Genomic DNA, 57,005 nt, shown 5'->3' on the forward strand with positions numbered 1-57,005 from the left:
GCCATTCAGAAAGAGAACGGCGACCTGCCGCTGATGGTGCACATTGGCAACAACCCGCCGAACCTCGACGAAATTGCCGAGCTCCTGAGCTCCGGCGACATCATCACCCACTGCTACAACGGCAAACCCAACCGCATTCTGACGCCCTCCGGCGAGCTGCGCGCCTCCATCACCTCTGCCCTGAAGCGCGGCGTGCGTCTGGACGTCGGCCACGGTACGGCGAGCTTCAGCTTTGAGGTAGCGAAACGCGCCATCGCGATGGGCATTCTGCCGCACACCATCAGCTCGGATATCTACTGCCGCAACCGCATCAACGGTCCGGTGGGCTCGCTGGCGAGCGTGATGTCGAAATTCCTCGCCATCGGCATGTCGCTGCCGCAGGTGATTGACTGCGTGACCGCGAACGCCGCCGACGGCCTGCGCCTGGCACGCAAAGGCCGCATTCAGCCGGGCCTCGACGCCGATCTGACGCTGTTCACCGTTAAGCGCCAGCCGACGGTGCTGACGGATGCCGAAAACGACAGCCTGCAGGCTGAACACATTCTGGTGCCGCTTGCCGCGATCCGCGCGGGCAAGGGCTACATGACCGAACAAGGGAGCACGGAACATGCCTTCGATTTATGAGAAGTACAACTTAAAGCAGGTGATCAACACCTCCGGCCGCATGACGGCGCTGGGCGTCTCCACGCCGCGCCCGGAAGTGGTGCAGGCGGCGATGGACGGTATGAATCACTATTTCGAGATGAAGGATCTGGTCAACAAAACCGGGGAATACATCGCGAAGCTGCTGGATGTGGAAGGGGCGACGGTGGTCTCCTGCGCGTCGGCGGGCATTGCCCAGTCCGTGGCGGCGGTGCTGGTAAAAGACAGCGACTGGCTGCTGGAAAACCTGCACGTGACCCCGATTGAGAACAACGAAATCGTCCTGCCGAAAGGCCATAACGTGAACTTTGGCGCGCCGGTGGGCACCATGGTGGCGCTGGGCGGCGGCAAGCTGGTGGAGGCGGGCTACGCCAACGAATGCTCCGCCGATCAGCTGGCGGCGGCGATCACTCCGCGCACCGCGGCGATCCTCTACATCAAATCTCACCACTGCGTGCAGAAAAGTATGCTCAGCGTCGAGCAGGCGGCGGTGGTGGCGCGCAAGCACGATCTCCCGCTGATCGTCGATGCGGCGGCAGAAGAAGATCTGCACGCCTACTACCGCTCCGGCGCGGATCTGGTGATCTACAGCGGCGCGAAGGCGATTGAAGGGCCAACCAGCGGGCTGGTGATCGGCAAAACCCAGTACGTTGAGTGGGTGAAACGCCAGACGGCGGGTATTGGTCGCGCCATGAAAGTGGGCAAGGAGGGCATTCTGGGCCTGACCTGCGCCATCGAACACTACCTTACCGCGACCAAAGAGAGCGGGGCCGAGATGGTGGCGAAGATGACGCCGTTTATCGAGGCGCTCAACACCCTGAACGGCGTCACCGCACGCGTGGTCTGGGACAGCGCCGGTCGCGATATCGCCCGCACCGAGATTAAGTTCGACGAAGCCGCAACGGGCGTCGGCACGGGCGATCTGGTGGCGAAGCTGAAACAGGGCGAATACGCCATTTACTTCCGCGGCTACAAGGCCAACGAAGGGATTATCGAGGCGGACGTGCGCAGCGTGAATGCTGACCAGCTTAACATCGTGTACCGCCGCATTAGCGAAGTATTAGGACAGGAGAAAAAAGCATGAAACTGACCCCCAACTTTTACCGTGACCGCGTCTGCCTGAACGTGCTGGCGGGATCGAAAGCCAACGCCAGCGCCATTTACGAGGCGGCGGAAGGTCACGTGCTGGTGGGCGTGCTCTCCAAAAATTACCCGGACGTGGCGAGCGCCGTTGCCGATATGCGTGAATACGCGGCGCTGATTGATAACGCGCTCTCCGTTGGGCTGGGCGCGGGGGATCCGAACCAGTCGGCAATGGTGAGTGAAATCTCCCGTCAGGTGCAGCCGCAGCACGTCAACCAGGTGTTCACTGGCGTGGCCACCAGCCGCGCGCTGCTGGGGCAGAATGAATCGGTGGTCAACGGACTGGTTTCGCCGACTGGCACCGTCGGGATGGTCAAAATCTCCACCGGACCGCTGAGCAGCACCGCCCCAGACGGCATCGTACCGGTTGAAACCGCGATTGCCCTGCTGAAAGATTTCGGCGGCAGCTCCATCAAATACTTCCCGATGGGCGGCCTGAAGTGCCGTGATGAGTACAAAGCGGTGGCGGAAGCCTGCGCCCGTCACGACTTCTGGCTCGAGCCGACCGGAGGTATCGATCTGGAAAACTATGAGGAGATCCTGCAGATCGCCCTCGACGCGGGCGTGAGCAAAATCATCCCGCATATCTACAGCTCGATTATCGACAAAGCCAGCGGCGATACGCGCCCGGAAGATGTGCGTACGCTGCTTGCGATGACGAAGAAGCTGGTGAAGTAGAACAAAACATTACCGCACACACCCAAAGGAGCCACCATGCAAACCCGTACCCTGCTCGTCGCTTCACTCTCAATGTTCGCCACCACCGCCATCGCCCAGACGCAGTACGCCTGGGTGGGCACCTACAACCCCAACGGCGAAGGGCTGTACCGCTTTACCGTTGACCCGCAAAGCGGCGCGCTGGCGAATAAAACGCTGGTGAGCAAGCTGCCGAACGCTGCGCAGCTGGCCGTCTCGCACGACGGCAAAACGCTCTATCTGGCAAGCGAAGTGGAGCAGGGCGTGGTGCAGGCGCTGCGGGTGGGGGATAACGGCGCGCTGAGCGAGCTGAATCAGGTGGCCTCCGGCGGCGCGGGGCCGGTTTACCTGTCGCTGACGCCGAACGGTCGCCATCTGCTGGTGGCGAACTACGTCAGCGGATCGATTGCCGTTTTGCCGGTCAACGCAGACGGCAGCCTGGGTGACGCTACGGACACACATCAGGATCGGGGCGAACCGGGCGCGGCGAAGCCGGAAGCGGCAGCGGAGGGCAGCTTTGCCATCAGCGATCATAACGGCCCCCACGCGCACATGATCGCCGCCGATCCGAGCGGGAAATACGTCTTTTCCACCGATCTTGGGCTGGATCGTATCTACCAGTACCGTTTTGACGATCGAACAGGAAAGCTGACGCCGAACGATCCGCCGTTTATCAGCGCCTCCTCAAAAGGCGCCGGGCCGCGCCACTTTGTCTTTACGCCCAAAGGCGATGCCCTGTGGCTGATTAACGAAGAGGCGTCTACGCTCACCCATTATACCCTGAGCGCCAACGGCACCCTGAAAGAGGGCAAAACGCTTTCAGCCCTGCCGGAAGGTTACAAAGGTACCAGCTTTGCTGCGGGGCTGGCATTAAGCGCTGACGGCAAACAGCTGTATGTGGCTAACCGTTTGCATAACAGCATCGGGCACTTTACCGTAACAGCGGAGGGGACGCTGACGCATCAGGACGACGTGTGGACGCGGGGTGATTATCCGCGCACCCTGACGCTTGATAAACAGGGACGCTGGCTGTACGTCATGAACCAGCGCAGCGACAACATTACCCGTTTCCGCGTGGCGCAGGACGGCAAATTGAGCTTCGAGCCGGACTACACCCCGGTCGGCAGCCCATCCCAGATGGTCATTTCACCTTAAGCCGTAAGAGGACAAACCCGTGCGATTTCCGAACCAACGTTTAGCGCAACTGTTCGATCTGTTGCAAAACGAGACGCTGCCGCAGGACGAGCTGGCGCAGCGGCTGTCGGTCTCCACGCGAACCGTCCGTGCCGATATCACCGCCCTGAACGCGCTGCTGGCAGGCCACGGCGCGCAGTTTATATTGAGCCGGGGCAACGGCTACCAGCTCAAAATTGATGATGCCCAGCGCTACCAGCAGCTGCAGGCATCCCACCCGCGCGCGCTGCGTATTCCCCGGACCGGGCCGGAGCGCGTGCACTATCTGGTGGTGCGTTTTCTCACCTCGGCATTTTCTCTTAAGCTCGAGGACCTGGCGGACGAGTGGTTCGTCAGCCGCGCCACGCTGCAAAGCGACATGGCTGAAGTCCGCGAGTGGTTCCACCGCTATAACCTGACGCTGGAAACGCGTCCGCGCCACGGCATGAAGCTGTTTGGCAGCGAGATGTCGACCCGCGCCTGCCTGACCGATCTGCTCTGGGAGCTGGCGCAGCAGGACAGCCTGAACCCGCTGGTGACCGACGTGGCGCTGAATGCAGGCGTGGCGGAGCAGATGGTGCCCGTGCTGCACGAGGCGCTGACGCGTCATCACATCCGTCTGACCGATGAAGGCGAACTGTTCCTGCGCCTGTACTGCGCGGTGTCGGTGCGGCGCATCAGCGAGGGCTATCCGCTGCCGGAATTCCACGCCGAAGACGTGGAAGAGAACGTGCGCGAGGCGGCGAAGGATATCGCCGTCACTATCCAGCAGCTGGCGGGCAAAGCGCTTTCACCTTCGGAGGAGAGCTGGCTCTGCGTGCACATTGCGGCGCGGCAGATCCAGGAGATTGCCCCGAGCGCCATCAATGCCGACGACGACGAAGCGCTGGTCAACTACATCCTGCGCTACATCAACACCCACTATAACTACAACCTGCTCAGCGACGCGCAGCTGCACGCGGACCTGCTCACGCACATCAAGACGATGATCACCCGCGTGCGGTATCAAATCATGATCCCCAATCCGCTGCTGGATAACATCAAGCAGCACTACCCGATGGCGTGGGATATGACCCTCGCGGCGGTGTCGAGCTGGGGCAAATACACGCCGTATGTGATCAGCGAAAACGAGATTGGCTTCCTGGTGCTGCATATTGGCGTCGGGCTGGAGCGCCACTACAACATCGGCTACCAGCGCCAGCCGCGCGTGCTGCTGGTGTGCGACGCCGGTAACGCCATGGTCCGCATGATTGAAGCGGTGTTGCAGCGCAAATACCCGCAGATTGAGGTCACGCGCACGCTCACCCTGCGCGAATACGAGCTGACGGAATCCATTAGCGAAGACTTTGTGATCGCCACCGCCCGCGTCAGCGAAAAATCCAAACCGGTGGTGATGATTGCCCCGTTCCCGACCGACTATCAGTTAGAGCAGATCGGCAAGCTGGTGCTGGTGGACCGCACCCGCCCGTGGATGCTGGATAAATACTTCGACGCGGCCCATTTTCGTATTATCGACAAGCCTGTTGACCAGCAAACGCTGTTCCGGGAACTGTGCGCGCAGCTTGAAGGCGAGGGGTTTGTCGGCGCGGAGTTCCTGGATTCCGTCGTCGAGCGTGAAGCCATCGTCAGCACCATGCTCGGCGACGGCATTGCGCTCCCGCACTCCCTCGGCCTGCTGGCGCAGAAAACGGTAGTCTATACCGTGCTCGCCCCGCACGGCGTTCCGTGGGGCGACGAAACCGCGCACGTCATCTTCCTGCTCGCCATCAGCAAAAGCGAATACGAAGAGGCGATGGCGATCTACGATATCTTCGTCACCTTCCTGCGTGAACGGGCGATGTCGCGGCTCTGTAGCTGCGGAGATTTTGCCGAGTTTAAGGCGGTGGCAATGGAGAGTTTGAGCCGGTTTTGAGAGGCGTTATCCAGAATTCGATGTAATGCGAATGTAATGCTAAACTGCATTACGCATTCGATTTTACTGGAGGCATAATGGCCACGCTAAACGTCCGTCTGGATGACAAACTCAAAAACGAGGCTTATGCCGTGCTGGAAAAACTCAATATCACCCCAACGGAAGCCGTCCGATTACTGTTTCAATACGTCGCGGAGACGGGACGCATGCCCGTGAAAACGGTCACAATTAGCGACAGTGAAGATGAACTGATACAGGCAGTCCGGGATCGGCTGGCTAATCCGCAAAAGGGAATTAAGGTTAGTCTGGATGACTTATGAACTGGCATTTGATCCGAGGGCGTTAAAGGAGTGGAGCAAGCTGGGGGAGACTGTAAAAGACCAGTTTAAGAAGAAACTTGCGGACGTGTTGGTGAACCCCAGGGTCGAATCGGCCCGCCTGCATGGTCTACCGGATTGCTACAAAATAAAACTCCGATCGCAGGGTTATCGTTTGGTCTATCAGGTTCAGGACAACGTTGTAACGGTATTTGTTATCGCTATTGGTAAGAGAGAGAAAGCAGCCGTTTATCATGATGCAAACAAACGGCTCTAACGCTCAACGCAGATGATGCACAACCTGGTTGCTGCTGCCGCGCCAGATTAGAGCCGGGTCTTTTAAATCCTGCACGAACTTGCCGTCGACCAGGACGTTAATCAGATCCACGACTTCCCTTTGCTGCGCGTTCAGCTCATCCAGCTTATAGCCCGTCCAGACCCAGATATCTTTTCCCGTACACTCTGCCCGAATGCGCTTCACCAGCTTCAGGATATCCGGCACGTTTTGCGGGTGCAGGGGGTCGCCACCGGAAAGTGAGATCCCCTGACGGTGAATGCGCGTGTCGTTCAGGTCATTGACGATCTTGTCTTCCATCTCAGCGGTAAACGGCATGCCGGAGTTCAGACGCCAGGTGCTTTTGTTGTAGCAGCCGGGGCATTCGTGGACGCAGCCTGAAACAAACAGGGTGCAGCGGGTGCCGGGGCCGTTGACGATGTCGACGGGGTAGTATTGATGAAAGTTCATAGCGGATAACCAAGCCGGGTGGCGCTGCGCTTACCCGGCCTACAGTGTGAATGCGGATTGTAGGCCCGGTAAGCGTAGCGCCACCGGGCATAAATGTGGCAGAGGGTTACCCGATCTGCCCATTCCCCAAATGCTTCACGCGGCGCTTCACCTCTTCCTGCTTGCCAGCGTTAAACGGACGCGCGTCCGGGCTGCCGAGATAGCCGCACACGCGACGGGTCACGGAGACGCGGGCCGCGTCGTGGTTGCCGCATTTCGGGCAGGTGAAGCCTTTGCTCGTACACTCAAACTCACCGGTAAAGCCGCACTCGTAGCACTCGTCGATTGGCGTGTTGGTCCCGTAATACGGCACGTGCTGATAGCTGTAATCCCACACGTCTTCCAGCGCCTTCAGGTTGTGCTGGATGTTCGGGTACTCGCCGTAGCAGATGAACCCGCCGCTGGCGATCGGCGGATACGCCGCTTCGAAGTCGATCTTGTCGTACGGGTTCACCTTTTTCTCCACGTCGAGGTGGAAGCTGTTGGTGTAATACCCTTTGTCGGTCACGCCTTCCACAATCCCGAACTCGGCGGTGTCCAGACGGCAGAAGCGGTCGCAAAGGTTCTCGCTCGGCGTGCTGTAGAGGCTAAACCCGTAGCCGGTTTCCTCTTTCCACTGGTCAACCGCGTCGCGCAAGCGCTGAACGATGGCGATACCTTTTTCGCGCAGGGCCTCGCTGTCGTACATATGCGTATCGCCCGCCAATGCGTTGATGGTCTCGTGAATACCGATATAGCCCAGCGAAATGGACGCGCGACCGTTTTTGAAGATCTCAGACACGTCATCGTCCGCCTTCAGGCGCACGCCGCAGGCCCCTTCCATATAAAGGATTGGTGCAACGCGGGCTTTGACCCCTTCAAGGCGCGCAATACGGGTCATCAGCGCCTTACGCGCCAGCTGCAGGCGCTCGTCCAGCAGCGTCCAGAAGGCGTCTTCGTTACCTTTCGCCTCCAGCGCGATGCGCGGCAGGTTCAGGCTGATGACGCCCAGGTTGTTACGCCCGTCGTGGATCTGCTCGCCGTTTTCATCTTCGTACACGCCGAGGAAGCTGCGGCAGCCCATAGGCGTTTTAAACGAACCGGTCACTTTGACGACCTGATCGTAGTTCAGGATGTCCGGGTACATGCGCTTGCTCGCGCACTCCAGCGCCAGCTGTTTGATGTCGTAGTTCGGATCGCCAAACTTGTGGTTCAGGCCGTCGCGGATGGCGAACACCAGTTTCGGGAACACCGCGGTTTTGCGGTTTTTGCCGAGGCCGGAAATACGGTTGCGCAGTATGGACTGCTGGATCAGGCGTGATTCCCAACTGGTGCCCAGACCAAAACCGAAGGTCACAAACGGCGTCTGGCCGTTGGCGGTGTGCAGCGTGTTCACTTCATATTCCAGCGACTGGAAGGCGTCGTAGCACTCTTTCTCGGTGCGGGAATGCGCGTAGCCGTCAGCGTCCGGGATCTGCCACTCTTCGGCCGTTTTACGATGCTTGTTGAAGCTTGCCGTCACGAACGGGGCCAGCACTTCATCAATGCGGTTAATCGTGGTGCCGCCATAAATGTGGCTGGCGACCTGGGCGATAATCTGCGCGGTGACGGCGGTGGCCGTGGAGATTGACTTAGGCGGTTCAATCTCGGCGTTACCCATTTTAAAGCCCTGGGTCAGCATGCCCTTCAGGTCGATCAGCATGCAGTTGAACATCGGGAAGAACGGCGAATAGTCGAGGTCGTGGTAGTGGATCTCGCCGCGCTCGTGCGCCGATACCACGTCGCGCGGCAGCAGATGCTGACGGGCATAGTGTTTGGCGACGATACCGGCCAGCAGGTCGCGCTGGGTCGGGATCACCTTACTGTCTTTGTTGGCGTTTTCATTGAGCAGGGCGGAGTTGGTCTGCTCCACCAGGCCACGGATCTCCTGGTTCAGGCGACCGCGCTTCTCACGCTGCACGTCACGATCGTGGCGGTACTCAATGTAGGCGCGTGCCAGCTGCTTGTAAGGCCCCGCCATCAGCTGGTTTTCAACCGCAGTCTGGATCTCGTTGATATCGACCTGGCTGCGTTCGTTCATCTGGCTGCTAACGACTTCTGCGACGGTGGCGCAGTAATCTGCGTCATCGACTCCCGCTGCTTTAGCTGCACGCAGAATGGCTTCCTGGATGCGCTCTGATTTAAACGGCACTTTACAGCCATCACGTTTCATCACATGCGGTGTCATGATCACTCCATTTTTGAAAACAGGTTATCCACAGAGGTGGAGAAGTATTCACCGGGCGTATTTCCCGCCGGGCCAAAGACTTCCCGCGTGCCCAGCTCGTGTTATCCACAATTCCGGCCAGCGTAAGCGCCGTCTTGTTGTTGGAATAGTAGACGATAAATACAAGATGTTGGGTCGGTGTGCATTTTAAGTGCTACATATAGTGATTTGCATCAAACATGTTTGCGTTTTATTTGATGCAGAACAAAGTAAAAAGACGAGAGTACAAACGGCGGGCGCTTCAGCGATTGTAAAGGCGCGAGAGAAAAATCTGATTAATTATTCAACAAAAACAGTAAAATAAGCCGGGTGCTGGGTGGCACCCGGCAGGGAACGTTATTGCTGCAACCACCAGACCGCTTCAAACGGACGCAGCGACGTCGTTTGCGGTGCCGGGTAGTTACTCATCAGCACCTGCGGCTGACCGCTGAGAGCGTCTGTCTGCCATTCCTGAGGCGTATGGCTCAGGTTTGCCACGACTATCAGCGTCTGCCCCTGCCACTGGCGGCGGTAGCACCACAGGGAAGGATGCTCCGGCAGGAGATCCTCATAATCCCCCCACGTCAGCACCGGCAGAGTTTTACGCAGGCTAATCAGCGACTGGTAGGTGTAGAACACCGAATCCGGGTCGTTCAGCGCCGCGCAGGCGTTCACCGTTTCGTAGTTATCGCAGACGCCAATCCACGGCTCGCCCTCGGTAAAGCCCGCATTGTGCGAGGCGTCCCACTGCATGGGGGTTCGTCCGTTATCACGGGACTTAATTGCCAGAATCGCCAGCAATTCCTCAGGCTCGCGGCCGCTGGCCCGCAATTCCGCGAACATGTTCAGGCTTTCCACGTCGCGGTAATCGGTGATGCGGCTGAAGTGCGGGTTGGTCATCCCCAGCTCTTCGCCCTGGTAGATATACGGCGTACCCTGCATGCCGTGCAGCACCATGCCGAGCATCTTCGCGGCCTGAACGCGGTGTTCCCCTTCGTCGCCAAAGCGCGACACGATGCGCGGCTGATCGTGGTTACACCAGAACAGCGCGTTCCAGGCTTTGTTGTGCATCCCCTGCTGCCAGTGGCGGAAGAGGGTTTTCAGCGCCACAAAGTCCGCCTTCGCCTTCGTCCATTTTTCGCCGCCGGGGTAGTCCACCTTCAGATGATGGAAGTTAAAGGTCATCGACAGTTCGCGCCCGTCAAGCGACGCGTACTGCTGGCAGTTCTCCAGCGAGGTCGATGACATTTCGCCCACCGTCATCAGGTTGCGCGGGGTGAAGACGTCGCGGCTCATCTCCTGGAGATATTCGTGAACGCGCGGCCCGTCGGTGTAGAAGCGGCGACCGTCGCCAATGGTGTCGTCCGGGAAATCCTGGTCTTTTGAGATCAGGTTAATCACGTCGAGACGCAAGCCGTCCACGCCGCGATCGGCCCAGAACTCGCACACCTTTTTCAGCTCGGCGCGCACCGCCGGGTTTTCCCAGTTGAGATCCGCCTGCTCCGGGGCAAAAAGGTGCAGATAATACTGCTCGCTCTCGGCGTGCCAGCGCCAGGCGTTGCCGCCAAACTTGGAGCGCCAGTTGTTGGGAAGCTGCTCCGGCGTGCCGTCGCGCCAGATGTAGAACTGGCGGTACGGACTCGCTTTGTTCAGCGACTCGCGGAACCAGGCGTGCTGCGTGGAGGTGTGGTTAAACACCATGTCCAGCACGATGCGGATGCCGCGCTCGTGCGCCCTGGCAACCAGCTCGTCGAAATCATCCAGCGTGCCGTAGGCCGGGTCGATGGCGATGTAATTCGCCACGTCGTAGCCGTTATCCACCTGCGGGGAGATATAAAACGGCGTCAGCCAGATGGCGTCGATGCCGAGGGTTTTCAGGTAGTCCAGACGCTGCGTCACGCCGCGCAAATCGCCGGTGCCGCTGCCGGTAGTGTCCTGGAAACTTTTTGGGTAAATCTGATAGATGACGCCGTTCTGCCACCAGTGAGGAAGAGTATTCATAGTGCGTTCCTGCAAATGCGAAGGGGCGCAACTGCGCCCCGAAAGAAGACGTTAAACAATCTGCAGCGTGCCCTGACGGAACTTACGCTGGTAAACCACGGTGGTGAGGGCCATTGGGACGATAATCGCGATGGCCATCGCCAGGGCAAACACCTGCCAGTAAGCGGGCTGGATGGAGAGAATGCCCGGCAGGCCGCCGACGCCAATCCCGTTCGCCATCACGCCGTTCAGACCGCACACCAGGCCAGCCAGACCGGAACCGATCATCGCGCAGAGCATCGGGAAGCGATATTTCAGGTTGATACCGTACATCGCCGGTTCGGTTACGCCGAGGTAGGCGGAGATGGCTGCCGGAACAGAGATCTCACGCTCGTTGTGCTTACGGCTGACGATGATGATGCCGGTCACCGCCGATGCCTGCGCAATGTTAGACAGGGCGATAATCGGCCAGACCGGCGTGCCGCCGAGGCTCTGGATCATCTGCATATCAATCGCCAGCGTGGTCTGGTGCACGCCGGTGATCACCAGCGGGGCGTACAGGAAGCCAAACAGCGCGGCACCGATTGGCGCGAAGCTGCCGGTCATCAGGTGACGCACCGCGAAGGCCACGCCGTCGCCGATCATGCGGCCAAACGGACCGATAAAGGCGTGCGCCAGGAACACGGCAATAATCAGCGAGCAGACCGGCACCACAACCAGATAGAGGTAATCCGGCACGATGCGCTTCAGGCGCGTTTCAATAAAGCCCAGCGCCAGACCGGCCAGCAGCGCCGGAATGACCTGCGCCTGATAGCCCACTTTGGCGATGGTAAACAGGCCGAAGTTCCACACCTCAGGCACCTGCTGACCAAGTAAGTAAGCGTTCATTAACTGTGGAGAGACCAGCGTGACGCCCAGCACGATACCCAGAATCGGCGTGCCGCCCATTTTGCGCACCGCGGACCAGCAAATCCCGACCGGCAGATAGAAGAAGATCGCCTCGCCAATCAGCCACAGGAAGTCGTAGATGCTTTGCAGCGCCGGGTACATCTGCGCCAGGGTTTTGCCGTCGCTCATCGGCACATCACCGATGACGTTACGGAAGCCTAAGATTAAGCCCCCGCTGATCAGTGCGGGCAGCAGCGGGAAGAAGATCTCCGCGAAGTGGGAAATCAGCTGCTCGTGCCACTTCATATTCTGGCGTGCAGCCTTCTTCGCCTGCTCTTTATCGGCGGAGGAGTGCCCGGTGGTCGCCAGCAAAGCCTGATAGTAATCGCCCACTTCGGTACCAATAACGACCTGGAACTGACCGGCGTTGGTGAAGCAGCCTTTGACCATCGAAAGCTCTTCAATGGCCTTCGGGTTGGCTTTGGCCGGATCGTTCAGCACGAAGCGCAGGCGGGTAATGCAATGGCTGACGGTGGCGATGTTCTCGCGGCCGCCGACCAGGACAATCAACTGATCGATATCTGCTTGTTTGACTTTACTCATCATGAAACCTCATGACAGATGGTGAGGGGGGTAATGACCTGAGCGCAAGCCTACTCCTTCAGCGTGACGGCGAAAATGGGAACGTTCCCGAAATTAGGTGAAGATCACAATAAACTGATTTGCGGGGGTTATGAAAGGCGAGCAGGAATAACGATCTGACGGGGCTCTGAACGTCCGTTGATCTGCTCTATCAGCTGCGCGGCGGCCTGTCTGCCGGACTCGGCGTAGCCCGGATCGACGGTGATGATCTCAGGGTGCAGGAACTTCATCAGCGGCGTGCTGCCGACGCTCGCCACCTGCAGGTTATCGATGCGCTGCTCCTGCAGATATTTGCTGGCACCCAGCGCAAGGGTATCCGTGGCGCACACCAGCGCGGTGGTCTGCGGCGTCAGGACGCTGGCGACCTGCTCGTAGCCCTGCTTCATGCCCAGCCCCGGCAGGGAGGCCACGGCGGAGAGATTGTGCTCTTTGCAAAAGGTCAGGTAGGCCTCGTGACGGCGCTTGCCGGTGGTGACGTCCGCGTGCGGCACGCCCAGATAGCTGATGTGGCGATGGCCTTTCTCGTACAGACGCTGCATCAGGGTCACGATTGCCCCTTCATCGTCGTAGCAGACAGACGCAAACCCGCTGGCATCGCGCGCCAGCAGCACCAGCGAGGGCTGCCAGGGTTTGAGCATCTCCTCGTTAATGCCGGTAAAACCAAACAGCACCACGCCATCTATATTGCGCCGCTGGAGCATACCCAGATGCTCTTCAACCAGCTGCACAGAGAACTGGCTCTCCATCATGATCGGATCATACCCCTGCTCGTAGAAGGCGGGCAGCATGGTCTGCACGGCGAGGTTTTCAGACAGGGAATCCAGACGCGAAACAATAATGGCGACGACTTTGTCACTCTGCCCACGCATGGCGCGCGCGGAGCGGGAAGGGGAAAAACCGTGTTGATTCATGACCGCCTCAACGCGCTCGCGGGTGCGTTCGCTGACGCCGCTTTCGTTGTTCAGCACGCGTGAGACGGTTGATTTCCCCACGCCGCTTAAACGCGCGATGTCTTTAATCGTAAGGCGGTTCTGCATGCTGTATTCCCTGTAACAACGACAAAATGGTCAATTGAGCCTAATGCTATAGCGCGATTTCGCTATGGGCAAAGTCTGGTTTACGTTCGGTTTATTTGCGTGGGGTTATAATACCGCCCGATTAGCCACAAACGGTATGGTTAAATCCTTATACTGCGCGGCGACACCCTACTTTTACTTACCGGAGGCCACATGGATCCCGATCCCACACCTCTCCTGAACGGGAGAAAACGTTCTTTCCGGTAAGCCAGCCCTGTTGCTGTCTCACCGGTGTGAGGCAGTAGCGTCTTAACGTTCCTGCTTGAAAAATTAAGTGCCTCTCAGGTACGGCCTTGCCACGCCTGAAGGAAATGCTGCGTCCGCCCCTGCGGATGCGGAGGAATGCCTATGTTTAAAAATATCACCCGGCAGCTGCAGGCCCTGCTGAGCCGCCACCTGCCACACCGTCTTGTTCAGCGCGACCCGCTGCCAAACGCCAAAAACATGGCGGGGGCGGCGATCCCCGCGTCTCTGACAGAACGCTGCCTGAACGCGGCGGCAATGGATGAAAACGAAGTCTGGCGCGCGTTTGGCGGACACCCGGAAGGGCTAAACGCGTCCGAAGTAGAAAAAATCCGCGCCGTGCACGGCGATAACCAGATCCCGGCGCAGAAGCCCTCTCCATGGTGGGTGCATCTGTGGCTCTGCTACCGCAACCCGTTCAACCTGCTGCTGACCGTGCTGGGCATCATCTCTTACGCGACGGAAGATCTGTTTGCCGCAGGGGTGATCGCCCTGATGGTGGGTATCTCCACGCTGCTGAACTTCATTCAGGAGGCGCGCTCCACCAAAGCGGCGGACGCCCTGAAGGCGATGGTCAGCAACACCGCGACCGTCTCGCGCGTGATTAACGATCTCGGCGAAAACGCCTGGGTGGAGTTGCCTATCGACCAGCTGGTGCCGGGCGATCTGGTGAAGCTGGCGGCGGGGGACATGATCCCGGCGGATTTACGCATCATCCAGGCGCGCGATTTGTTCGTGGCGCAGGCCTCCCTGACCGGGGAATCCCTGCCCGTTGAAAAGGTGGCGCGCAGCCGCGACCCGCAGCAGATGAACCCGCTCGAGTGCGACACCCTGTGCTTTATGGGGACCACGGTCGTCAGCGGCACCGCGCAGGCGATTGTCATCGCCACCGGGGGCAACACCTGGTTTGGTCAGCTTGCCGGGCGCGTCAGCGAGCAGGAGAGCGAGCCGAACGCCTTCCAGAAAGGGATTGGCCGTGTCAGCATGCTGCTGATCCGCTTTATGATGGTGATGACGCCGATCGTGCTGCTGATCAACGGCTACACCAAAGGCGACTGGTGGGAAGCGGCACTGTTTGCGCTCTCCGTGGCCGTCGGCCTGACGCCGGAAATGCTGCCGATGATCGTCACCTCCACGCTGGCGCGCGGGGCGGTGAAGCTCTCTAAGCAGAAAGTGATCGTTAAACACCTCGATGCCATTCAGAACTTTGGCGCGATGGACATCCTCTGCACCGATAAAACCGGCACCCTGACGCAGGACAAAATCGTGCTGGAGAACCACACCGATATCGCCGGTAAAACCAGCGAGCGCGTGCTGCACACCGCGTGGCTGAACAGCCACTACCAGACCGGGCTGAAAAACCTGCTCGACGTCGCGGTGCTGGAAGGGGTAGACGAAGAGTCTGCCCGCACGCTCTCCGGCCGCTGGCAGAAGGTGGATGAGATCCCGTTCGACTTCGAGCGCCGCCGCATGTCGGTGGTGGTGAGCGAGCAGACCGACGTGCATCAGCTGATCTGCAAAGGCGCGCTGCAGGAGATCCTCAACGTTTCCACACAGGTGCGCCATAACGGCGAGATCGTGCCGCTGGACGACACCATGCTGCGCCGCATCAAGCGCGTCACCGACAACCTGAACCGTCAGGGGCTGCGCGTGGTGGCCGTCGCGAGCAAGTTTCTGCCCGCGCGTGAAGGGGACTATCAGCGTATCGACGAATCCGATCTGATCCTCGAGGGTTACATCGCCTTCCTCGATCCGCCGAAAGAGACCACCGCACCGGCGCTGAAGGCGCTGAAGGCGAGCGGTATTACCGTCAAAATTCTCACCGGCGACAGCGAGCTGGTGGCGGCTAAAGTGTGCCATGAAGTGGGGCTGGACGCGGGCGACGTGGTGGTGGGCAGCGACATTGAGCACCTCTCCGACGACGAGTTGGCGCAGCTTGCCCAGCGTACCACGCTGTTTGCCCGTCTGACGCCGATGCACAAAGAGCGTATTGTCACGCTGCTGCGTCGCGAAGGGCACGTAGTAGGCTTTATGGGCGACGGCATCAACGACGCGCCAGCCCTGCGTGCGGCGGATATTGGTATCTCCGTGGACGGCGCGGTGGACATCGCCCGCGAGGCAGCGGATATCATTCTGCTGGAAAAGAGCCTGATGGTGCTGGAGGAGGGCGTGATCGAAGGTCGTCGTACCTTTGCCAACATGCTCAAGTACATCAAAATGACCGCCAGCTCCAACTTCGGTAACGTCTTCAGCGTGCTGGTGGCGAGCGCCTTCCTGCCGTTCCTGCCGATGCTGCCGCTGCATCTGCTGATCCAGAACCTGATGTACGACGTGTCTCAGGTGGCGATCCCGTTTGATAACGTGGACGACGAGCAGATCCAGAAGCCGCAGCGCTGGAACCCCGCCGATCTGGGCCGCTTTATGCTGTTCTTTGGGCCGATCAGCTCCATCTTTGACATCCTGACCTTCTGCCTGATGTGGTTTGTGTTCCACGCCAACACCCCGGAACATCAGACGCTGTTCCAGTCCGGCTGGTTCGTGGTGGGGCTGCTGTCGCAGACGCTGATCGTGCACATGATCCGCACCCGCCGCATTCCGTTCATCCAGAGCCGCGCGGCGTGGCCGCTGATTGTGATGACGGGGATTGTGATGGCGCTCGGCATCGCGCTGCCGTTCTCACCGCTGGCAGGCTACCTGCAGCTTCAGGCGCTGCCGCTGAGCTACTTCCCGTGGCTGGTGGCGATCCTCGCGGGCTACATGGTGCTGACGCAGATGGTGAAAGGGATTTATGCGCGTCGGTACGGGTGGCAGTAACGGCAAGCCCGGTGGCGCTGCGCTTACCGGGCCTACGATCCCAACGTAGGCCGGGTAAGGCGAAGCCGCCACCGGGCAATAGCTTTCCTCCCAAATTCAACAACCTGTGATCTCCGTCGGCGCATTCGCTTGACGACAAATTGAGCGCATGTTAACAGAATGTTTTGCCTTTATTTGGCCCGTCAGATAAGGAACATTCATGTTACGGTACAGTCTCTTAACCGCCGGGCTGATGCTCGGCGCCTCTGCCTTCGCCGCTCCGGCAGGCGATCTCCCCTTAATGCCCTGGCCTGCGAAGGTCGAACGCCCGACGACCCAGGGCGCGCTGGTGCTTAACGATAAAATTTCTATCAGCGTCAGCGGCGACGATCTCGGCGACGCCGTCAATCGGCTGCGCCAGCGCATTGCCCTGCAAACCGGCTGGACGCTGCAGCCGCAGGCGGAAAAGCCAGACAAACCGACCATCCGCATCGCGGTTGCCAAAAAGGTTAAGCCGCAGCCGCTGCCGGACAGCGATGAAAGCTATAAGCTCACGGTGGACGCCAACGGCGTGAACATTTCCGCCAACACCCGCTTCGGCGCGCTGCGCGCCATGGAAACGCTGCTCCAGCTGATGCAGAACGGGGCGGAAAACACCTCGCTGCCGTGGGTCACCATTGAAGATTCGCCGCGCTTCCCGTGGCGCGGGCTGCTGCTGGACTCGGCGCGCCACTTTATTCCGCTGTCGGATATCAAGCGCCAGATCGACGGCATGGCCGCGGCGAAGCTCAACGTTCTGCACTGGCACCTGACCGACGATCAGGGCTGGCGCTTCAGTTCGAAGCGTTACCCTAAGCTGACGCAGCTTGCCAGCGACGGGCTGTTCTACACGCCTGAACAGATGCGTGAGGTGGTGCGTTACGCTACCGAACGCGGCATTCGCGTGGTGCCGGAGATCGACATGCCGGGCCACGCCTCGGCGATCGCCGTGGCCTATCCGGAGCTGATGAGCGCCCCGGGGCCGTACGCTATGGAGCGCCACTGGGGCGTGCTGAAGCCAGTGCTGGATCCGACAAAAGACGCAACCTATGCTTTTGCCGACGCGATGGTCAGCGAACTGGCGGCGATCTTCCCCGATCCGTATCTGCACATCGGCGGCGATGAGGTGGACGACAGCCAGTGGAAAGCGAACGCCGCGATCCAGAATTTCATGCGCGATAACAGGCTGGCGGACAGCCACGCGCTGCAGGCCTATTTCAACCGCAAGCTGGAGACGATCCTCGAGAAGCACCACCGGCAGATGGTCGGCTGGGACGAGATTTATCATCCGGACCTGCCGAAAAGTATTCTGATCCAGTCCTGGCAGGGGCAGGACGCGCTGGGGCAGGTCGCGCAGAACGGCTACAAAGGGATTCTCTCGACGGGATTCTATCTCGACCAGCCTCAGTCCACCGCCTATCACTATCGCAACGAAATTGTCCCGCAGGGGCTGAACGGCGTGGATGTGATTGCAGACACCGACAGCGCCCAGAGCTGGGCCTTCACCATGCCGCGCCTGAAGGGCAAGCCGGTTGAGGGGAGCTTCACGCTGGTGAAAGGGGATGCCGGCTGGCGCGGATTTATAGATTTTGCCGGGAAATCCCGCCGCGCGGTGGAAAACATTCAGTGGCGTGACGACAATCAGGTCACGTTTACGGTCGACACCTGGATGGGCGAGACGCGCCCGGTGGTCAACGTTGATAACGACAAACTTTCCGGCTATTTCCTGGTGGGGAATACGCGCTACCCAATCAGCGGCACGCGTCTGGACGAGGTGCCGAAAGGCATTCCGCCGGTGGTGCCGGACGTGGCGAATCAGGCCAACCTGCTCGGCGGTGAAGCCGCGCTGTGGGCGGAAAACGTGGTGGCACCGGTGCTGGATATCCGCCTGTGGCCGCGCGCCTTTGCGGTGGCGGAGCGGCTGTGGTCCGCGCAGGACGTCAACGACGTCGACAACATGTACACCCGCCTGCAGGCGATGGACAGTTGGTCGACGGTGTCGGTGGGGCTGCAGCAGCATACCCAGCAGCAGGTGCAGTTCACGCGCCTGGCGAACAATGCCGATACTCTGCCGCTGCAGATCCTTGCTCAGGCGGTAGAGCCCGCGCAGTATTACACCCGCCAGCACCTGAAGTTCCAGGCGGGAAATTATCATCAGTTTGAACCGCTCAACCGCTTCGCGGATGCGCTGAACGCCGAAAGCGCCACGGTGCGGCAGATGAACAAATGGGCCGACAGGCTGGTGAGCGATGCGGAAGACACGGAAAGCGCCGATGCGCTGCGCCACGTCTTTAACCGCTGGCAAAGCAACACCAGCGACGCGCTGGCGCTAAGCGAAAACAGCTATCAACTGAAGAGCATGAAACCGCTGATCCAGGAAGTGGATAAGCTGGCCTCAATTGGCCTGAGGCTGACGGATCTGGTGGCGCGCCAGGGCACGCTGGACGATAAAGAGATCGCGTCGATTCAGAGCGAACTGGATAGCGCGGCGAAGGTTCAGGACGAGGTGGTGATTGCGGCGGTGTATCCGCTGGAGACGCTGCTTAGGGCGACGCGGAATCAGTAGCCCCTCACCCCAACCCCTCTCCCCAAAGGGGGGAGGGGCTCGATCGGTTCCCTCTCCCCTATGGGGAGAGGGTTAGGGTGAGGGGAAAAGACTACTTAGTTCTTCAACACCCACGCCTCTTTCCAGTGTGCACCAACGCCTGGCTCATACTGGTTGGCGGTTGGGCTGTACTGCACGCAGAAGCCGCTGTACGGGAAAGGCTTACATTCGTACGTCTTACCGTCTTTAGGCTGCAGCACCACAGTACCCGCCTTGTAGGAGGCGATATTGTCCGGGAAGGTGAAGTCGTGATGACCGGTGCTGTCCGCGGCGGCATCGCCTTCCAGCATCAGGTTAAGCACGTCCTGGGCGAACATCGTGCCGTCTTTGTTGGTCGCATAGTATTTCAGCATGTGGTGGCCCGGCATCACGTCATTCAGGGTCATGGTCACGTCCTGGTTGGCGTTGTTCATGTCCTGCTTCAGGTAGCCTTTTTCCGCACCGTGGTGGTTCATCACGTGTGCTTCCACATTCACGTCGCCTTTGGTGTTGACGTGGAAGGTCACGGTCGCGTTGCCATGTTCGATTTTGCTGTACTGCAGATCGGTGACGGCGATGGTCTCATTCACCTGCGCTTTTTGCTCTTCATAAGAGACGGCCACGGACTGCAGCGTGCTGCCGTCTTTCACGAAGACGCTGTTTGCGCCGTGAACCGGGCTGATTTCACCCGCTTCATCCTTCACGCCGACGCGCACGTCGCTCTGGGCGGTGTTGATTTTCTGCGCCAGATCGTAAGACCACTGGTTAGCGTCGCCCTGCTCGGCTGAGCCGATGGTCATTTCGGTACGCATGGAGGTCACTTCGCCGTTCGCGTCGAAGAAGCGTGCAATGACCTTGTCGCCCGCATTCAGATTGTTACCCGCGATCTGGCCGCTCAGGGTTTTGCTCCACTGGGAAACAACGGCTGGCGTTTCGTCCGGCGTAACGTTACCGCCATTACCGAAATCAACGTCAATAGCCTGATAGAAACTGTTCGAGGTATCCGCAATTTCCCACACGCCGTAAATAACCTGATAGCCCGTACGCTCAGGCACATTACAGTTCATAGACTGCGTGACGGCCGGCGCCTGGTTATTACCGTTGATGGTACAGAATGGCGTTAATTCAAACTGATCGCGGGTCAGCGGTTTATTTGGATCCCAGTTTTGTTTGGTAATGTAATAACGCCAGTTGGTCGTTTTATGCGGTGCGGTATGATGCCAGACGAACTGATGAGGACCCGCCGTCATCGGGTTTTTGGTCCACGCGTTCAGGCTCTGTTTGTCCAGCTGAGAATACTGAGAGATACCCGCGCTGGCGAGGTGGCCGTCCGCAGGCTCAGCGCCTGACGGGAAGCCAGAGGTTTTCTCTACGCTCTGCGGTTCATACTGTACAGAGCCACAGTCAACGTTTTGGCCGAGCTTACACATATAGGCGCGGCTGGCAGGCGATTCAATATATCCGTGAGCAAATGCCGAAGACGCAACGGTCACTGTTGCGAGGGCAAGTGCAATTTTCGAAAGTTTCATTACTCATCCATTATTAGAGAATATTACCAGGAGAGGGGAGTCTAATAATGGACTGGGCTATGTGTCATTTTATCCAGAGAGTAAAAATAGCCGAAATAATAAAGGCAGCTTACGCTGCCTTTATTTATTGAAATAAATTAGCGACGTACGGCAATCGCTTCAATTTCAATTTTCACGTCTTTTGGCAGACGGGCCACTTCAACGCAGGAGCGCGCCGGGAAAGTCGCGTTGTGCTCGGTGAAGAAGGTTTCGTAGGTGGCGTTAACGGTCGCGAAGTCGTTCAGATCTTTCACGAAAACGGTGGTTTTGACGATGTCGCCCACTTTCAGGCCCGCAGATTCAACGATAGCCTGCACGTTTTCCAGCGACTGACGCGCCTGTGCTGCTACGTCGGTCGGTACTTCACCGGTTTTTGGGTTCACCGGGATCTGGCCCGAAGTGATGATCATGCTGCCCAGATCAACGCCCTGAACGTATGGGCCGATAGCCGCTGGTGCATTTTCCGTCGCGAGTACTTTGGTCATGATTTCTCCAGAATAACAGCTGATTTAAGAGTCCCGGCCATTATAGGGAGGCCGGGATCCTTTACCAACCTCAATTAGTTGGCCAGCACCACATAATGAGAAAACTCTTTTTCGCAGTATTTGCATTTGAGCGCGATGTCATCGGCGCGTTTTTTCACTGCAAAGCTGGAGGAAACCGGCTCAGCGTGGCTGATGCAGTTGCTGTTCGGGCAGACCAGCACGCTTTCAATGCGATCCGGCAGGCTCGGGCGGGATTTGCCCACCACGTCGTAATCGTCGATGCGGTTAACGGTGGCGTCCGGCGCGTACAGCGACAGCTGGTTAACCTGCTCGTCGGTCAGGAAGGTGTTCTCGATTTTGATCAGGTCTTTGCGGCCCATCTCGCCCGACGGCAGGTTCAGGCCGATGGTGATGCGCTGGTCGGTTTCGGTCAGTTTGAACAGCGTCAGCAGCTTAAAGCCGACCTGCGCAGGGATGTGGTCAATCACGGTGCCACGCTTGATGGCTTCAACCTGGAGTTTGTTATCGTGTGTCATTGTCGTTTCCCCTTACAGTGCCAATTCGCGATTCAGAACCAGTGCCAGTAACGCCTGGCGGGCGAAGATGCCGTTTCCGGCCTGCTGGAAGTACCAGGCGTGCGGCGTTTTATCCACGTCTGTGGTGATCTCATCGATGCGCGGCAGCGGGTGCAGCACCTTCATGTTGTCGCGCGCGCCCTCGAGGTCGCTGGCACGCAGCACGAACTGCGCCTTCACGTTGGCGTATTCGGACGGGTCCAGACGCTCTTTCTGCACGCGGGTCATGTAGAGAATATCCACGTTGCCCATCACCTCTTCGATGCTGGCGTGCAGGCTCCACTGAATGCCTTTCTCATCCAGCATGTCGAGAATGTACTGCGGCATCGCCAGCGCGTCAGGCGCAATGAAGAAGAAGCGGTTGCCGTTAAATTTCGCCAGCGCCTGGGTAAGGGAGTGGACGGTGCGGCCATATTTCAGGTCGCCAACCATGGCGATATTCAGGTTCTCGAGCGTGCCCTGCGTCTCCTGAATGGTGAACAGATCCAGCAGGGTCTGCGTCGGGTGCTGGTTGGCACCGTCACCGGCGTTCAGTACCGGAATGCCGCCGGAAAACTCGGTCGCCAGACGCGCTGCGCCCTCCTGTGGGTGACGCATCACAATTGCGTCGACGTAGGTGCTAATCACTGAAATGGTATCCGCCAGGGTCTCGCCTTTTTTACCCAGCGACGTGTTGCTGCTGTCCGAGAAGCCCACCACGCTCGCGCCCAGGCGGTGCATGGAGGTTTCAAAGGAGAGGCGCGTGCGGGTCGAGGCTTCGAAGAAGCAGCTCGCAATCACCTTGTGCTTCAGCAGCTCCGGTTGCGGATTGGCCTTCAGTTTTGCCGCGGTTTCCAGAACCAGTTCCAGCTCTTCGCGGCTGAGGTCGTTTATGGAAATGATGTGTTTTTGATAAAGCGGATTCATGTTTATCTCCTGACGCCGGGCAAAAAAAAGCCCCTCAAATGAGGGGCTCTGGGAATAGGTTTAGCAACGGGAAGAAAAACGGCAGGCCAGCGTCTGATTTCAGACGCGGTAAGACGTTATGTCGTACACGCTTGACCATGCTTCCTCCCGGCAAATTGTCGGGCATTATACGCAGCTCGCTTTGCGGATCAAGCGATTTAATGCACGCTTTACTCAATGCAAACGGTTCTTTATGAATATTAATGCGTTCTGAGTAAATAATTAATTTGCTTATGCACCAGCGCGGTGCGCTTCACGACGCGAGGGGCGACCCAGACGATACTGCTTCCGGCCACCACGCCTAAAATTTCCGGTAACTGGTGATAATCCAGAATACGCGCCACCGCGCGGCCATATCCGGCGACGGTATGGATAAGGATAAATTCGCTATTGTGCTCCACGCTGACCACCATTTCGGAGACGGTGCGCGCGGCATCGGGGGCAGGGCGCAGCTGGGGATTCAGCGAATAAATTTTTAGCCCTTTGGCATTTCGAATTTTTATGACACCAAGCAACTTGAGCAGACGTGAAACGGTGGACTGGCTGATGGTCTCAAAACCCCGCTCCTGCAAATCGCGGCGGATCTCCTCCTGAGAAAGATAGCTCTTTTCCGCGATCAGACGCTGGCATACCGTTAGCTGTAGTTGCTCTTTGGGAGAGTACTCTTCGTAATCCATCATAGTTCCCATATCAGTTCCCGAAATAACCGGTGGCACTGCACCGATCCGTAGGCCGGATAAGCGCAGCGCCATCCGGCAAATCACAACATGGCACCCAGGCTTAACGCCACCATAATCACCACCGTTAAAATCCCCAGCAGCGGCGCGACCCATTTCAGATAACGCACGTAAGGCACGCGGGCGATAGCCAGCCCGCCCATCACGACGGCAGAGGTGGGAGTGACCAGGTTAACGATGCCGGACGCCGACTGGTAAGCCGTGACCACCAGGTCGCGGTTGACGTTAGCGAAATCGGCAAGGGGTGCCATGATCGGCATCGTCAGAACGGCCAGGCCGGACGAAGAAGGCACAAGAAACGACAGCACCACTTCCAGCCAGTACATCACGTTGATGAACGCCACCGTCGACAACCCGGTAACCATCCCCTCGGCGCTGTGCAAAATGGTGTGGGTAATCATGCCCTTATCCATGATGACTACGATACCGCGCGCGATGCCGATAATCAGCGCGACGCCCAGCAAATCTCGCGCGCCGTTAATAAACGTCGAGGTCAGCTCCTCTTCGCTCATGCGGGCAATCAGGCCGACGATTATCGCGCTGGCGAGAAACACCGCCGAGATCTCCGCCATCCACCAGCCCAGCACCGCCACGCCGTAGATCATCACCGCGAAGGCGAGGGCGAAAATCACCAGGATGATTTTGCGCACCGGGGTAAATTCCAGCGACTGCTCACCTTTGTTCCCGAGGAAATGGGCGCGGTTCTCCTCCTGTTTATCCGCCACGATCGACAGCGACGGATCCTGGCGCACCTTGCGGGCATAGCGCATCACCCACGCCACGCAGATGATCCAGCCGATGACCAGCAGCGCCACGCGCAGGGCGATACCGTTGGTGAAGGGGATCCCGGCAGCGTTGGCGGCGATCACCGTGGCGAACGGGTTGATGGTGGAGCCGAGCGTGCCGATCCCCGCCCCGAGCAGCACGGTGGAGGCCGCAACCACCGGATCGAACCGGGCGGCAAGCATCACCGGCACCAGCAGGGTGTAGAACGGCAGCGACTCTTCGGCCATGCCGTAAATCGTGCCGCCTGCGGCAAACAGCGCCATCAGGATCGGGATCATCCACTCCTCGCGTCCGCGCAGCCGGGTGGTGACACGCTCGATCCCGGCGTCAATTGCCCCGGTTTTGGTGACGATCCCGAGAAATCCCCCGATGATCAGGATAAACAGCGCCACGTCGATCGCCCCGGCCTGTCCGGATTCCGGATCGTACAGCCCGGCAATCGGCGCCATCAGCACCGAAACCAGCCCCTGCGGATGCGCCGCCACGTGCGCGTAGGTCCCGGCAACCGGGACTTCTTTACCGAGCGCCTCGTTCATTGCCATATGGTACTGCCCGGCCGGTACAACCCACGTCAGCACGGCAACCACGGCAATCAGAAAAAAGAGAATGGTGTAAGCGGAGGGAAACTTGAACTTGCCCATGATGTTCTCCTGAACCCGGCGCACCCCACGGCGCGCCGGGCGGTGATTAGTCGCCGAGTGTCGCCACCATGACCGCTTTAATGGTGTGCATGCGGTTCTCTGCTTCGTCGAAGACGATGGAGTTCGGTGATTCGAAGACCTCTTCCGTCACCTCCAGCCCCTTCAGGCCGTACGCCATCTCGATCTCGCGGCCCACTTTGGTGTGCTCGTTGTGGAACGCCGGCAGGCAGTGCATGAACTTGACGTTCGGGTTGCCGGTGGCTTTCATCACGTCTGCGTTAATCTGATACGGCTTCATCAGGCTGACGCGCTCGGCCCAGGCCTCCTTCGGCTCGCCCATGGAGACCCACACGTCGGTGTAGAGGAAATCGGTCCCCTGCACGCCTTCTTCCACGTCGTCGGTGAGGGTGATGCGCGCGCCCGTCTCTTTGGCGATGGCGCGGCACTGCTCAACCAGCCCGGCTTCCGGCCAGAAGGATTTCGGCGCGACGAGGCGGATATCCATCCCCATCTTGGCCGCGCCGACCATCAGCGAGTTGCCCATGTTGTTACGCGCGTCGCCGAGATAGGCAAAGCTCAGCTCCGGCAGGGTTTTGCCCGGCGCGTGCTCCAGCATGGTCATCAGGTCAGCGAGGATTTGCGTAGGGTGGAACTCGTCGGTCAGACCGTTCCACACCGGCACGCCCGCGTATTCGCCCAGCTCTTCGACGATGGCCTGCCCGTAGCCGCGGTATTCGATGCCGTCATACATGCGGCCCAGCACGCGGGCGGTGTCCTTCATCGACTCTTTATGGCCGATCTGCGAGCCGCTTGGGCCGAGGTAGGTGACCTGCGCGCCCTGGTCGAACGCGCCCACTTCAAAGGCGCAGCGGGTGCGGGTGGAGGTTTTTTCAAAGATCAGGGCGATGTTTTTCCCGACCAGGGTTTGCTTTTCGCGCCCGGCTTTTTTGGCGGCCTTCAGGTCAATGGCGAGGTCGATCAGGTACTGGATCTCCGCCGGGGTGTAGTCCAGCAGTTTCAGGAAGTTGCGGTTTTTCAGGTTGATGGTCATGTGGGAAATCCTTTTTAAAATGATTGTTCAGTTACGAATCAACGTGCCTTTCTCGCCCGCCAGGATCTCCGCGCCGTCATTCAGCGCGCCGATCCCGGCAATGCCGTTGCAGGCTTCAACAAACTCGCGGCAGGCGGCCACTTTTGGCCCCATCGATCCGGCGTCGAACTGCATGCCTCTGAGCAGCTCCGGCGTGACCTGCGCCAGCGGGCGCTGGGTCGGCTTGCCCCAGTCGAGGTACACCGCGTCGGCATCGGTCAGGATCAGCAGGGCGTCGGCCTCGATCTGCCTCGCCAGCAGGGCGGCGGAGAGGTCTTTGTCGATCACCGCCTCAATCCCGCGGTAGCCGTTGGCGTTTTCCACCACCGGCACGCCGCCGCCGCCGTTGCAGATCACCAGGTGGTCACGCTGAATCAGCGCCGTGATGGCGTCGCTCTCGACGATGCGCTTCGGCTGCGGCGACGGCACCACGCGGCGGACGTAGCTCCCGTCGGCCTTGAACACCCAGCCTTTTTCCGCAGCCAGCGCTTTCGCCTGGGCTTCGCTGTACACCGGGCCGATGTACTTGGTCGGGTTGCTGAAGGCCGGGTCGGCGGCGTCCACTTCCACCTGCGTGAGCAGGACGCTCACCTCGCGCTGCGGCAGATTGTTTTTCAACGCCTGCTGAAGCATGTAGCCGATCATTCCCTGGCTTTCGGCGCCGAGAACGTCCAGCGGGTAGGGCGTCACTTTGTCGTAGGCGCTGTTCTGCAGCGCCAGCAGCCCGACCTGCGGCCCGTTGCCGTGCACCAGCACCACGCGCCACTGTTCCGTCAGCCCGGCGATGGTGCGGGCGGCCTGCTCGATGTTCTGGCGCTGGATCTCTGCTTCCAGCGGCTCGCCGCGCTTGAGCAGCGCGTTGCCGCCAAGGGCCACAACCAGAGTGGGTTTTCGTTCCATGATGGCTCCTTTAAATTCCGTCGCGTTCAAGCGGGCAGCTCATGCAGCGCGCGCCGCCGCGGCCGCGTCCGAGTTCGTCGCCAGGGATGGGCAGCACGGTGATGCCCGCTTTGTCGTACTTTTCATTGGTCCAGACGTTGCGCTCGTAGCCGATCACTACGCCCGGGCGGATGGTCAGCACGTTGTTGGCGTCGTTCCACTGCTCGCGTTCGGCTTCAAAGGCGTCGCCGCCGGTGGTGATCAGGCGCACCTGGTTAATGCCGAGCGCTTTCTCGATGGCGTGCAGCAGGTCGGTTTCCTGCGTGCGCAGCAGGCCGCCGCGTCCGTCCGGGGTGAGCGTCCAGCACTGGGCGTCCTTGCGCACCACTTCCGGGTAGACGGAGAAGGTGTCCACGTCGATGTGGGTCATGACGGTGTCGAGGTGCATGCAGGAGCGGTGTTTCGGCAGCTCAACGGCGATCACGCGCTCGGCCTGGCGGTGTTTGAACAGGCTGTTGGCGAGGAACTCCACGCCCTGCGGCGTCGTGCGCTCGGACATGCCGATCAGCACCGCGCCGCGGCCAATAACCAGTACGTCGCCGCCTTCTAAGGTGGCGTGGTCGTAATTAATATTCTCGTCGCCGAAATACTTAATAAAATCGCCGTCGGCAAACGACGGGTGCCAGCGATATATTGCCCGCAGGTTATTGGTTTCACGCTGACGGGCCGGTTTCGCCATTGGGTTAATAGAGACGCCGTTATAAATCCAGCACGAGGTATCGCGGGTAAATAAATGGTTCGGCAGCGGCTTCATAATAAAATCATTCGCCGTGTGGGTATCGACGACCATATTTTTAATGGCCGCCGGAATTTCGCCGTAGGTTAATCCGCCGCTCAGCCTGCGCGCCAGTTCACGGTGCGGCATATCCGCCAGCCAGCCGCGCACGTCGCCGGCAAAGGTTGGGCCGAGGCGGTAGTCGGAGATTTGCGTATCCAGCAGCCAGGCTTTCGCTTCTGCAATATCAAGGGTTTGTGTCAGAAGGTCGGTCAACAACAGGACTTCAACACCCTGCTCGCGCAGCGTGTTGGCGAAGATGTCATGCTCCTCACCCGCCCGCTCAACCGAGAGCACGTCATCGAAAAGCAGCTCCTGACAATTCGATGGCGTTAAACGTTTCAGACTTAAATTTGGGCGGTGCAGCATAACGCTACGCAATTGACCAATTTCAGAACCGACGTAATGCTTTTCCATAATTATTCCTTTAACTGTTTTTCAGAATAAAAAGGGCATGCGCCATGTGATGTAATTAATTTCATGGCGGCTAAGCTCAATTGATTTCGTGATTCATACTAGGCAGTTAAATAATCCTTATTGTGATGTTGCTCACGCGCAATCGGATATTAAGGGTTTTGTTTTCATTTGCATGATTCGCATCAGATAATGATTAATTTCATATTATTGAAGGGTGAATAGCTAAGCAGGATCCGGTGGCATTATTTGAGGTTGTTATTATTTTGTAGATTTTAATCTTTTGATACATTCCGTTATGTTGCTGATTTTTAATGTTTAATTATTCCTGTAGGAATGGCTATGCAATTAACGTAATTAACTATTTTTGACTTAAGAAAAATCCTTAAATAATTATGGCTTTTTTGAGCACATTATCAGAACGGTAAAGTGTGAGGTGACAACGAGTTTTGTTAATTAACCTGATTGATCAGAGGGTTAGTTCAGCCGTGCGATATGCACTTGCCAATGTTATGCATAACCCCTGCATAAATGCCTGAGCAGGATTAACAGCAAATTAACACCATTCCCGATAAACATGCGCTCGCGCAAATCTCAACGAAAAAGGGCTGGTATGGCAGCGGGGATTCTCGTATAAAAGATAAAAATGAAACATTGTTTTATATTGAGGATTGAAACATGATTATCGGCAACATCCACCATTTGCAGTCCTGGCTGCCTGATGAGTTGCGCCAGGCGATTGAGCACGTTAAAGCTCACGTCACCGACGCCACGCCGCTCGGGAAACACGACATCAACGGCAACAGCCTGTTTTATCTGGTCTCGGAAGACACGACCCAGCCGTTCGCCGAGCGCCGCGCCGAGTACCACGCGCGCTATCTGGATATCCAGATTATTATGAAGGGCCAGGAGGGGATGACCTTCAGCACCCTGCCGCACGGCACGCCGGACACCGACTGGCTGGCGGACAAAGACATCGCGTTCCTGCCGGAAGGCGAGCAGGAGAAAACCGTGGTGCTGAGCGAAGGGGATTTTGTGGTGTTCTGGCCGGGCGAAGTGCATAAGCCGCTGTGCGCGGTTGGGGCGCCTGCTAAGGTCAGGAAAGTGGTTGTTAAAATGTTAGTGGAGTAACCCTTACCCCTCACCCTAACCCTCTCCCCAAAAGGGAGAGGGAACTGCACCGAGCCATCTTTTCCCCCTCGCCCCTTTGGGGAGAGGGCCGGGGTGAGGGGCAATATGTGATCCAGCTTAAATTTCCCGCACTCCCTCTTCCCTTCCCATTTACCTCTCCTTTTTCTGCGTCATAGTATGATCGTTAAATAAACGAACGCTGTTCTATAATGTAGAACAAAATGATTCAGCAAGGAGATCTCATGCCGCAGTCCGCGTTGTTCACGGGAATCATTCCCCCTGTCTCCACCATTTTTACCGCCGACGGCCAGCTCGATAAGCCGGGTACCGCCGCGCTGATCGACGATCTCATCAAAGCAGGCGTCGACGGCCTGTTCTTCCTGGGCAGCGGCGGCGAGTTCTCCCAGCTCGGCGCCGAAGAGCGTAAAGCCATTGCCCGCTTTGCTATCGATCATGTCGATCGTCGCGTGCCGGTCCTGATCGGCACCGGCGGCACCAACGCCAGGGAAACCATCGAACTCAGCCAGCACGCGCAGCAGGCGGGCGCGGACGGCATCGTGGTGATCAACCCCTACTACTGGAAAGTGTCGGAAGCGAACCTGATCCGCTATTTCGAGCAGGTGGCCGACAGCGTCACGCTGCCGGTGATGCTCTATAACTTCCCGGCGCTGACCGGGCAGGATCTGACTCCGGCGCTGGTGAAAACCCTCGCCGACTCGCGCAGCAATATTATCGGCATCAAAGACACCATCGATTCCGTCGCCCACCTGCGCAGCATGATCCACACCGTCAAAGCGGCGCATCCGCACTTCACCGTGCTCTGCGGCTACGACGATCATCTGTTCAATACCCTGCTGCTCGGCGGCGACGGGGCGATATCGGCGAGCGGCAACTTTGCCCCGCAGGTGTCGGTGAATCTTCTGAAAGCCTGGCGCGACGGGGACGTGGCGAAAGCGGCCGGGTATCATCAGACCTTGCTGCAAATTCCGCAGATGTATCAGCTGGATACGCCGTTTGTGAACGTGATTAAAGAGGCGATCGTGCTCTGCGGTCGCCCTGTCTCCACGCACGTGCTGCCGCCCGCCTCACCGCTGGACGAGCCGCGCAAGGCGCAGCTGAAAACCCTGCTGCAACAGCTCAAGCTCTGCTGAGCCGGACGATAACGATGACCATTGAGAAAATTTTCACCCCACAGGACGACGCGTTTTATGCGGTGATCACCCACGCGGCGGGGCCGCAGGGTGCGCTGCCGCTGACCCCGCAGATGCTGATGGAATCCCCCAGCGGCAACCTGTTCGGCATGACGCAGAACGCCGGGATGGGCTGGGACGCCAACAAGCTCACCGGCAAAGAGGTGCTGATCATCGGCACTCAGGGCGGCATCCGCGCCGGAGACGGACGCCCAATCGCGCTGGGCTACCACACCGGGCACTGGGAGATCGGCATGCAGATGCAGGCGGCGGCGAAGGAGATCACCCGCAATGGCGGGATCCCGTTTGCGGCTTTCGTCAGCGATCCGTGCGACGGGCGCTCGCAGGGCACGCACGGTATGTTCGATTCCCTGCCGTACCGCAACGACGCGGCGATCGTGTTTCGCCGCCTGATCCGCTCCCTGCCGACGCGGCGGGCGGTGATCGGCGTAGCGACCTGCGATAAAGGGCTGCCCGCCACCATGATTGCGCTGGCCGCGATGCACGACCTGCCGACTATTCTGGTGCCGGGCGGGGCGACGCTGCCGCCGACCGTCGGGGAAGACGCGGGCAAGGTGCAGACCATCGGCGCGCGCTTCGCCAACCACGAACTCTCCCTGCAGGAGGCCGCCGAGCTGGGCTGCCGCGCCTGCGCCTCGCCGGGCGGCGGGTGTCAGTTCCTCGGCACGGCGGGCACCTCGCAGGTGGTCGCGGAAGCGCTGGGTCTGGCGCTGCCGCACTCCGCGCTGGCGCCGTCCGGGCAGGCGGTGTGGCTGGAGATCGCCCGCCAGTCGGCGCGCGCGGTGAGCGAGCTGGATAGCCGCGGCATCACCACGCGGGATATCCTCACCGATAAAGCCATCGAAAACGCGATGGTGATCCACGCGGCGTTCGGCGGCTCCACCAATTTACTGCTGCACATTCCGGCCATCGCCCACGCGGCGGGCTGCACGATCCCGGACGTTGAGCACTGGACGCGCATCAACCGTAAAGTGCCGCGTCTGGTCAGCGTGCTGCCCAACGGCCCGGACTATCACCCGACCGTCCGCGCCTTCCTCGCGGGTGGCGTGCCGGAGGTGATGCTCCACCTGCGCGACCTCGGCCTGCTGCATCTGGACGCCATGACCGTGACCGGCCAGACGGTGGGCGAGAATCTCGACTGGTGGCAGGCGTCCGAGCGCCGGGCGCGCTTCCGCCAGTGCCTGCGCGAGCAGGACGGCGTAGAGCCGGATGACGTGATCCTGCCGCCGGAGAAGGCAAAAGCGAAAGGGCTGACCTCGACGGTCTGCTTCCCGACGGGCAACATAGCGCCCGAAGGATCGGTGATCAAGGCCACGGCGATCGACCCGTCGGTGGTGGGTGAAGATGGCGTGTACCGCCACACCGGCCGGGTGCGGGTGTTTGTCTCGGAAGCGCAGGCGATCAAGGCGATCAAGCGGGAAGAGATTGTGCAGGGCGATATCATGGTGGTGATCGGCGGCGGGCCGTCCGGCACCGGCATGGAAGAGACCTACCAGCTCACCTCCGCGTTAAAGCATATCTCGTGGGGTAAGACGGTGTCGCTCATCACCGATGCGCGCTTCTCGGGCGTGTCGACGGGCGCCTGCTTCGGCCACGTGTCGCCGGAGGCGCTGGCGGGCGGGCCGATTGGCAAGCTGCGCGATAACGACATCATCGAGATTGCCGTGGATCGTCTGACGTTAACTGGCAGCGTGAACTTCATCGGCACCGCGGACAACCCGCTGACGCCGGAAGAGGGCGCGCGCGAGCTGGCGCGGCGGCAGACGCATCCGGATCTGCACGCCCACGATTTTTTGCCGGACGACACCCGGCTGTGGGCGGCACTGCAGTCGGTGAGCGGCGGCACCTGGAAAGGCTGTATTTATGACACCGATAAAATTATTGAGGTAATTAACGCCGGTAAAAAAGCGCTCGGCATTTAATTATTTTCAGAGATAAAACCGTCTGCGGGAAATATTCCGCGGACGGCTTTGTTGTTTCTGAAATTTAGTAATTTAAACAATGAGTTGAGATATATCGTTGGCGTCACAAAAGCAAAATAACGTAATTCGGAAATAAGATATGACCATTGCTGGTTAATTGAACAGCTCATTACACTCCATTAACACGATGTTGTAATTCAGCACACTACATAAGGGTGTAATTCTGATGACGCAATTAACCATGAAAGACAAAATTGGCTACGGGCTGGGTGACACCGCCTGCGGCTTCGTCTGGCAGGCCACGATGTTCCTGCTGGCCTATTTCTACACCGACGTCTTCGGCCTGTCGGCGGGGATTATGGGCACGCTGTTTTTGGTCTCCCGCGTGCTCGACGCCGTCACCGACCCGCTGATGGGGCTGCTGGTAGACCGCACCCGCACGCGGCACGGCCAGTTCCGCCCGTTCCTGCTGTGGGGCGCCATCCCGTTCGGCATCGTCTGCGTGCTGACCTTCTACACACCGGACTTCTCCGCGCAGGGCAAGATCATCTACGCCTGCGTGACCTACATTCTCCTGACCCTGGTCTACACCTTCGTTAACGTGCCGTACTGCGCCATGCCGGGCGTCATCACCGCCGACCCGAAAGAGCGTCACGCCCTGCAGTCCTGGCGCTTCTTCCTGGCGGCGGCGGGCTCGCTCGCTATCAGCGGCATCGCACTGCCGCTGGTAAGCATTATCGGCAAAGGGGACGAGCAGGTGGGCTACTTCGGCGCCATGTGCGTGCTGGGGCTGAGCGGCGTGGTGCTGCTCTACGTCTGCTTCTTCACCACCAAAGAGCGCTATACCTTTGAGGTGCAGCCGGGCTCGTCGGTGGCGAAAGACCTTAAGCTGCTGCTGGGCAACAGCCAGTGGCGCATCATGTGCGCGTTCAAGATGATGGCGACCTGCTCCAACGTGGTGCGCGGCGGGGCGACGCTCTACTTCGTGAAATACGTGATGGATCACCCGGAGATGGCGACCCAGTTCTTACTCTACGGCAGCCTCGCCACCATGTTCGGCTCGCTCTGCTCCTCCCGCCTGCTGGGCCGCTTCGACCGCGTCACCGCCTTCAAGTGGATCATCGTCGCCTACTCGCTGATCAGCCTGCTGATTTTCGTCACCCCGGCGGAGCACATCGCGCTGATTTTTGCCCTCAACATCCTGTTCCTGTTCGTCTTTAACACCACCACGCCGCTGCAGTGGCTGATGGCCTCCGACGTGGTGGATTACGAGGAGAGCCGCAGCGGTCGCCGCCTCGACGGGCTGGTGTTCTCCACCTACCTGTTCAGCCTGAAGATTGGCCTGGCGATTGGCGGGGCGGTGGTGGGCTGGATCCTGGCGTACGTCAACTATTCCGCCAGCAGCAGCGTGCAGCCTGTCGAGGTGCTCACCACCATCAAAATTCTGTTCTGCGTGGTGCCGGTGGTGCTCTACGCGGGCATGTTCATCATGCTGTCGCTCTACAAGCTCACCGACGCCCGCGTGGAGGCCATCAGCCAGCAGCTGATTAAGCACCGCGCGGCGCAGGGCGAGGCCGTTCCCGACGCCGCGACAGCCGCATCCCATTAACCGGAGGCAATATGGAAATCACTAACCCGATACTCACCGGCTTCAACCCGGACCCGTCCCTGTGCCGCCAGGGCGAGGACTACTACATCGCCACCTCGACCTTCGAGTGGTTCCCGGGCGTGCGCATCTACCACTCCCGCGACCTGAAAAACTGGTCGCTGGTCAGCACTCCGTTGGACCGAGTGTCGATGCTGGACATGAAGGGCAACCCGGACTCCGGCGGCATCTGGGCGCCGTGCCTGAGCTACGCCGACGGTAAATTCTGGCTGCTCTACACCGACGTGAAGATTGTCGACTCGCCGTGGAAAAACGGCCGCAACTACCTCGTCACCGCTCCGTCCATCGAGGGGCCGTGGAGTGAGCCAATCCCGATGGGCAACGGCGGGTTTGACCCGTCCCTGTTCCACGACGACGATGGCCGCAAATACTATATCTACCGTCCGTGGGGGCCGCGCCACCACAGCAACCCGCACAACACCATCGTGTTGCAGGCGTTTGACCCGCAGACCGGCACGCTCTCGCCCGAGCGCAAAACGCTGTTTACCGGTACGCCGCTCTGCTACACCGAAGGCGCACACCTGTATCGCCACGCGGGATGGTACTACCTGATGGTGGCCGAAGGCGGCACCAGCTACGAGCACGCGGTTGTGGTGCTGCGTTCCAAAAACATCGACGGGCCGTACGAGCTGCACCCGGACGTAACGATGATGACCAGCTGGCACCTGCCGGAGAACCCGCTGCAGAAGAGCGGTCACGGCTCGCTGCTGGAGACGCATACGGGGGAATGGTACATGGCCTACCTCACCAGCCGCCCGCTGCGCCTGCCCGGCGTGCCGCTGCTGGCCTCCGGCGGACGCGGCTACTGCCCGCTGGGGCGCGAGACCGGCATCGCCCGCATCGAATGGCGCGACGGCTGGCCGTACGTGGAAGGCGGCAAGCACGCGCAGCTGACCGTGAAAGGCCCGCAAGTGGCCGAGCAGCCTGCAGCCGTTCCGGGCAACTGGCGGGACGATTTCGACGCCAGTTCGCTTGACCCGGAGCTGCAGACCCTGCGCATTCCGTTCGACGACACCCTCGGCTCGCTCACCGCGCGCCCGGGCTTCTTACGGCTCTACGGCAACGACTCGCTCAACTCGACCTTTACCCAGTCGACCGTGGCGCGCCGCTGGCAGCACTTTGCCTTCCGGGCAGAAACGCGGATGCAGTTCTCGCCGGTGCACTTCCAGCAGAGCGCGGGGCTGACCTGCTACTACAACAGCAAAAACTGGAGCTACTGCTTTGTGGACTACGAGGAGGGACGGGGCAGAACGATTAAGGTGATCCAGCTCGACCACAACGTGCCGTCGTGGCCGTTGCACGAGCAGCCCATTCCGGTGCCGGAACATGCGGAGAGCGTCTGGCTGCGGGTGGACGTGGATACGCTGGTCTATCGCTACAGCTACTCGTTCGACGGCGAGACGTGGCACGCCGTGCCGGTCACGTATGAGGCGTGGAAGCTGTCGGACGACTACATCGGCGGGCGCGGCTTCTTCACCGGCGCGTTTGTGGGGCTGCACTGCGAGGACATCAGTGGCGACGGCTGCCACGCAGACTTCGACTACTTCACCTACGAGCCGGTCTAACGGCTCAGGCCGGGTAGCCCAGCGCGCGTGACAGCGCGAGCCCGGCCTGCTGAAGCTGCTCGCGGAAATTAGCCAGCTCTGCGTCGTCAACGCGGGAGGTCAGCGTCGACAGGCTCAGGGCGGCGATGACGCGGGACTCGTGGTTCCACACCGGCACCGCCACGCAGCGCACGCCCTGCTCGTTCTCTTCGCTGTCCAGGGCGTAGCCCTGCTCGCGGATCTGCGTCAGGGCGCTCATTAAGGCTTCGCGAGACGCGAGGGTAGCGGGCGTAAAGGTGGTGTACTGATAGCCTTCCAGCAGGGCGTTCAGCTCGGCCTCGCCCAGCCAGGCAATCAGCACCTTGCCGATAGCGGTGGCGTGAACCGGCAGGCGGCGGCCGATGCGCGAATAGGCGATGGCGGCCAGCTTGCCTTCAATCTTCTCGATATAGACCCCTTCACGCCCGTCCAGGATCCCCAGATGGGTGGTCTGCCCGGTACGTTGGGACAGCTCCGTCAGCCAGCCTTTCGCCTTCTGACGAATATCGATGGAGCCGACGACAAAATGACCGCGCTCGACCAGCTTCATGCCGAGGCGATATTTACCGTTTTCCGGGTTCTGATCGATATAGCCGTGAAGCTGCAGGGTTTTCAGCAGCGAGTGGAGGGTACTCTTGCTCAGCCCCATCAGTTTGCTGATGTCGGTGATCTTAAGCTCGGTGGCCTGCTCGTTGAACAGGTCGAGGATCTGCAACGCACGTTCAACAGACTGAATAATCGGCATAATGCTGGCATGTCCACGCTGGAATTAAGGCGAAAACGTACCTTTTTCGGGGTGAAAAATCAATGAAATGGAGCCGGTTTGCTCCCTCTCCCCGTGCAAGGTAAAAGCAAAAACGACAACCCTGTTGTCGTTTTTTAGTGTTTTCCCCCTCTCCCCGTGGGAGAGGGCCGGGGTGAGGGCACCAGCGCGCAGAGGACTCAACACCCAAGCGTCGCCACCATCACCGCCTTAATCGTATGCATCCGGTTTTCCGCCTGGTCGAACACGATGCTCGCCGCCGACTCAAACACCTCGTCTGTCACTTCCATCCCGCCGTGCAGATCGAACTCCTTCGCCATCTGCTTGCCGAGCGTGGTCTGGTCGTCATGGAACGCCGGCAGACAGTGCAGGAACTTCACGTTCGGGTTGCCGGTCTGCGCCATCATCTGGGCATTAACCTGATACCCGCGCAGCAGCGCAATCCGCTCCGCCCACTTCTCTTTGGCTTCGCCCATCGACACCCACACGTCGGTATAGATAAAGTCCGCGCCCTTCACGCCCGCCGCCACGTCTTCCGTCAGCGTGATCTTCCCGCCGTGCTTCTCCGCCAGCGCGCTACACTCCGCCACCAGGCTCTCTTCCGGCCAGCAGGCTTTCGGGGCCACCAGGCGCAGATCCAGCCCGGTCAGCGCCGCCGCTTCCAGCATCGAGTTGCCCATGTTGTTGCGCGCGTCGCCCGCGTAGACCAGCGTCATCTCGTTAAACGCCTTGCCCGGCAGGTGCTCCTGCATGGTCAGCAGGTCCGCCAGTAGCTGGGTCGGGTGGAACTCGTTGGTCAGCCCGTTCCACACCGGCACGCCCGCGTACTGCGCCAGCGTTTCGACCACTTCCTGGCCGTGGCCGCGATACTGAATGCCGTCGTACATCCGCCCGAGAACGCGCGCGGTGTCCTTAATTGACTCTTTATGCCCAATCTGGCTGCCGCTCGGCCCTAAATAGGTGACGCGCGCGCCCTGGTCAAATGCGGCAACTTCGAAAGAGCAACGTGTACGGGTCGAGTCTTTTTCGAAGATGAGCGCGATGTTTTTACCGGTAAGCTTCTGTACTTCCTTGCCATTTTTTTTATCGGCTTTGAGCTGTGCGGCAAGGGTAAGCAGAGAAGTGAACTGTGCAGGGGTAAAGTCGAGCAGTTTAAGAAAGTGTTTCTTGTATAAATCGGACATTTTATCCTCGCATGGCGAACGCCACTTATTGAATTAAAATTCACTTTATATGTGTAATTATTCATTTGCAACCCCGTTTCACAATTCTTTCTTACAAAGGTGGAGGCAAACCCGTCCGTGTGTGAAAATAGAAGTATCTGCCGCACTTTAAAGAGGATTGAGCCATGGCAAACCCGGAACACCTGGAAGAGCAACGCGAAGAGACGCGTCTGATTATTGAAGAACTGCTGGAAGACGGTAGCGATCCGGACGCGCTGTACACCATCGAGCACCATTTCTCTGCGGATGATTTCGACGCGCTGGAAAAATTGGCCGTGGAAGCCTTCAAGCTGGGTTACGAAGTGACCGAGCCGGAAGAGCTGGAAGTGGAAGAGGGCGACACCGTCATCTGCTGCGACATCCTGAGCGAAGGCGCGCTGAAGGCGGAGCTGATCGACGCGCAGGTAGAACAGCTGATGAACCTGGCCGAGAAGTTTGAAGTGGAATACGACGGCTGGGGAACCTACTTCGAAGATCCGAACGGTGAACACGGCGAAGAAGGCGACGACGAAGATTACGTCGACGAAGACGACGACGGCGTGCGTCACTAAGCGTTTCAGGCGGTGGCGCGCGCCACCGCTTTTTCAAGGCAGAACCATGGATTACCCGCAGATACTCGCCCCCGTACTCAACTTCCTCCAGTGCCCGACCCCGCAAGCATGGATTGATAAAGCCCGCGACCCGGCGAACCTGCCGCTGCTGCTCACCGACCACATGGTGTGCGAGCTCAAGGCCGCCCAGACCGCGCTGCTGCTGGTGCGCAAATACGTCGCCGACGAAAGCGGTGCCGACGCGCTGCTCGACTGGCTCAAACCCTACGAACAGTTCACCTTCCGCGACGGCCCGGAGCCGGACTTCATCGCCCTGCACAGGCAGATTGGCAAAAGCGTGATGCCCAAAACCGACGATCAGTGGGGCCAGGCGCTCATCGACAGCATGGTGCTGCTGATTAAAGAGGAGCTGCACCACTTCTGGCAGGTACGCGAGGCGATGCTGGCCCGCGACATTCCGTACGTCAAAATCACCGCCAGCCGCTACGCCAAAGGGATGCTGAAGGACGTGCGCACCCACGAACCGCTGACGCTGATCGACAAGCTCATCTGCGGCGCCTACATCGAAGCCCGCTCCTGCGAACGCTTCGCCGCGCTGGCCCCGTTCCTCGACGACGACCTGCAGAAGTTCTATCTCTCGCTGCTGCGCTCGGAAGCGCGCCATTATCAGGACTACCTGACGCTTGCCCGGCAGGTGAGCGACGACGATATCTCACCGCGCATACAGCATTTTGGCGAAATTGAAGCCACACTTATCTCGACACCGGACAACGAGTTTCGCTTCCACAGCGGCGTGCCGGTGTAAACCGGCACAACTCAAGGATAAGGATGCGAGATGAATAAAACGTGGACCCGTACTGTGATTGTCGTCATTGCCGCCGCCGCCGTGGCGTTCTGGGTGTTTTTCGACAGGCAGCGCGCCCCGGAACGGCAGATGGATAACGCCCTCAACGCGATGCCCGCCTGGCAGGTGATTAAGGAGCAGGAGCCCGCGCTGCATCAGCGCATCCTCGACCAGATGGCCGCCCTGCAAAAAGCGGGCGAGCCGGAGCAGCAGATTATCGACACCATCCAGCCGCAGATCCTGCATCTGCAGATGTCGCGCCTGCAGAACGCCCCGGACGCCAACGTGGTGAACTACATGACCATCAACATGGAGCAGACCGCCGCCATCCAGAAGGTGAGCGACGACGCCTGCTTCCGCTTCCTCTACCCGACGGTGAAGGGCGGCGTGAACCCGATGCGCATGCTGGATAAAGACCTGATGGCGCGGCGCATGCAGGCCGACGCCGACATGATGCGCGCGGCCTACGGCAAAAACCGCCACACCGTGACCCCGGCCGAACGCGAGGCGGCCGTCGAGGACGTGCGGCCGATTATGAAGCAACTAGCCGATAAGTACGGCGAGGACATCCAGCTGCTGCAGATGCCGGAGAAGGCGGCGGGCAAAGAGAAGCTCTCCTGCGATATGGTGCAGGAGATGTGGGCGAAGGTGCTGGCGCTGCCGGAGCAGAAGGCGGCGGGGGTGATTCGTCTGGCGGTGTCTGAACTGGAGTGACGAAGGGCGCTGGTTTTTTGGGCACTTAGCGCGGGTTTAGCGCGTCGTCGCTTGCATGGCGGCGCGCGACAGGTATAATCCACAACGTTTCCGCATCCCCTTCAGTGCCGAAGTGGCGAAATCGGTAGACGCAGTTGATTCAAAATCAACCGTAGAAATACGTGCCGGTTCGAGTCCGGCCTTCGGCACCAAAAAATGCAAATCAAAGTCGCTTAAGGGCGGCTTTTTTTGTGTCTGGAATCCAGTATTTACCTATCTTTCCCGCTATAGTTTCTCTCTCAAGGTCAACCGACATCAACGTACATCTACCAACACATGTTGGTATAGACGATTGGATTTCGGTTCGATTATGCTCGTACCAACAGGGAGCAGGTCCGAACATTTTCCTTAAAATTTGTGGTTAAAATATCATTTAATCAATGTGTTAAACCATTATCTTATGATTCTTTTTATGATAATGTTAGAGTGTCTGAAGGTAAAGAAGCCGTATCTACGGATGGGGAAAACTGCAGATACGCCACCAATCGCAATAAAACTAACTAAAATTTGGCGAGATTTGAGAGGGGTTGTAATGGAAATGTTAAACTTTGAGTATGATGCAGTAATTTTGCATCAAACTGAAAGCAGTAAACCGATTTTATTATTTGGTGCGCCGGCTACTGATATTGAAACTTGGGCTGGAATCCCGCAGAAGAAAACTTTTCAACCAGATGGGGCTGAAAGTTCAGGTTTTCAGCGAGTTGAAAATAAAGCGAGATTAGAGCAAATAAGACGCTTCTATCTTAATGAGAGTAATGTAATTCAAAACAGCTTAATATGTGCATTGCGGGGTATTGAAGGGGGGAGCGTTGCCTTCGAATCTGAGCCGGACTCGATCGTAGGAAAGGTTAAAATTAGTTTTCCTGACCTATATAAAGCAAATTACTTATTTTTATTTTCATTGCTGAGAGATTCTCTTGAGAAACGGCTTGGGAAATATAATCAAGTAATAGATCGCGTATTATTTGAAAAACTTAAAGGTCAACTTTCACAACAAATTCACAGTGATGACGTTGATCATGAACCAGATGATTATTTAGAAACAGAGACTGAAACTGAATCCGTCATTTTAGAAGAGACTCATTTACATGAATTCTTGCGTGATGTTGTTATTAGGCATGAAATTCTTAAAGAAATAGATCCTATTCTCCTGTCCGGTATGGATAGTTTCTTAGGATTTGATCGTGACGCTCTATTATCCTTTCTTTTGCCAGTGACTCTGGTTGATGGTCAACATCGACTCAAAGGAGCAATAATAGCAGCAAAACATCATATTCAAAATGACAAATATGTAGATATGATGGCTGATAAAGTTCTTGCAGGTGAAGAACCTAACAAAGTGGAAAGAGATATCCTTCGTCTTGTATCAAGAAAATTGCCAATTTCATTGCTGATGGATGATGACCCAAAAGAACAAGTTTTTCAATTTGTCGTGATTAATCAAAAAGCTACACCAATTGGAAAATCACTACTTGGAACGATTATTTCAACTTCTTTAACAGATGATGAGATGGGATTAGTCAATAATAGACTGAGGGATTCTGGTATTTTATTGGAAGAGGCGAGAGCTATTACATGGGCAGCTCGTAATCCGGAAAGTCCTTTCTGCGGGCTTGTCGAAAGAGGTATGCAATCTGATAAAAAAGATCTTCTGCAATGGAATGTAATGGGATCTCTTATTCAAATCTTTAGAAATTTAAATGGTGGTAGTTTATTCCATACTAAAGTTGATTATGCTAAAACATGGAGAGACAATTATCTTGCAAACTCAGCACTTGTAGAATCACATAATCGTGAAGATGCTTACGAACAATGGCGGGCATTAGATGGTGTATGGAAAAAGTTTTTTGTAATCTTCTGGTCAAAAATAAGGGATGAATTTGGTGATGTAACAGATAACTCCAGATTCAATTATTGGGGAAATACACGACGTTCAAATTTATTTAATAAAATATCGCTAACCATACTTGCAGCCGACTTTTTTAGATTTCTTTGTATTGCTAAGATAACATTAGATGATGAAGAACAAATTAATGATGTTATAAATAGATGGCTTGAAGGTGTTAATACAAAATATTTCGATCGCGACTGGGAACTTTCTGGTGTTAAAAAGGATTCAACTGGGATAAGAGCTAGATGGTCTGATTTATGGACCGAATATAGGGATAGTCCTGGGCAGTTACCGCAGGTAAGATTTTACAGACAGCCGAAAAAATAATATGTCTATACTTACTATCAAGCAAATTCAAAATAGTGTCCTTAATCCTGAGAGCACATGGGATTGGGACATGCAACAAGAAATTTCTCATATCAAACCCCCAGATTTTTTAATGGGGGTTCGTAGAGACATGATGCATGGTGAAATTATTCGTGAATGGTCAAAATGGATCATTGAACAATTTATTGATGAGAAAAACATAAATAAAAATATTAGTTTGCCAACAATAATAAATGATATAAATATAACAATTGGAGAGCTTGTTGGAAAACAAATATCGGGAGAAGATAAAAAAGAAATCGTTAAAGCTATTAGTACGATAGTTTTCAATCGTGTAGAACAACTGAATATGAGTAAGTTGAAACGCTCGAATATATCTAACAAGATAAAGCAAGATTTATTAGGAATTTATGGGCCTAAACCAAGGTGCTGGTTAACAGGTTATCAATTTTCAGATGAAGCTCTCTATAATTTCACAGCTCGTAAAGGGGAATATTTAGAATTAAAACTACCTACCTTTATTGATAAGTATAAACCAATGGGGATAAATCATCGCGATTTGTCTATTGAAATTGATCATTTATATCCTTTTTCATTAGGAGGGGGGGATGATATTCAAAATTATAGATTGATATGTGGGTGGGCTAATAAAGTAAAAAGTAATCATATTACCGGCTTCAGCATGGGAACAAGAGCTGATATTTCTAATCAGCTATTTCCAAAAAGATATTACTATTGGGTTGTACGGCTAATAGGGATGCGTCGCAAGTGTGAGATAGAAGATTGTCCTAATAATATTAACAATTCAGAACTAACAGTCAGATCTTCTCTTGGCGATTCAAAATTGCTCACACCTGTGAGTATGCAGGTTGTTTGCCAGCATCACGCTTCATTATTGCCTGGTCGTTATGTCAACAGAACGTTATTTGAAAGCTAATTCATAAATTTATCCTCCTTTAAAAGAAGAGATATTCCGCGGGAAATATGACATTTTAGAAATTTTAAAAAATCATTTTCTACTTTTTGACTTTTAAATGCAGTTTTACATATAGATAAATAAATTTCAGAATGCTCCCCAGAAAAAGTTCTCCAACTCATTTCAACATTACTATCTGAAGGAATATCTTCCTTTGGTGGTATTGTTGGGTCTGCTAAAGATTTACAAAGCGCCCAGCGACACAATACATTCCAGTTTTCTATACCAGTTTTGCGTTTAAGAGTGATCAGTTGTTGTTTTTGTTTTTCTGATAAACGGATAATATCAATATGTTGCATAATTAAAAGTATCCTTCATTAAAACTGGACGTTTTACTTTGCTCATTATAACCAATATGAAACTCGCGGCTTATGTACGGTTTAAGTTGCTGATAATACTCATTAATAATTTCCTCGTCCGTGGAAAGCAAGATTACTTGCGGACCGGCTTTAGGAAAATAGTGATTTACCAACTTGTTTCGATGTTTACCGTCTAATCTACTAAGTGGTGTATCAATAACCGTAGGTAATTCTTTACCTGAGGCTTCTGCTAGACCCCATAAAATAGCGATGGCCAGTAGCTGTCGTTCACCTGCTGAAAGTTTACTTGTCTCAATTATATTATCAGCTACGTCATAAAGTGTGATATTAAAGCTTTCTGGGCAGATTTTTAATTGGTTGATAAGGTGCGACTTGCGTCCTAAAGCATCAAATTTTTGCTTCACTAATGTCTGTAACCGATCAATATTTTCACTTATCAATAGTTCAGCAAAGCCTTGCAAAGTTGTTTTTAGCTTTTTAATGTGATTGCTTACTTGAATTGTCCGTTTTTGCTCAAAAGTGTCTCTGTTTTGTTGTGCCAATAAATTAGTATAGCGTAGTGATAAAATATTGCTCTTTGCAACAATTTGATCAAGTAATTGCTGTTTTTGTTTGTACTGTGTAGTCAGATTTTTGATTTCTGTCTCACATTCAGCTAATTCAGTAATTAAATGTTGTACTGACTCATAGTCAGGTACAGTATCCAACTGTTGTTGTAGTAAGGCTTGTTCTTCAAGCAATTGTTGCTGTTCATTTCGAAGATGTTTTTGTTGTTTATACTCTAGTAAAATACGATCTTCTAACCCGTTAAAAATACCAATATCCGTTTTCAAAAAACATTCGACATTAGCCAGTGACTCCTGTTCTCGCATTTGAGCAGTAATAATGCTATTGACTTGAGAAATGGTCAGTTTAGATGCAGAAGTGGTTTTTAAAACATTCAATAACTTTTCGTTATAAGTATCAATTGCCTCATACAGTATTTTGGATTGTGTTGCTTTCGATTCCAGATGAATTTGGATTTTAGTTTGTTCTATCAGATTTTTTACTAACCCTAATGGACCTGCACCAGCTGCTAATCTAATCTGTTCAGCTTTGTTTAGTTTTAATTTAGTTTCAATAGTACCTAGCTCAAACTTAAGTTCGTCACGTTTTTCTATAAGATGAGCGCCAGCATTACGTACAGCTTGACGAGCTTTATTAACTGCAATGGAGGTGCTACTAATCTCATGTTCTAATTCAACAAGTTCTTTTTTCAAATCTGAAATAGCAGCATTACACTGTTCCATTTCATTTTCGCATGACTCTACTTTTGTTATAACGCTTTGATCCACATTAGATGCAAGACGTTTTTTATCCACCTGAGCAAGATCAATTTGCAGTTGTGATAGCAAATCCAGCCCTAACAAACTCTCAATACCAGTTTTGACTAGCTCAGATGAGCGCTGTGGATGTGCAAGATTTTCAATCTTCTCACCATCAAAGAAGAATAGGTCCGATAAACTAATAGGGATAAATTCGTTAACAAATTCATCCCAATGTTGGCTTAGATGCTCGTTTGGCTGCAAATCAACATACACTTTAATTTTATCTTTAGTATCTAAACCTTTTACATACCAGCTTCGTTCAATATCATAACGATTTACTTTATCTTCTGTTTGATGAGTAAAGGTTAAGTGTAGTTTAACCTCGGCTTCAGGAGATGAAAAACGATTTTTACAACTAGCTAAAAATAAACCATAGGCAGTACCTGCACGGTTAGAGCATCTAGCATGCTTACCATAAAGCACTAATTGTATAGCATCAAGGAAAGTGGTTTTACCTCCACCATTTAATGCCCCTATTAAGACAACCGGTTTATCTCGCTCAACTTCTAGATTAATCGAATGTTCGCCTTGATAAATACCGAAGTTGGTGAGTTGCAATTTGTTAAATATCATCGCTGACTACCTCTGTTTCAATCAGCAATGAGCTATATCCCCGTTCTTTGACTGAACGAGTAATAATAGCAATCTGCTCATTAATAGATTCTTTTTCTTTTTCTGACAAATTTGGTGAATTGTCATGCTGGATTTGTAACTCAAGCCGTTTACGTTCAAGGGCAAATGTTTTAGCCTCATCCAAAGATGAAAATGCCCCTTTTTCTAAACTATCAGCTAACTCTGTTGCTAAATTAGCTCGTCGCAACTGGCTTTTATGTCTATTGGCAATAGCCATAGCAGCACGTATTTGTTGGTACATCAGACCCTCATCATCGTTATTTTCAGCACAGAAAGTTTTGAGTTTATCCAACACTGTTTTGTTCAGTATAGGATGATGAGCTCGGCGCGAGCCAGGATAAGGTTTGCCCATTACTTTTTGGTAAATAGCAGGAAGATTATCTTCAACTTCCAATTTTTCCTCTAGCCATATACGGCGTATTTCTTCAAGCTCTTCTAAAGGTAGTAGTTCAAGGTTTTTTACTTCTAAAGGTCCCATTTTCTGCACTGCCACTTGTGCTAACAATACTTTTTCAAGAAGTTCTTCACGAAAAGTTTGTATATATGGTCCAGGAACAATATCGGCACCATTTTTTGTTATGTGTACAGTTAGTGAACCATTCATGCGGCGAAAATCACGACGAGATTTGTCGCGGCGTAGTTTGCTTAGTTTTTTATCATGATTTACATCGTTTACGTCAATTTCGTTACGTAGAGCCAATAATGGATACATCCATTCTTTTTCTTCATCATTCGCAATCATTGCTGACATGGATTTATCTTCAGATACCATAGTGCATACATAACAGCCGAACCGGCTGTCACCACAGCTTTGAGTGCTTTTGTCGACTACGAGTGGACATTCACCACCTTCTGTAGCTCCTTGGTACATACCCATTAGATCCTGATTGGGGAAATTCCAAGGGTTGGATACTGAGTTCAAATATATCCACACATCATCATTAGTCCAGTCGGCAATTGGTGGATACACCCAAACTCTATCTAAAGTACCATTTGCCGTTAGTCCATCTGCTCGACGGGTGTTGGTTTCTGTTGTTTCATAGTGTTCCATTGTAGCCGCACGGGTTGCACTTTCCGATTTGCGGGTGCCAAGAACTAAAATGGCCTCACCTCTTTTATCGACCAAGTTATTGATGAAATTATTAGATGGAGAAATTTTTAGACGATCGGTACACCAGCGAAATTTATAGCGCGGAGCGGGATAACCTTTACCAATGAGATTGACCCAGAACCGATCTTTGACGTCAGGTGTCAGGCGATGGGGCTGAATAGGAAGACCTTGTTGTTGTTTTGCTTCGATCATTCGTTCTAATGATTTTTCAACCCACATAGCAACAATAGGATTTTCTACAAGTGTATCAGTGCTAATAACATGAACATCTTTATGACATTGACCCTCTGTTTTTAGTTCCTGCAGCGCAGACCATACTAACTGTAAAACTGCAGTTGAGTCTTTACCTCCACTGTACCCGATGACCCAAGGGATTTGATCGGATAAATATAATCCCTTGATATGGGCGATAGTGGCAGCAACAGTCGCTTTTAGGCCTCGTTTGTTAAATGCTGAGTAAGACGGACTGATAACTGTATAACTCATTTTTTGATTCCTAAAAATTTATCTTCGACTTTTTGTTGCTCTGCATTTAAGGGTAGCTGTAAATGTTGTTTTAGCGCGTTCAATGTCAGTAAAGCCGAGTGTACGCTATGATCCATACGACCTTTATTAAAGCAGCGTTCCATCCATAATTTGTTTGTTCGGGCCCAATTAATGCCTTGGAATTTTTTTAGGAAGGGTTTCCAATTGGTGTGTTCTGCAAGCAATTCATTGCCAAACATGGCAAAGCTCTTCAGAAGAATCGCACTGAATAACACATAATTTGCTCTATCCGCTGGTTTAATCTGATGGTTTTTTGCTTGTTGCCAGAGTGGTAAGTTACTTGCTAGCTCGTCCCAAAATTCCACTGCTTTTTCTGCATGTTGCTGCCAACTTTTTTCTGTGACATGAGGACAAAGTTCCATACATGCCGCATGCACAGAACTATGCATGAAAAATTTAGCTGAACGCTTACTGATACGGCTTGAAAACTCAACAACACCATTAAAAAATTCGCTATGTTCTACAACATGATTAGTCAGATTTTCTTCAGGCGTAGAACCATACAACACAGCTATGGATCTGTTGGCTGGAATAGGGTAAAGATTTAAATCACGGAAGATTTTTTGCCGTTGTTTAAGATTTTTATCCACGAAGAAAACTACGGAGATAGTTTCATCTCCCAGTGCGGGATCTTGCTCTAACGCTTGTTGAATCGCCGCACTACGATGCTGGCCATCAGTCAGATAGAACTCTGCATCTTCATCAACAACAAGATTACCAATCTTATTGCCATGTCCTTCAGCCGCTATTGGCTCAAAGTACGTCTGTCCTTCGATGCAAGCTGTTATGGCTGAAAATGTATAATCTAGCCTGTTACTGTGGATATAATGTGCAATCTGCGGGATACGGCTATGGTTTAACACTCGTTGTGCTTTGTCACTTTCAGCCAGCATCGACTCATCTAATGTAAAAATTTTTTTAAGTCTTTTGAGGGGACACATCACGATATAGTATTCATGTCCAGCTTGAATCCCCCGAATCGCGGGGAAACTAATTCCAGATACTATATGGTTCACGATTGACAGCCCTCAACTTTTCACTGGACAGATTGTGTTCGAACGAAAAAAATGGTTTGTTCGTACGAACATGAGCTAACATAGTAGCAAAATGGTTGGATGATGTCTTTGGATTTTTTAGGAATAAGCAAATGACAGTTTACCTTGATTACAGTGCTACTACCCCTGTTCTTCCTGAAGTGGCTGATCTTGTTTACAAATTGATGACAGAAGAGTATGGAAATGCTGGCAGTCGAACCCATGAATATGGGGTAAGTGCAAAACGTGCCGTAGAAATTGCACGAGCTCAGGTTGCCGCACTAGTTAATGCTGATAAAAATGAAATTATTTTTACTAGTGGTGCAACAGAAAGTAATAACATTGCGATCTTAGGGCTGCGTGAGTTTGCCGAAAAAATTGGGAAAAAACATATAATTACAAGCAAGATTGAGCATAAAGCTGTACTAGAACCGATTGCATATTTGGAAAGGCTTGGTTTTAGTGTGACTTATCTTAATGTTACACCTGAAGGAAAAGTTGATACAGAACACCTTAAAGCATCTTTAAGAGACGATACTATTCTTGTTTCAATAATGCATGTTAATAACGAAACTGGAACTATCCAACCTCTAAATAAAGTATGTCAATTATTAGCGGGGCATGAAGCATACTTACATGTTGATGCAGCACAGAGTTATGGTAAATTTCCATTTGGTCTAGAAGATCCACGTATTGACTTGATTAGTGTTAGCGGACATAAACTATATGCTCCGAAGGGTATTGGAGCACTTATTACAAGGAGACGAGGATTTATTAAACCCCCATTATCCCCTATTTATTTTGGTGGCGGGCAGGAGAAAGGGTTACGTCCGGGGACTCTTGCAACGCCTTTGATTGCAGGGTTAGGTTTAGCTTGTGAACTTGTGAGCGAGAATAAAGATAAGTGGATAAAACATGTTTCTGCTCTAAAAGAGAATTTCATTATTGCTATTAATGAATTTGGTGCGCAAATTAACGGAAGTGACACGACTCCTTATATTTTGAATTTTTCAATACCCGGCGTTAATTCAGAAGCTGCAATCGTAAAATTGAAAGGTGTAATAGCTATTTCAAATGGTTCAGCTTGTACTTCCAGTAGCTATACTCCCTCTCATGTTTTAGTATCCATGGGATACGACACTGCACGTATTCAGAGTGCGATACGTGTTTCATTTGGTGGATATACGCAAGACATACCTTACGATGAAATAACAAATAAATTCCGATCTCTTTTGTAATAATTTTTTGAAAAGGCTTCCTTAAATTGGGAAGCCTCCTCTGAATTAAAATGACTCTATTTCCGTAAAGGATGGATAGTATCTGTAATTTTTCTTAAACTCCTCAACATCATTATCATTGAAAATATTTTTAAGCAGATCAATTTTCCCTTCATTAGGCATTTTTTCCATTAAATATCTTACTTCTTTACTTGTTAGGTTCGGTATCTTTATTTCATACGACGTTGTACTATCTCTATAAAAATCAAGCTCCTCTAAATTACAAGCGGTCAGCATTGACTTATCTTTTTCCGAAACCAATGCGAAGCATAACGTTGACATGTTCGCATTATCAGCGTAATCAAAGTAAAGAATTTGTTTACAATTGATCCACTGTTCCCGAGGTTTTTCAATATTATTTCTGCTTGATAAGACTGTTGTTATTTGTGAGTTAACAGCGTTTCTAATAAATTTAGAGAAGCTAGTTTTGTTGGTCCACCCCTGTTCACTAAAATTACCAGGGATATGCTCCTCACCAAATATTTCTTCAAATTTTGTCCGGTAGTAACCTTCTGAAATATCAGTATATTCATTTTCCAATTGTATCCGTTGATATGGATGACTGTTATAGCTCATACATATGATAGAGCCACTTGGCAGTTTGGAAACTAACGTGGAAATATCCTCAAGCATAAAATTAGAGAAGGCATCATCATAATCAAGCCAAATTATGGTTTTTTTATCTAAATCTAATTTAGGTAATACTTCTGTAGAACGGCCAAATTTCACATTAATACATTCATAGGGTTTGTTGAATATATAGCGTTCTTGGTTTGCTATATCGCTCTCAATGCTAATCATATCATTGATATGCAGATATTTATGTATAATGGTAAAGTCCACAAAATATTTAGAACCGAAACCGATATATTGATATTGAGAGAATATTCCAAAAGGAAATAACCTTATAAGCATATCTCTGAACATTTTTCTTTCAATGTTCTTAGCTGGTCTAATAGCATAATTTATTTTTTTACCTGAATTCGCCATTTTAACATTCATACTCCATATAGTAGTTGAATGTTTTTTCACCAACTTCTTTGTTTGATGTTATTCCTAAGCTTTCTTTAACCTTATTAATATCCTTAGTAAGAACTTTATATTGAATTGATGTTTCTTTAGGCTCAGATAAAGGTGTTACAGGATCAGGAGCTATGAATCGATCAGAGAATATTGCATTTGAAGGAGTAATGGTTTTTTTCTCTCTTATTGCATTTGTGATTGCATCATTTAGTGGCTTTTGATCTAAAAGAGATTCTTTGAATTGGTTATCTTCTTTTGCCCTACCCTTTAAAAAAGCAATGACTTCTCTCATAACATTTTTCATATGATATAGCGCCGCTGTATAAATAGGATTGTCTTTGTCGACGCCAGTCTTTGTTGTGGTCCATGGAAGTTTGCTTGAGTTAGAACAGTCGAATTCTACGATACCTCTAAAGAAAGCATAATCAGCATGGTATTGTGGTATTTTTTCAACCCCCCATCCTGTTATACTTGTTTGCTCACAATTTTCAACTAACCTACCATTGCATACTATATACCAACCGCCTTTTTTTATGTCTCTATTTGATATTCCAGCCGTGATGTTTATATGTACATCTCCGACATCAAACGTTCGTTTATATGGTTGTATTTCATCTGAATGTAATAGCGTTAAATTGTATTCAGATACAGGTTTTTCATTAATGAATATTTTCAATCCTTTATTAATGCTTTTGAAATGAGCGTATGAAACCTCACTGCTTAAAGAATTTTCGAAGGTTTCTAGTGTAAGTGAGCTGGAAATCTCATTATATAAATCTGTAACGGTAATTCTTGTTTCGCCATCGTTTAAATTAGTATCAGTTACATCTTCTATATCAAATGTCCAATCTTTTTCTTCTCTGGATTTCCATTCATCAACATTTATACTTATTTTAAAAGCCTTTCCTTTATTTTTAGATTCAACAACAAATTTTTTACCTAACTTGAATAACGTCCTTTTCATCCCAACACCAAATTGACCTACTGAATTTGGTGTTTTAGGACTGTTAGATGGCCTACCAAATCGGAACGCATATGTTTGTGCAAGATGCTTATCCATGCCACCACAGTTGTCATAGATCTCGAATTTATCTGTATCAAAATTTAATCTTATCCATGATTCTGGTTTGTTGACTTGTCTTGCTGCATCAACACTATTATCAATAAGATCTAAAATGGCACGATCTAGCGCTATATCTCTTGTTAGCATCTCAATAAAAAATTCTTTTGTTGGATTCGCATTTATTTTGTTGTCCACAACGTTTGTCATTTCTTCTCCTTTATACCATGTTGTTTTAAGAAAATATTAAGTTACTTTATCATGAGAAATGTATTGTATAAATACAATGATGATTTATTATATGTTGATTGTGAAATCATTCACTATATAAAATTCTTTCAATTGTATTATAATCAGTTTTATAATCTGCTTTTAGCAATACAATTGTAAAGGTATTTGAAAAAATAAAGATGCATACGAAGCACGTCCTTCGGTAGCGTACTAGGAAGTAATAAAGGTAACTGTATGTGTGAGAGTTTGCGGGAAGCCATCGGATTATAAGGTGGTGTTAGAACTGTGATAATCCTCACAATATTGGCCGATGCACCAACAACCAAAAAAATCTTACAGCACCTAACCCTTTTTCCTGAATCCTCCTCGCAAATTCCAAATTTACCCCACCCGAAACCGCTGTATTTATATTCAGCCCTGTATAATGGTCACCAGAAATTACGCCAACCGGCGAAAGAAAGTATCAAAGAAATTTAAACGAAGAATTCGCGATATGAAGGTGCTGCAACACCCCCATACCGCTAACCACAAACAACTAATCAGGAGTTGAAAATGGCTGCGACGAATTTTAAGCCAGAGTTTACTGTTTGCAAAACAGAATCAGACGCTTTCACCGGCATGATTGAAAACCGCGAGCTGGTACGCAAAAACAGCGCCCGCCGTCTTCACGGCAACCAGACCAACGCGGCACCCGTCCATCCCCGCGCGGAAACGCCGCAGGACAGTGCCGCCTGCTGCGAATTGTATGCGCGCATCGACATGAAATACCTTCTGCTGGGCGGCGACTGGTTGAACCGTGCAGGTTTTATCAACGGTATGCCCGTAAAAATCCGCGCCATGAAAGACTGCATTGTGATTACGCCGCAGCATACAAGAGAATTATGGGGATGCCTGGAAGGTATGAGCGTGGTGAATATAAATAAGCAGAAAGTCGTGCAGTGGCTTAAGACGTTTCCGGGAGCGCTGAATGATACCGGTGATATACCGGCTGTTAAGCGTGGAACAGGGAAGGCGATGTCGGAGTAACCATGCTTCCCATCTAATGTAACTCTTAAGTAATAAAACGGGCATGTCATCCCATGCCCGTTTTAAGTAAAAATCAATCACGCTTAACCTGCTCTTTCACCGCGTTAACCAGCGCAGCGTGAAGTTCGCCGACGGTTAAATCACATATAACAGGTTCGGGTATGCCACGTACCCAGCGGATAAACCGACAGATGCCAAAAAAGTCTATGCCTTCACCCGTAAACAGATACTCATTCTCCGCGAGAGAGAACGTTTTCCTGTAGCCATCTTCTTCCGTGGCAAGCTGAACGCCAAACGCTTCTTCGCAGTCTTCCAGTAGGTCTTCGCCGTCGATACCGCAAATATGCAAATCGGCCTCAATCAACGTATTGCTATCGAAAGATTTACGATGCTCACCTGAGGATTTTCGAACAACCTCAATGACTTGAGAGAGAGTGGGTTCCATAATGATGCTCTCCTTTAAAGCGGTAGAAATAATCGCTAGCGCTTCCCGGCGGTGCTCCGCTTGGTCGGACCGACAAGCACAACGTTACCTCGGTCCGAGAAATGTTAAAGTCAGTTCAGGCTATCGCCATATGATTCCAGGCATCTCTGTAAACGATATTCCCATCACAGTGTTTCCAGGTGATTGCTTCATATCTTAGCTCGATCGTCTCTGTATGAGTTCCTGTTCCAGAACCCGGAAACAGATTGGGCGTAATACCTGTGACTTTTACGTTCTCCAGGATAATGTTGAAATATTCTCTCTCGATTCCTGCATCATCAATTTGATACATTTTGATCGTAGCCGATTTTAGCGTTTGGTTTTCACACAGTGCCCTGATGAGAATCGGTGTCGTTTTATCAAATTCTTTCTGAACGGCAATCGGTGTATGTACACGGGTACCTGTTAGTCGGCCTGTATTTCCACTCACAGAAATGGTGAGGTGATGAGCGACCGCCTTTAATTCAATAGCACCTAACCTACCGGACACCATGGAACCTCCTACGACTGGTGAACCATTAGCGTCGGTTAACCAAAGATATGCTGGATTTGACATGATTATTCCTCATCTATTTTTACAAAAGAAGGTAGGTGCAACATCGCCACGACCCATATGAACAAGCCAATAATTTTCAGCGGCCATGGTTCAAGGACAGCTATACAAGCAAATGCACCGATGATCAGTAAGGGGCCCGATAACACATCCAGGATCCCACCAAAAATGGATATCTTTCCTGGCAGTAATTTATTCATTACTAATGAAATAATGTAAGCGCTTAGGGTAATGATGCAAAAAGCGATTGTTTTATCATGCCAGGTTTCGAATTCAACCCAGCAAAGGATATAGGCTAATACTAAGTATGAGCAAAGAAGCAGGTTTATAATTGGGATGATAAACTTACTCATACGCGCCTGCCGTAGTGTGTGCAGTTAGTTTTTCATTAACTTTCTTCATGATCTGATTAAACACAGGCTTTCCTTCTGAATAACCTGCATGGATAGCATCTACGAAAGGCTGGACGGCATCAGCGAACAGAAAATAAAGTAGGTCATAGTCTCTGGGTCTCAGAAGTTGATATACTTCTGGGGCTTCTGCTTTGAGTCTGTCAGATGTCCTAATTGATCGTTCAGCCATTCCCCCAAATAAAAGAAGTGTGCTCAGTGCTGTGATTGGGTTACCTTTCCCTTTAAAAACAACAAACGTAAAAGATGTTCTTTCAATAACATGCTTCGCGATAGTGGATGCAATAAAATTGGTTGATACTCTACCTGCAATTGAAGTCATTACAGATCTGTATATTTTATCCTGCTCCGCTTCTGTTAAATATCTGTTGAATTCTTTAAGTATAATTTTGACAGCGTTGACAATGTTTTCGTAATTCAAAATGTCATTTTTTATGGCAGTAATCATTCGTATACGTTGAGTTTCACGAGCATACCTGGTATCCGTGTCAAAGATACCATAAATCAGATATCCATAATCTAGCGGTACTGATAGCCCTCCATTTATAAGCCCAGTAACTGTATCAGGAGAAGCGATAATGTTGCATAATCTCCGGGCTATATCTTCTACATCAGCCATAATAATCCTTTAATACGCAATAAAGGATTTATCAATGTAATATTAATGTGATTGAAGCAATTTATCTTATCTAAATGAGGAATTAAGAATTGTTAGAGGTATCAATTTAATCTTTAATGAGATAATCAGCGGTTTCATGCCTATCCCACGCACTCCACCGCTAAACCTACCTTAACTAAACACCGGCACCCCCAGCCCCATCTTCACCTCCCTCAACGTCTCCTGCGTCACCCCCTGCGCCCGTTCCGTCCCGCGTTTAAGCATCGCCATCAGCTCCCCTTTATCCTGCATGTACATCGCCCTGCGCTCTCGCATCGGCGCAATCAGTTCCTGCAAACACCCCTCCAGCTCGTTCTTACATACCCGGTCTCCAAGCCCGCCCGCCTGATAGTGCGCCTTCATCGCCGCCACTTTTTCCTTGTCCGGGTGAAACGCGTCGAGATACGTAAACACCACGTTCCCCTCAATCTGCCCCGGGTCGCTTACCTTCAGGTGGTTCGGGTCGGTGTACATGGCGCTGACCGCACGGTGAATGGCCTCTTCGCTGGCCGAAAGGTGCAGCGTGTTGCCGAGCGATTTCGACATCTTGGCGCTGCCGTCGATGCCGGGCAGGCGGCTGGTGTCGCTCAGCATCGCCTTGCAGTGGCGCAGCACCGGAACGGGCAGCAGGCTGTTCATCTTGTGCACAATCTCGTTGGTCTGCTCAATCATCGGCAGTTGGTCGTCGCCGACGGGCACGCACTCGGCCTTAAACGCGGTGATGTCCGCCGCCTGGCTGATGGGGTAGGCCATAAACCCGACCGGCAGCGAGCGGGCAAAGCCCTTCTGCGCAATCTCGTTTTTCACCGTCGGGTTACGCTCCACGCGGGCGACGGTGACGATGTTCATATACAGCATCGTCAGCTCGGCGAGGGCGGGCAGGGCGGACTGCAGGCAGATCGTGGTCAGGTTCGGGTCGATGCCGGCGGCGAGGTAATCGGCCAGCACTTCGGGGATGTTGTCGCGAATTTTTTGCGGGTTGCTGCCGTTGTCGGTCAGCCCTTGCAGGTCGGCAATCAGCACAAACTGGTTGTGCGTATGCTGGAGCGCCACGCGCTGGCGCAGCGATCCGACGAAGTGGCCGAGGTGCAGTGGGCCGGTTGGGCGATCGCCGGTGAGGATGGTGGGTGCGTTCATGAAGACTCCTTAATGTGCAGTTGCCGAAAGGGGTCTTAGAAATGGGAAAGCCGCCTTTCGGCGGCTATCTGAAAATGGGGAAAACTACTCCGTGCCGCCTTTAAGAAGGCAGCCACCAGCGGTTTACGGTGAGCACGGCGTGGTTTATGTTCATCTCTTTACCGTATCACGTCCGGCGCGAAAAACAAAAGGGCACGTCATGCTGCAATCACTCAACCACCTGACCCTCGCGGTCAGCGACCTGCAAAAAAGCGTCACCTTCTGGCACGAGCTGCTGGGGCTTGCGCTGCACGCCCGCTGGAATACCGGGGCCTATCTCACCTGTGGCGATCTGTGGGTCTGCCTGTCGTACGGCGAGGCGCGCCAGTATGTGCCGCCGCAGGAGAGCGACTACACCCACTACGCGTTTACCGTGGCGGAAGAGGATTTTGAACCGTTCTCGCAAAGGCTGGAGCAGGCTGGCGTCACCGTCTGGAAGCAGAATAAAAGCGAGGGGGCGTCGTTCTATTTTCTCGACCCGGACGGGCACAAGCTGGAGCTGCATGTGGGCAGCCTCGCCGCGCGGCTGGCGGCGTGTCGCGAGAAGCCCTATGCGGGCATGGTGTTTACCTCAGACGAGGCTTGAGGCGCGCACCTTCAGCCTGCCCGCCAGCGTCACGTGCGTGGCGGCATCTTCCTGATTGCACAGGTACTCCACCGCCAGCCGTCCCAGCTCGCTGTAGGGCAGCTGGATACTGGTCAGCGGCGGGGTGAGCTGCTCGGAGATCTTCTGGTCGTCGTAGCCCGCCAGCAGCATGTCCTGCGGGATGCGCACGCCGTTCACCGCCAGCGCCTGATAGCAGCCAATCGCCAGCCAGTCGCTGGCGCAGAAGATGGCGTCCGGGCGCTCGGCCAGCTCCAACAGAGAAGTCGTGGCGGTAAAGGACTCGCTGAACTGCCAGTTGGTCTGGCGCACCAGGCCGTCGTCGCGCGCGAGTCCGGCCTGCTGTAATGCCGCCTGGTAGCCCGCCAGACGCTGGCGCGAGGCCTCCATCCAGCTCTCGCCGGTAATGTGGGCGATGCGCGTGGCCCCGCAGGCGATGAGGTGTTTAGTGACCTGGAAGGCGTTGGCGTAGTCGTCCGGGATAAACGACGGCAGCAGCGGCGAACCGGGGTCGCGCTGGTTGAGCAGCACCAGCGGGATGCGGGTGCAGTCCTGAAATG

The 57,005-nt window shown here is 53.8% G+C and carries 51 protein-coding genes, 1 tRNA gene and 2 pseudogenes (2 of these 54 running past the window's edge); 24 read left to right on the forward strand and 30 right to left on the reverse strand.

All coding sequences use genetic code 11. From position 1 onward, the window contains the following. The 7 genes from K5E19_RS12885 to K5E19_RS12915 all read left to right on the forward strand — a co-directional run. On the forward strand, positions 1-624 hold the 3' portion of the coding sequence (locus K5E19_RS12885; RefSeq protein ID WP_221551542.1) for an amidohydrolase/deacetylase family metallohydrolase. The gene continues 510 nt to the left of window position 1, outside the view; the window shows 624 of its 1,134 coding nt (coding positions 511-1,134); its start codon lies off the left edge, out of view; the stop codon is at positions 622-624. Further along, positions 608-1,726, forward strand: a complete 1,119-nt coding sequence (locus K5E19_RS12890; protein WP_213329006.1) for a DgaE family pyridoxal phosphate-dependent ammonia lyase — start codon at positions 608-610, stop codon at positions 1,724-1,726. The genes K5E19_RS12885 and K5E19_RS12890 overlap by 17 nt, the downstream gene beginning before the upstream one ends. Continuing rightward, the gene (dagF, locus tag K5E19_RS12895) at positions 1,723-2,463 is read left to right on the forward strand and encodes a 2-dehydro-3-deoxy-phosphogluconate aldolase (protein ID WP_119935775.1); all 741 of its coding nucleotides are present in this window, start codon (positions 1,723-1,725) and stop codon (positions 2,461-2,463) included. The genes K5E19_RS12890 and dagF overlap by 4 nt, the downstream gene beginning before the upstream one ends. Before the next feature lie 36 nt (positions 2,464-2,499). Continuing rightward, positions 2,500-3,636 carry a lactonase family protein gene (locus K5E19_RS12900; RefSeq protein WP_221551543.1) on the forward strand — a complete coding sequence of 379 codons (1,137 nt, stop codon included), beginning with the start codon at positions 2,500-2,502 and terminating at the stop codon, positions 3,634-3,636. 19 nt (positions 3,637-3,655) lie between these two features. Next, positions 3,656-5,566 (forward strand): transcription antiterminator, encoded by a 1,911-nt coding sequence (locus K5E19_RS12905; protein ID WP_221551544.1) that lies wholly within the window; start codon positions 3,656-3,658, stop codon positions 5,564-5,566. A 77-nt stretch (positions 5,567-5,643) separates the two neighbouring features. Then, positions 5,644-5,886 (forward strand): type II toxin-antitoxin system RelB/DinJ family antitoxin, encoded by a 243-nt coding sequence (locus K5E19_RS12910; RefSeq protein ID WP_063144050.1) that lies wholly within the window; start codon positions 5,644-5,646, stop codon positions 5,884-5,886. Further along, on the forward strand, positions 5,876-6,160 hold the full coding sequence (locus K5E19_RS12915; protein ID WP_120159597.1) for a type II toxin-antitoxin system RelE/ParE family toxin: 285 nt from the start codon (positions 5,876-5,878) through the stop codon (positions 6,158-6,160). The genes K5E19_RS12910 and K5E19_RS12915 overlap by 11 nt, the downstream gene beginning before the upstream one ends. A gap of 3 nt (positions 6,161-6,163) precedes the next feature. Here K5E19_RS12915 and nrdG read toward each other — a convergent pair whose 3' ends face one another. From nrdG to treR, 5 genes are all read right to left on the reverse strand, one after another. Further along, positions 6,164-6,628, reverse strand: a complete 465-nt coding sequence (nrdG, locus tag K5E19_RS12920; protein ID WP_221551545.1) for an anaerobic ribonucleoside-triphosphate reductase-activating protein — start codon at positions 6,626-6,628, stop codon at positions 6,164-6,166. A 106-nt stretch (positions 6,629-6,734) separates the two neighbouring features. After that, complete coding sequence (gene nrdD / locus K5E19_RS12925) at positions 6,735-8,873, reverse strand: anaerobic ribonucleoside-triphosphate reductase (RefSeq protein ID WP_221551546.1); 2,139 nt, start codon at positions 8,871-8,873, stop codon at positions 6,735-6,737. A 375-nt stretch (positions 8,874-9,248) separates the two neighbouring features. After that, entirely contained in the window at positions 9,249-10,892 is a 1,644-nt protein-coding gene (gene treC / locus K5E19_RS12930; protein ID WP_221551547.1) for an alpha,alpha-phosphotrehalase, read from the reverse strand. 51 nt (positions 10,893-10,943) lie between these two features. Further along, the gene (gene treB / locus K5E19_RS12935; protein WP_221551663.1) at positions 10,944-12,362 is read right to left on the reverse strand and encodes a PTS trehalose transporter subunit IIBC; all 1,419 of its coding nucleotides are present in this window, start codon (positions 12,360-12,362) and stop codon (positions 10,944-10,946) included. 128 nt (positions 12,363-12,490) lie between these two features. Next, complete coding sequence (treR, locus tag K5E19_RS12940) at positions 12,491-13,438, reverse strand: trehalose operon repressor TreR (protein WP_221551548.1); 948 nt, start codon at positions 13,436-13,438, stop codon at positions 12,491-12,493. A gap of 387 nt (positions 13,439-13,825) precedes the next feature. Here treR and mgtA point away from each other — a divergent pair, with 387 nt between their 5' ends. After that, positions 13,826-16,534, forward strand: coding sequence for a magnesium-translocating P-type ATPase (mgtA, locus tag K5E19_RS12945; RefSeq protein WP_221551550.1), 2,709 nt, complete (start codon positions 13,826-13,828; stop codon positions 16,532-16,534). 199 nt (positions 16,535-16,733) lie between these two features. After that, a complete protein-coding gene (locus K5E19_RS12950) occupies positions 16,734-19,118 on the forward strand; it encodes a beta-N-acetylhexosaminidase (protein ID WP_221551552.1) in 2,385 nt (794 codons plus the stop codon). Between the two features lie 95 nt (positions 19,119-19,213). On the opposite strand, the gene gbpA is transcribed toward K5E19_RS12950, so the two are convergent. The 5 genes from gbpA to K5E19_RS12975 form a co-directional block, all read right to left on the reverse strand. Then, positions 19,214-20,665 (reverse strand): N-acetylglucosamine-binding protein GbpA, encoded by a 1,452-nt coding sequence (gbpA, locus tag K5E19_RS12955; protein WP_221551554.1) that lies wholly within the window; start codon positions 20,663-20,665, stop codon positions 19,214-19,216. A 137-nt stretch (positions 20,666-20,802) separates the two neighbouring features. Then, positions 20,803-21,189 carry a 2-iminobutanoate/2-iminopropanoate deaminase gene (gene ridA, locus K5E19_RS12960; RefSeq protein ID WP_221551555.1) on the reverse strand — a complete coding sequence of 129 codons (387 nt, stop codon included), beginning with the start codon at positions 21,187-21,189 and terminating at the stop codon, positions 20,803-20,805. A gap of 74 nt (positions 21,190-21,263) precedes the next feature. Next, the gene (pyrI, locus tag K5E19_RS12965) at positions 21,264-21,725 is read right to left on the reverse strand and encodes an aspartate carbamoyltransferase regulatory subunit (RefSeq protein ID WP_221551556.1); all 462 of its coding nucleotides are present in this window, start codon (positions 21,723-21,725) and stop codon (positions 21,264-21,266) included. A gap of 12 nt (positions 21,726-21,737) precedes the next feature. Continuing rightward, positions 21,738-22,670: an aspartate carbamoyltransferase gene (gene pyrB, locus K5E19_RS12970; RefSeq protein WP_089599762.1), complete on the reverse strand. Its 933-nt coding sequence runs from the start codon at positions 22,668-22,670 to the stop codon at positions 21,738-21,740. A 34-nt stretch (positions 22,671-22,704) separates the two neighbouring features. Beyond that, positions 22,705-22,809, reverse strand: a complete 105-nt coding sequence (locus tag K5E19_RS12975; protein ID WP_022646880.1) for a pyrBI operon leader peptide — start codon at positions 22,807-22,809, stop codon at positions 22,705-22,707. Here K5E19_RS12975 and K5E19_RS12980 point away from each other — a divergent pair. Continuing rightward, positions 22,789-22,906: pseudogene (locus K5E19_RS12980) on the forward strand (hypothetical protein). The gene K5E19_RS12975 and the pseudogene K5E19_RS12980 overlap by 21 nt on opposite strands. Before the next feature lie 3 nt (positions 22,907-22,909). Here the strand turns inward: K5E19_RS12980 and K5E19_RS12985 are convergent. The 5 genes from K5E19_RS12985 to arcA form a co-directional block, all read right to left on the reverse strand. Next, positions 22,910-23,389 carry an arginine repressor gene (locus tag K5E19_RS12985; RefSeq protein WP_003863366.1) on the reverse strand — a complete coding sequence of 160 codons (480 nt, stop codon included), beginning with the start codon at positions 23,387-23,389 and terminating at the stop codon, positions 22,910-22,912. 80 nt (positions 23,390-23,469) lie between these two features. Next, the gene (locus tag K5E19_RS12990; protein WP_100165604.1) at positions 23,470-24,873 is read right to left on the reverse strand and encodes a YfcC family protein; all 1,404 of its coding nucleotides are present in this window, start codon (positions 24,871-24,873) and stop codon (positions 23,470-23,472) included. Between the two features lie 46 nt (positions 24,874-24,919). After that, positions 24,920-25,924: an ornithine carbamoyltransferase gene (argF, locus tag K5E19_RS12995; RefSeq protein WP_221551557.1), complete on the reverse strand. Its 1,005-nt coding sequence runs from the start codon at positions 25,922-25,924 to the stop codon at positions 24,920-24,922. A 27-nt stretch (positions 25,925-25,951) separates the two neighbouring features. Then, positions 25,952-26,863 (reverse strand): carbamate kinase, encoded by a 912-nt coding sequence (arcC, locus tag K5E19_RS13000; RefSeq protein WP_047740989.1) that lies wholly within the window; start codon positions 26,861-26,863, stop codon positions 25,952-25,954. A gap of 10 nt (positions 26,864-26,873) precedes the next feature. Continuing rightward, the gene (gene arcA / locus K5E19_RS13005; protein ID WP_221551558.1) at positions 26,874-28,094 is read right to left on the reverse strand and encodes an arginine deiminase; all 1,221 of its coding nucleotides are present in this window, start codon (positions 28,092-28,094) and stop codon (positions 26,874-26,876) included. A gap of 675 nt (positions 28,095-28,769) precedes the next feature. On the opposite strand from arcA, the gene K5E19_RS13010 reads away from it, so the two are divergent. The 5 genes from K5E19_RS13010 to K5E19_RS13030 all read left to right on the forward strand — a co-directional run bounded on the left by K5E19_RS13010 (position 28,770) and on the right by K5E19_RS13030 (position 35,586). Further along, complete coding sequence (locus K5E19_RS13010) at positions 28,770-29,222, forward strand: YhcH/YjgK/YiaL family protein (protein ID WP_221551559.1); 453 nt, start codon at positions 28,770-28,772, stop codon at positions 29,220-29,222. 242 nt (positions 29,223-29,464) lie between these two features. After that, positions 29,465-30,373, forward strand: a complete 909-nt coding sequence (gene yagE / locus K5E19_RS13015) for a 2-keto-3-deoxygluconate aldolase (RefSeq protein WP_221551560.1) — start codon at positions 29,465-29,467, stop codon at positions 30,371-30,373. A 14-nt stretch (positions 30,374-30,387) separates the two neighbouring features. Next, the gene (gene yagF, locus K5E19_RS13020; RefSeq protein ID WP_221551561.1) at positions 30,388-32,355 is read left to right on the forward strand and encodes a xylonate dehydratase YagF; all 1,968 of its coding nucleotides are present in this window, start codon (positions 30,388-30,390) and stop codon (positions 32,353-32,355) included. Between the two features lie 226 nt (positions 32,356-32,581). Then, positions 32,582-33,964 carry an MFS transporter gene (locus K5E19_RS13025; protein ID WP_221551562.1) on the forward strand — a complete coding sequence of 461 codons (1,383 nt, stop codon included), beginning with the start codon at positions 32,582-32,584 and terminating at the stop codon, positions 33,962-33,964. A gap of 11 nt (positions 33,965-33,975) precedes the next feature. After that, complete coding sequence (locus tag K5E19_RS13030) at positions 33,976-35,586, forward strand: glycoside hydrolase family 43 protein (RefSeq protein ID WP_221551563.1); 1,611 nt, start codon at positions 33,976-33,978, stop codon at positions 35,584-35,586. Positions 35,587-35,590: 4 nt separating this feature from the next. Here the strand turns inward: K5E19_RS13030 and xynR are convergent, their stop codons facing one another. The 3 genes and pseudogenes from xynR to argL all read right to left on the reverse strand — a co-directional run. After that, complete coding sequence (gene xynR / locus K5E19_RS13035) at positions 35,591-36,349, reverse strand: DNA-binding transcriptional repressor XynR (protein WP_221551565.1); 759 nt, start codon at positions 36,347-36,349, stop codon at positions 35,591-35,593. Positions 36,350-36,546: 197 nt separating this feature from the next. Continuing rightward, complete coding sequence (gene argF, locus K5E19_RS13040; protein ID WP_221551567.1) at positions 36,547-37,551, reverse strand: ornithine carbamoyltransferase; 1,005 nt, start codon at positions 37,549-37,551, stop codon at positions 36,547-36,549. Continuing rightward, positions 37,524-37,616 (reverse strand): annotated as a pseudogene (gene argL / locus K5E19_RS13045) (putative translational regulatory protein ArgL); the annotation flags it as partial. The gene argF (K5E19_RS13040) and the pseudogene argL, both read right to left, overlap by 28 nt. Positions 37,617-37,715: 99 nt before the next feature. Between argL and rraB the strand changes: the two are divergent. From rraB to K5E19_RS13075, 6 genes are all read left to right on the forward strand, one after another. Continuing rightward, positions 37,716-38,141: a ribonuclease E inhibitor RraB gene (gene rraB / locus K5E19_RS13050; protein WP_221551570.1), complete on the forward strand. Its 426-nt coding sequence runs from the start codon at positions 37,716-37,718 to the stop codon at positions 38,139-38,141. A 46-nt stretch (positions 38,142-38,187) separates the two neighbouring features. Beyond that, positions 38,188-38,946 (forward strand): tRNA isopentenyl-2-thiomethyl-A-37 hydroxylase MiaE, encoded by a 759-nt coding sequence (gene miaE, locus K5E19_RS13055; RefSeq protein WP_221551571.1) that lies wholly within the window; start codon positions 38,188-38,190, stop codon positions 38,944-38,946. Positions 38,947-38,976: 30 nt separating this feature from the next. Further along, positions 38,977-39,699 carry a topoisomerase II gene (locus K5E19_RS13060; RefSeq protein ID WP_221551572.1) on the forward strand — a complete coding sequence of 241 codons (723 nt, stop codon included), beginning with the start codon at positions 38,977-38,979 and terminating at the stop codon, positions 39,697-39,699. A gap of 106 nt (positions 39,700-39,805) precedes the next feature. Then, positions 39,806-39,890, forward strand: a tRNA-Leu gene (locus tag K5E19_RS13065). 380 nt (positions 39,891-40,270) lie between these two features. Next, on the forward strand, positions 40,271-41,956 hold the full coding sequence (locus K5E19_RS13070; RefSeq protein ID WP_221551573.1) for a hypothetical protein: 1,686 nt from the start codon (positions 40,271-40,273) through the stop codon (positions 41,954-41,956). Position 41,957: 1 nt separating this feature from the next. Beyond that, positions 41,958-42,893: a hypothetical protein gene (locus tag K5E19_RS13075; RefSeq protein ID WP_221551574.1), complete on the forward strand. Its 936-nt coding sequence runs from the start codon at positions 41,958-41,960 to the stop codon at positions 42,891-42,893. Here K5E19_RS13075 and dndE read toward each other — a convergent pair. The 4 genes from dndE to dndB are packed head-to-tail and all read right to left on the reverse strand — an operon-like array spanning position 42,890 to position 47,925. Continuing rightward, positions 42,890-43,231, reverse strand: a complete 342-nt coding sequence (gene dndE, locus K5E19_RS13080) for a DNA sulfur modification protein DndE (RefSeq protein ID WP_221551575.1) — start codon at positions 43,229-43,231, stop codon at positions 42,890-42,892. The two genes, K5E19_RS13075 and dndE, sit on opposite strands and share 4 nt — an antisense overlap. 2 nt (positions 43,232-43,233) lie before the next feature. Further along, on the reverse strand, positions 43,234-45,192 hold the full coding sequence (dndD, locus tag K5E19_RS13085; RefSeq protein ID WP_221551576.1) for a DNA sulfur modification protein DndD: 1,959 nt from the start codon (positions 45,190-45,192) through the stop codon (positions 43,234-43,236). Next, the gene (gene dndC / locus K5E19_RS13090; protein ID WP_221551577.1) at positions 45,182-46,849 is read right to left on the reverse strand and encodes a DNA phosphorothioation system sulfurtransferase DndC; all 1,668 of its coding nucleotides are present in this window, start codon (positions 46,847-46,849) and stop codon (positions 45,182-45,184) included. Before dndC ends, dndD begins: the two co-directional genes overlap by 11 nt. Continuing rightward, positions 46,846-47,925, reverse strand: a complete 1,080-nt coding sequence (gene dndB / locus K5E19_RS13095; RefSeq protein WP_221551579.1) for a DNA sulfur modification protein DndB — start codon at positions 47,923-47,925, stop codon at positions 46,846-46,848. The genes dndC and dndB overlap by 4 nt, the downstream gene beginning before the upstream one ends. 131 nt (positions 47,926-48,056) lie before the next feature. Here dndB and dndA point away from each other — a divergent pair, with 131 nt between their 5' ends. Then, positions 48,057-49,181 carry a cysteine desulfurase DndA gene (gene dndA / locus K5E19_RS13100; RefSeq protein ID WP_221551581.1) on the forward strand — a complete coding sequence of 375 codons (1,125 nt, stop codon included), beginning with the start codon at positions 48,057-48,059 and terminating at the stop codon, positions 49,179-49,181. A 45-nt stretch (positions 49,182-49,226) separates the two neighbouring features. Here dndA and K5E19_RS13105 read toward each other — a convergent pair whose 3' ends face one another. After that, positions 49,227-50,252 (reverse strand): O-methyltransferase, encoded by a 1,026-nt coding sequence (locus K5E19_RS13105; protein WP_221551665.1) that lies wholly within the window; start codon positions 50,250-50,252, stop codon positions 49,227-49,229. Then, positions 50,212-51,513 (reverse strand): ATP-binding protein, encoded by a 1,302-nt coding sequence (locus tag K5E19_RS13110; protein WP_221551583.1) that lies wholly within the window; start codon positions 51,511-51,513, stop codon positions 50,212-50,214. The genes K5E19_RS13105 and K5E19_RS13110 overlap by 41 nt, the downstream gene beginning before the upstream one ends. Before the next feature lie 573 nt (positions 51,514-52,086). Here K5E19_RS13110 and K5E19_RS13115 point away from each other — a divergent pair. Next, positions 52,087-52,560 carry a SymE family type I addiction module toxin gene (locus tag K5E19_RS13115; protein WP_221551585.1) on the forward strand — a complete coding sequence of 158 codons (474 nt, stop codon included), beginning with the start codon at positions 52,087-52,089 and terminating at the stop codon, positions 52,558-52,560. Between the two features lie 73 nt (positions 52,561-52,633). On the opposite strand, the gene K5E19_RS13120 is transcribed toward K5E19_RS13115, so the two are convergent. From K5E19_RS13120 to trpS, 5 genes are all read right to left on the reverse strand, one after another. Beyond that, positions 52,634-53,005, reverse strand: coding sequence for a hypothetical protein (locus K5E19_RS13120; RefSeq protein WP_221551586.1), 372 nt, complete (start codon positions 53,003-53,005; stop codon positions 52,634-52,636). A gap of 115 nt (positions 53,006-53,120) precedes the next feature. Beyond that, positions 53,121-53,600, reverse strand: coding sequence for a type VI secretion system tube protein Hcp (locus tag K5E19_RS13125; protein WP_221551588.1), 480 nt, complete (start codon positions 53,598-53,600; stop codon positions 53,121-53,123). A gap of 2 nt (positions 53,601-53,602) precedes the next feature. Beyond that, positions 53,603-53,950 (reverse strand): hypothetical protein, encoded by a 348-nt coding sequence (locus K5E19_RS13130; protein WP_221551590.1) that lies wholly within the window; start codon positions 53,948-53,950, stop codon positions 53,603-53,605. Beyond that, the gene (locus K5E19_RS13135) at positions 53,943-54,626 is read right to left on the reverse strand and encodes a hypothetical protein (protein ID WP_221551591.1); all 684 of its coding nucleotides are present in this window, start codon (positions 54,624-54,626) and stop codon (positions 53,943-53,945) included. The genes K5E19_RS13130 and K5E19_RS13135 overlap by 8 nt, the downstream gene beginning before the upstream one ends. A 171-nt stretch (positions 54,627-54,797) precedes the next feature. Further along, positions 54,798-55,802: a tryptophan--tRNA ligase gene (gene trpS, locus K5E19_RS13140; RefSeq protein WP_221551592.1), complete on the reverse strand. Its 1,005-nt coding sequence runs from the start codon at positions 55,800-55,802 to the stop codon at positions 54,798-54,800. 199 nt (positions 55,803-56,001) lie between these two features. Between trpS and fosA the strand changes: the two genes are divergently transcribed. Continuing rightward, positions 56,002-56,427: a FosA/FosA2 family fosfomycin resistance glutathione transferase gene (gene fosA, locus K5E19_RS13145; RefSeq protein ID WP_221551593.1), complete on the forward strand. Its 426-nt coding sequence runs from the start codon at positions 56,002-56,004 to the stop codon at positions 56,425-56,427. Here fosA and K5E19_RS13150 read toward each other — a convergent pair. Then, on the reverse strand, positions 56,413-57,005 hold the 3' portion of the coding sequence (locus K5E19_RS13150) for a LacI family DNA-binding transcriptional regulator (RefSeq protein WP_221551594.1). It continues 415 nt past the right edge of the window; 593 of the gene's 1,008 nt are visible here — the last part of the coding sequence; the start codon falls outside the window, past its right edge — the gene reads right to left on this strand; the stop codon is at positions 56,413-56,415. The two genes, fosA and K5E19_RS13150, sit on opposite strands and share 15 nt — an antisense overlap.

It is taken from the genome of Enterobacter sp. RIT637 (assembly GCF_019718755.1).
Lineage (GTDB): Bacteria > Pseudomonadota > Gammaproteobacteria > Enterobacterales > Enterobacteriaceae > Enterobacter.

What these genes read in the sequence shown, in the direction of transcription:
- pyrI (WP_221551556.1), bottom strand. Translation starts at nt 21,725, where the DNA reads ATGACACACGATAACAAACTCCAGGTTGAAGCCATCAAGCGTGGCACC.
- dndD (WP_221551576.1), bottom strand. Translation starts at nt 45,192, where the DNA reads ATGATATTTAACAAATTGCAACTCACCAACTTCGGTATTTATCAAGGC.
- K5E19_RS13060 (WP_221551572.1), top strand. Translation starts at nt 38,977, where the DNA reads ATGAATAAAACGTGGACCCGTACTGTGATTGTCGTCATTGCCGCCGCC.
- rraB (WP_221551570.1), top strand. Translation starts at nt 37,716, where the DNA reads ATGGCAAACCCGGAACACCTGGAAGAGCAACGCGAAGAGACGCGTCTG.
- miaE (WP_221551571.1), top strand. Translation starts at nt 38,188, where the DNA reads ATGGATTACCCGCAGATACTCGCCCCCGTACTCAACTTCCTCCAGTGC.
- yagE (WP_221551560.1), top strand. Translation starts at nt 29,465, where the DNA reads ATGCCGCAGTCCGCGTTGTTCACGGGAATCATTCCCCCTGTCTCCACC.
- arcC (WP_047740989.1), bottom strand. Translation starts at nt 26,863, where the DNA reads ATGGAACGAAAACCCACTCTGGTTGTGGCCCTTGGCGGCAACGCGCTG.
- K5E19_RS13075 (WP_221551574.1), top strand. Translation starts at nt 41,958, where the DNA reads ATGTCTATACTTACTATCAAGCAAATTCAAAATAGTGTCCTTAATCCT.
- fosA (WP_221551593.1), top strand. Translation starts at nt 56,002, where the DNA reads ATGCTGCAATCACTCAACCACCTGACCCTCGCGGTCAGCGACCTGCAA.
- treC (WP_221551547.1), bottom strand. Translation starts at nt 10,892, where the DNA reads ATGAATACTCTTCCTCACTGGTGGCAGAACGGCGTCATCTATCAGATT.
- K5E19_RS12990 (WP_100165604.1), bottom strand. Translation starts at nt 24,873, where the DNA reads ATGGGCAAGTTCAAGTTTCCCTCCGCTTACACCATTCTCTTTTTTCTG.
- K5E19_RS12915 (WP_120159597.1), top strand. Translation starts at nt 5,876, where the DNA reads ATGACTTATGAACTGGCATTTGATCCGAGGGCGTTAAAGGAGTGGAGC.
- gbpA (WP_221551554.1), bottom strand. Translation starts at nt 20,665, where the DNA reads ATGAAACTTTCGAAAATTGCACTTGCCCTCGCAACAGTGACCGTTGCG.
- K5E19_RS13025 (WP_221551562.1), top strand. Translation starts at nt 32,582, where the DNA reads ATGACGCAATTAACCATGAAAGACAAAATTGGCTACGGGCTGGGTGAC.
- argF (WP_221551567.1), bottom strand. Translation starts at nt 37,551, where the DNA reads ATGTCCGATTTATACAAGAAACACTTTCTTAAACTGCTCGACTTTACC.
- K5E19_RS12900 (WP_221551543.1), top strand. Translation starts at nt 2,500, where the DNA reads ATGCAAACCCGTACCCTGCTCGTCGCTTCACTCTCAATGTTCGCCACC.
- K5E19_RS12950 (WP_221551552.1), top strand. Translation starts at nt 16,734, where the DNA reads ATGTTACGGTACAGTCTCTTAACCGCCGGGCTGATGCTCGGCGCCTCT.
- K5E19_RS13110 (WP_221551583.1), bottom strand. Translation starts at nt 51,513, where the DNA reads ATGACAAACGTTGTGGACAACAAAATAAATGCGAATCCAACAAAAGAA.
- K5E19_RS13115 (WP_221551585.1), top strand. Translation starts at nt 52,087, where the DNA reads ATGGCTGCGACGAATTTTAAGCCAGAGTTTACTGTTTGCAAAACAGAA.
- K5E19_RS13010 (WP_221551559.1), top strand. Translation starts at nt 28,770, where the DNA reads ATGATTATCGGCAACATCCACCATTTGCAGTCCTGGCTGCCTGATGAG.
- K5E19_RS13120 (WP_221551586.1), bottom strand. Translation starts at nt 53,005, where the DNA reads ATGGAACCCACTCTCTCTCAAGTCATTGAGGTTGTTCGAAAATCCTCA.
- trpS (WP_221551592.1), bottom strand. Translation starts at nt 55,802, where the DNA reads ATGAACGCACCCACCATCCTCACCGGCGATCGCCCAACCGGCCCACTG.
- xynR (WP_221551565.1), bottom strand. Translation starts at nt 36,349, where the DNA reads ATGCCGATTATTCAGTCTGTTGAACGTGCGTTGCAGATCCTCGACCTG.
- mgtA (WP_221551550.1), top strand. Translation starts at nt 13,826, where the DNA reads ATGTTTAAAAATATCACCCGGCAGCTGCAGGCCCTGCTGAGCCGCCAC.
- treR (WP_221551548.1), bottom strand. Translation starts at nt 13,438, where the DNA reads ATGCAGAACCGCCTTACGATTAAAGACATCGCGCGTTTAAGCGGCGTG.
- dndA (WP_221551581.1), top strand. Translation starts at nt 48,057, where the DNA reads ATGACAGTTTACCTTGATTACAGTGCTACTACCCCTGTTCTTCCTGAA.
- K5E19_RS12890 (WP_213329006.1), top strand. Translation starts at nt 608, where the DNA reads ATGCCTTCGATTTATGAGAAGTACAACTTAAAGCAGGTGATCAACACC.
- dndE (WP_221551575.1), bottom strand. Translation starts at nt 43,231, where the DNA reads ATGCAACATATTGATATTATCCGTTTATCAGAAAAACAAAAACAACAA.
- dndC (WP_221551577.1), bottom strand. Translation starts at nt 46,849, where the DNA reads ATGAGTTATACAGTTATCAGTCCGTCTTACTCAGCATTTAACAAACGA.
- nrdG (WP_221551545.1), bottom strand. Translation starts at nt 6,628, where the DNA reads ATGAACTTTCATCAATACTACCCCGTCGACATCGTCAACGGCCCCGGC.
- yagF (WP_221551561.1), top strand. Translation starts at nt 30,388, where the DNA reads ATGACCATTGAGAAAATTTTCACCCCACAGGACGACGCGTTTTATGCG.
- arcA (WP_221551558.1), bottom strand. Translation starts at nt 28,094, where the DNA reads ATGGAAAAGCATTACGTCGGTTCTGAAATTGGTCAATTGCGTAGCGTT.
- K5E19_RS13130 (WP_221551590.1), bottom strand. Translation starts at nt 53,950, where the DNA reads ATGAGTAAGTTTATCATCCCAATTATAAACCTGCTTCTTTGCTCATAC.
- K5E19_RS13030 (WP_221551563.1), top strand. Translation starts at nt 33,976, where the DNA reads ATGGAAATCACTAACCCGATACTCACCGGCTTCAACCCGGACCCGTCC.
- nrdD (WP_221551546.1), bottom strand. Translation starts at nt 8,873, where the DNA reads ATGACACCGCATGTGATGAAACGTGATGGCTGTAAAGTGCCGTTTAAA.
- pyrB (WP_089599762.1), bottom strand. Translation starts at nt 22,670, where the DNA reads ATGAATCCGCTTTATCAAAAACACATCATTTCCATAAACGACCTCAGC.
- K5E19_RS12985 (WP_003863366.1), bottom strand. Translation starts at nt 23,389, where the DNA reads ATGATGGATTACGAAGAGTACTCTCCCAAAGAGCAACTACAGCTAACG.
- K5E19_RS13070 (WP_221551573.1), top strand. Translation starts at nt 40,271, where the DNA reads ATGGAAATGTTAAACTTTGAGTATGATGCAGTAATTTTGCATCAAACT.
- K5E19_RS13125 (WP_221551588.1), bottom strand. Translation starts at nt 53,600, where the DNA reads ATGTCAAATCCAGCATATCTTTGGTTAACCGACGCTAATGGTTCACCA.
- K5E19_RS12975 (WP_022646880.1), bottom strand. Translation starts at nt 22,809, where the DNA reads ATGGTCAAGCGTGTACGACATAACGTCTTACCGCGTCTGAAATCAGAC.
- ridA (WP_221551555.1), bottom strand. Translation starts at nt 21,189, where the DNA reads ATGACCAAAGTACTCGCGACGGAAAATGCACCAGCGGCTATCGGCCCA.
- dagF (WP_119935775.1), top strand. Translation starts at nt 1,723, where the DNA reads ATGAAACTGACCCCCAACTTTTACCGTGACCGCGTCTGCCTGAACGTG.
- K5E19_RS12910 (WP_063144050.1), top strand. Translation starts at nt 5,644, where the DNA reads ATGGCCACGCTAAACGTCCGTCTGGATGACAAACTCAAAAACGAGGCT.
- treB (WP_221551663.1), bottom strand. Translation starts at nt 12,362, where the DNA reads ATGAGTAAAGTCAAACAAGCAGATATCGATCAGTTGATTGTCCTGGTC.
- K5E19_RS13135 (WP_221551591.1), bottom strand. Translation starts at nt 54,626, where the DNA reads ATGGCTGATGTAGAAGATATAGCCCGGAGATTATGCAACATTATCGCT.
- argF (WP_221551557.1), bottom strand. Translation starts at nt 25,924, where the DNA reads ATGACCATCAACCTGAAAAACCGCAACTTCCTGAAACTGCTGGACTAC.